Source organism: Cupriavidus sp. GW822-FHT02D05 (assembly GCF_058802485.1).
Genome location: NZ_JBXAOE010000009.1, coordinates 230687 through 288357, shown reverse-complemented (window position 1 = coordinate 288357; position 57671 = coordinate 230687). Strand labels below are relative to the sequence as shown.

The following is a 57671-nucleotide window of genomic DNA, read 5'->3' as shown; positions in this document are numbered from 1 at the left end:
GCGTTTCGCCACAGGCATTGCCGACCGCTTCCGCGAGCGCCTGGACCAGCGCCACATGTCCGATGCGCTTCTGGTCCGGCCGCGAGATCTCGACGGCAATGCCAATCGCCTCGCCATTGGGGCCCTGCACGGGAAACGCCGCCACGCGGCCACGGCGCGCGGCGGTGACCTTCGCTTCCACAGCCTGCTCGATATCCTGCGGATAGAGGTTCTGGCCGCGTACGATGATCAGGTCCTTGCGCCGGCCCGCGATGTAGAGCTGGCCAGCGCGCATCAGGCCGAGATCGCCGGTGCGCAGCCAGCGTTCGGCACCGGCGTCGCCAGTGAACGTGGCCGCCGTGGCGCTGGCATTGCGCCAGTAGCCGTGGGCCACGCTCGGGCCCGCGATTTCGATCTCGCCAACGTGCCCATCCGCGACTGCCCGGCCATCCCGATCGGCAATGCGCACGGTATCGTCGGCGCGGGGGAATCCGCAGGCGACCAGTTCCATGCCGCTGTCGGTGGCATTCGCCGTCTTCCCAAGGCCCTGTGCCAGGGCGGCAGGGTCGAAACGCTCGCTCAGCATACCCGTGCCACGCTTGCCGCCAGTGGCGAACAGCGTAGCCTCGGCGAGGCCATAGCATGGATACAGCGCCTGTTTGCGGAAGCCGGCCGGTGCGAAGCGGTCGACGAAGGCACGCAGCGTGTCGGCGCGCACGGGCTCCGCGCCCGAGAATGCGACGTCCCAGCTCGACAGGTCGAGCCCTTCGAAATGGCTGTCGCGCACGCGTTCGACGCAAAGCCGATAGGCGAAATCGGGGCCCCCCGACAGCGTGCCGCGATGCCGGCTGATGGCCTGCAGCCAGCGTGCCGGCCGCTCCAGGAAGAACTGCGGCGACATCATCGCCACGGGCACGCCGCTGTGGATGGGCTGCAGCAGGCCGCCGATCAGGCCCATGTCGTGATACAGCGGCAGCCAGCTGACCATCGTGTCGCCGGCCCGCACGTCCATGCCGGTCGCGATCGCCACCTCGTTCGCAATGACATTGCCATGGCTGACCATGACGCCCTTCGGCGAAGCCGTGGACCCCGACGTATATTGCAGGAAGGCCAGCGTGTCCGGGCCGGCAGGGTAGGGATGCCAGTCGTCCCGCGCGGGCGGCTGCGGATCATCGGCAAGGATCACGGCGGCACGCGGTGCGATGGCGGCCAGCGCATCGTGGTGCGCGGTGGCCTGCGCCGTGCTGGTCAGCAGCAGCGCGGGGTCCGCATCGCTGGCCATGGCGCGCAATCGCGCGACCTGCGCCGAGCGGACCGCGCCGGGCTCGAAAGCGGGCACGGCGATCAATCCCGCATAGAGGCAGGCGAAAAACGCGGTCATATAATCGATCCCGCTGTCGAGCAGCAGCATCGCGCGGTCGCCGGGCGCGGCGCGCGACACCAGATGGGAGGCGAGGGCGCGCACGCGGGCATCGAGCGAGGCGTAGTCGTAGCGGGTATCGCCGGCGGCGTCGATGGTGATCAGTGCGGTATCGCCGGCGCGGTGCACGGCCAGTTGGCCGAGGTGGGCCACCAGCGTGGTTGGGACGTTTGGAGCGGACTGCATACTTGGGATCGACTTTTCAGGAAGACGGTTGGCGTGGATGCTTGGGCGACGCGGCGGGCGTCACGCAAACGCGGGCATGGTGGATGCCTGAGGCGCCTCCAGATGGGTCACGAGGCGGCGAACCACTGCGGCCGGATCGTCGTGCAGGAAGAAATGCCCGCCGGCAAACCAGTCCAACGTGTGGCCGACCTGGGATTCGATGGCCCAGGCATGGAGGTCGGCGGGCAGGATCGGATCGTCGTGGCCCGCGAAGACATGCAGCGACATCGGCAGCGGTGGGACGTCGGCACGCTGGAAGCTCTCGCAGACGCGATAGTCGGCATCGAGCACGTCCAGCGTCATGCGCAGCAGCTCGGGATCGGCAAAGACGGCCTCGGGCGTGCCGCCGTGCTTGCGAAGGTCCTCGGCCAGTGCCGCGTCGCCGCGCATGGCGGCCAGGCGCCGGGAATCCCGTCGGGTGGGTGCGGCGCAGCCGGAAACGACCAGGCCACGCGGCAAGCCATAGCCACGCTCGCGCAGCAGATGGCAGACCCGCCAGGCAAGCAAGCCGCCCATGCTGTGGCCGAAGAGCGCATACGGCATGCCGGCATGCGCGCGATGCCGGCACAGGGCATCGGTCATCGCGCTTGCGAGGTCCTCGAAATCCCGCAGCAGCGGCTCGTCGAGACGCGCGCCACGGCCGGGCGGCTCCAGCGGAACCAGCACGATATCGGCCGGCAACAGGCGGCGCCAGCGCAGATACGTCGTGGCACTGGCCCCCGCGTGCGGCAGGCAGAACAGCTGCAACGCGGCCATGGTCAGGCGTTCGTCCGCGTTGGATCCTCCATGAAGCGGCGCAGGCTCAGCGGACGCATATCGGTCCACGTGCGCTCGATATAGTCCAGGCAGGCCTGCTTGCCACCGCTGAAGCCCGCCGCGCGCCATCCGCCCGGAATGGCCTTGTAGTCAGGCCAGATCGAATACTGCTCCTCGTGATTGACGAGAACCAGGAATGTGGCGTCGTCGCGATCGAAACTCATGGAAAGCTCCCGTTCGGTACTGGATCATCCGGCGCCACCGATATGGCGCCCGTCACCTTGTTGGACGAAACGGGGAAGCAAGTATTTAGGGGGGTGGTTTTGGGGCTGGGGTAATCGTACTTTTCGTGCAAAATCTGGCGGTTTCCCCGAAAGCCTTTGTCGACAACGCGTTCCGAAGAGCCCACACCTGTTGGCCGCTGCGAATGAGAGGAGGGCGTAACATAGCCGCCCGCGATTCGGATCGCGCCATCTCGATGGGGGCAAGATATGCCGGGCTTGGGATTTCGCTATGTGGGAAGTGACCGGTTGTCGATTCGTCTGTCGGAATTCGATGTGGAACGGTATTTCGCGCTGACCGACAGCGACGTCGCGGCGATAAATGTGCGCTTTCGGCACGATCGCGCGCCTGAGCGGCCATCCAACTGGTATTTCTGCGCGCAAGTGGGCATAGCCTCGGCCAGGTCAGTACGCTGCCGCGCCAGTTGCTCCACTACATCGGCCAGCGGCTCGGCTTACCGACGCCGACGATCGCATCGCTTCGGACCCTATATCGCCGGTACAAGACGCTCTACGACCACCTGATTTGGGCCTGCGGGTATTTGGGCTTGAAGTCAATCGGCCCGGACCAGTGGGCACCATTTCACCGCACAGCCAGGGTGTGAGCCGGCGCACTTTCGGGTATGCCAAGAAAGCCGGCGCGGCAGAGTCGGTGCTGTCGTTGGCCGTGCCCGATGAGCCTCTTAAGCAGCTCGGTACGGCTCGCTCTGGCTGCCACCATGCAAAGACTTTCACCATAGACCTCACTTTCAGCATCTGGTGAAAACGCGCGCTCCAGTGAAATCTTGGGTATATTTCAAGAAATATGGTATTTTCAGCGGATGCTGAAAGAGGCTCATCCTATGAAAGAGGCAGAAGCCCGTGCCGGCGAGGCGTTGCGACGGCTGCTTGAGAAGATCCCGATCCTTCAGATCGAAGGCATCGAAGCCGCCGCCGTGTCCGGCGATTGGCGGCCCGACTTGATCGCCCGGTTGCTCGTGGACGGGCGGCAGCACCTGCTCATCTGCGGGTACAAGTCGAACGGCCAACCGCGGTACGCCCGTTCCGCGCTGCTCGAACTGCGTAACTACGTGGCGCAGCGAGCCCCGCAGGCGACGCCCGTCTTTATCGCACCCTACCTCTCACCTGCGGTGAGGCAATTGTGTGCGGAAAAGGGCGTCGGCTATCTCGACCTGGAGGGAAACGCCCGGATCGCCTTCGGCGGCGTGTTCATCGAACGCATGGTGGCAGACAAGCCCGCGGCCGAACAACGCGAACTAAAGTCGCTGTTCAGGCCGAAGTCGGCCCAGGTTCTACGCGCCATGCTGCGCGAGCCCGACCGTGCTTGGCGCGTCACCGAGTTGTCGGAAATCTCCCGAGTCAGCCTGGGGCACGTCAGCAATGTGCGCACCGGCTTGATTGATCGGGAATGGGCGAGCGCGTCGGACGATGGCCTCGTCCTCTCAGCGCCCGACGCGCTGCTTGACGCATGGCGGGACAGCTACACCCCGCCGTCAGGCGAGCGGCTGCGGTTCTACACGCCGTTGCACGGCAGCGCGCTGGAAGGCGCGGCCCGCAATGCGTTGGGCACACAAGATGGCCAGGGCCATGCTGCCTTTGCCTCCTTTTCGGCCGCACAGTGGCTTGCGCCTTATGGGCGAACCGGCACCCACTACTTCTTCGCTGACGAAGATGGTCTGCGCAAGCTCCAAGCAGCACTGAAGCTCGCGACTGCCTCTAAGGGGGAGAACGTGGTCGTCACCGTCCCGAAGGACTTGGGCCTACTCGCTGACACGGTTGAACCTGCCCCGGGCGCGATTTGCACGAGCCCCGTCCAGACCTACCTTGATCTATCCATTGCGGGCGAACGCGGCGCGGAGGCCGCTGAGCACCTGCGCCTAGAAAGGCTCTCATGGCCCAAATGACACCCCAGGAACCACAGTCGGCCGCCGAATACGACGATCGGACGACCGCAGCCGTGAAGTCAGTGCTGATCGAGATCGGCCAGATCCTTGGCAGCTTCAAGGGCAAGTTCGCCATCATTGGCGGCGCAGTTCCTTGGCTGCTGCTCGCCAACGAGGATATGCCGCACGTTGGCACACTCGACGTGGACGTAGGACTGGACGCGGAAGCACTGGGCGATGGCGAGTACGCGACCTTGATCGGTGCTCTTCAAGGCCATGGATACGCGCAGCGCGAGGGGCTTCGGCGCTTCCAGTTGGTTCGCCAGGTTACGACGCGAGATGGTGGGGAAGCGATCGACATCGTGGTCGACTTCTTGATGCCGCGCGACGCGGAGATCGTCAAGAACGATCCTCCCTTGATTAGCGACTTCGCTGTGCAGCGGGCGGACGGCGCCGACTTGGCGATGCGGTTCTACCAGCTGGTCGCTGTGGCAGGGGCGATGCCCGACGGCGGAACCAACCGGGTGGAGATCGCGGTGTGCTCAATTCCCGCTCTTCTTGCCATGAAAGGTCACGCACTGGCGGGCCGCTACAAGCAGAAGGACGCCTACGACATCTACTACTGCGTGCGAAACTACCCCGGCGGTATCGAAGTGCTGGCACAGGAATGTCGCGTATTGCTGGGGCATGCCAGTGGCGAGCGCGGTTTCCGACACATCGCCGACAAGTTCGACACCTTCGAGGGTTACGGGCCCACCTGCGTGAGACGCTTCGTCGAAGACACGCACGCGTTAGGCGATCGGACGCCCGAACAATGGCAACAAGATGCGTTCGGGCAGATCGACGCGCTGCTGCGCGCCATGGCGCTGAGAGGTTGAGTCGCACGCCTATGGACTACGCGCGGCTTCGCAACCTGCTTGAGCCTCTCGTCACCGCGCTGAAGGATGCCGGCACCCACACATTGTTGCCGACGCTTTGCGAAGAATTGGGGCTGCCGGCGCTTGGCGCTGATGGTTCCAAGCGCGAGCGCATAGCCGCCAGCTTCGACGCTGTAGCGGACCCGGACCTGCCGGCAGTTGCACGCAAGCTGTTGGAACGCCGCCCACCCAACGCCACTACGCGCAACCAGATTCAGGACATCCTCTGGAGCGACCGTCTGTGGCCACCTATCCCGAAGCGATATCGCCGCGAGGTCGCGCGCAGGCTGAATAGCGAAGAGCTGTATGGGGATGCCCGCAGGTTCGACGAACTGCTGGAGCGGCTGTGGATCTTGGATGCCGATGACTGGATGCACCTGTTGGGCGGAGAGCCCACGGGATTGCGCGCTGAAATCCAGCAGCACGTCCATCGCAACCCGGAGGACTGGCCGGCTGAGGTGCTGTTCGACCAGTTGGGCGCATATGACGCCTCCGACCCGCGATTCGCGCTGTTTCTTGAGGGACTGGCTTCGGCCGACGTGCGCCCCGACGAGGCCGCGCAACGCCACTTCGTCGCCTGTGTCAACGAGCCGCTGCGCAGTTGCGGCGTCGAGCTACGCGAGACCGACTCTGAAGGCGGTTACCCGATCTTCTCCTTGGTCTCACTGCGCGCTGGGACCAAGGGCCAGCCGAAAAATCTCATCTTCGCCTCGCCCGACAAGCCCGACCTGCGCTTTCGCGACGCGCTGGACAATGACGTCGAGATCGTCACCAACGCGGACAAGGTGCTCGTCTACGACCGGCCCATCGGCAATGACGGGCTACGCTGGAACGATCTGCAGCAGTGGTGGGGCGAGGCAGAGCAGATCGCCGACGCCACGCAGGCCAAGCGCTCGCTGTACACGCGCCTCAAGTCCAGCCTGCCACGCAACTCCCCACCGCAAAACTTGCTGTTCGATGCCTTCTTCGAGGGGTTTCGCAGTGCTGTGCCTAACCTGCCGGCGCTGCTGCCCGAAGTCTGGTTGCATTGGGACCCACGGACGGTCAAGGAGCGAGGGCCAGATGCGCTCCTCAGGTTTCGCATGGACTTCCTGCTCCTGCTGCCGCAGGGCGTGCGGGTCGTGATCGAGGTCGACGGCAAGCACCACTATGCAGACGCCACGGGCAGCGCCGACGTGCAGCGCTATGCACAGATGGTTAAGGCCGACCGCGAACTCAAGCTCGCCGGCTATGAAGTTTTTCGCTTCGGGGCAGCGGAACTGCAGCCGCCCACAGCGAAGGCCGACGTGAAAGCATTCTTCGAGGCCCTATTCAAGCGCTACGGCGTTCCAACGAGCTGACATCCAACTGGTATCTGCGTGCAAGCGGCCATACTCTCGGCTAGGCCGGCCCGGTGGCGACCGTGGTTTGTGATAGCCCGGCCGGGCGCTTCGGTGATCCGGCCGAGGTTGCTCACCTGGTCGCTGCCTCGTCAGCTGTTGCACTATGTCGGCCAGTGAATCGGCCTGACGTGGGCGACGATCCCTTTGTTCCGAACCCTCTATCGTTGTTACAAGACTCTCCGTACGCATGTACGAGGAGCTGCTACGGGACACCGGCGGCAACACAGTCGCCAAAGGCACTAGTCTTCGCGCGGAAGCAGCATTGAACATAGCGCCCGGGTCGCCGAAAATGGACTGACTCGACTGTTTATCGGGTGCGAAATGTACCCCACGGCCTGGCGAATCATCCGGCCGTCAGTTGCCCGTCGGCGAGCGGTGGGTTGGAACCGGTGCAAAGTCGAAATGGGCGGCAGCATACACGGCATTGCACGCCCATACTTCTACCCCGTCCTTACCCAGACTCAATTCGGTCTCAGTGGGCATTTCTTGCGGTAATGGTTGCCTTCGTACGAAAAACGGCGCTCGTCGCGTGAAGATCCGCTACCGTAGTGTCCTCCTGCTTCCAGTTGGAAATTGCGGAAGGGCTGCTGAGTAAGCATGAAACCGCCTCAGTCCGTTTCAGACAACTCCACGCGTTCGATCTTACCCACGATCAGCCAGTAGCTCAGGATGGCCAGCAGTCCATGGGCACCAACATATACCAGCGCGCCATTGAAGGAGTGCGTGTCAGCCACGATGTAGCCGATTACGATCGGCGTGACGATGCCGGCGATATTGCCCACCGCGTTGAACACGCCTCCGGTGCTGCCCACGATGGTGGCGGGCGCGGTGTCGGCTACCACGGTCCAGCCCAGCGAGCCGAAGCCCTTGCCGAAGAACGCCAGGCTCATCAGCGCGATCACGACCCAGTCGGTGTCAACGTAGTTGCAGGCGATCATGGTGGCGCTGAGCAACAGGCCGATGGTGATAGGCAACTTGCGCGCCATCGTCAGCGAGCCGGTGCGGCGCAGCAGCGCATCCGACACGAAGCCGGTGGACACGCCGCCGATAAATCCGAAGATGGCTGGCACAGCGGCAACGAAGCCAGCTTGCAGGATGGTAAAGCCGCGCCCACTCACCAGATAGCTGGGAAACCACGAGACAAAGAACCAGGTGATGGCGCTGATGCAGTACTGTGCCAGGAAGATGCCTACCAGCATGCGGCTCCGGAACAGCTGGCCGAGCTGCGCCAGCGTCGGGCCCTTGCTGCCCTTGGCGCTCTTGCCGCCGAGATGCACCAGCGCGCCGCCTTGCTCGATATAGTCGATCTCCGCCTGCGTCACGCGCGGATGCGCGGCGGGTGCGTGATAGAAGCGATACCACGCCCATGCGAGCAGCAGCCCCAGCGCGCCCATCACCGAGAAGATGTGCTGCCAGCCAAAGCGGTGGTCGAGCCAGCCCATCAGCGGCGTGAACACCACCAGCGACAGGTACTGCGCACTATTGAAGATCGCGCCAGCCACGCCGCGCTCCGCGGATGGGAACCATGCGGCGATCACGCGCCCGGACGATGGGCCCACCGGCGACTCCATCGCCCCCAGCAGGAAGCGCAGCACCAGCAGCGCTATGAAGGCAAAGGCAAACCAATGCACCATACTCATCAGCAGCGTGGTGAGCGACCACAGCACCAGCCCCAGGCCGATGGCCTGCTTGGCACCGATCTTGTCCACCAGCCAGCCGGCCGGCACCTGGCTCAGCACATAAGCCCATGCAAACGAAGAAAACAACCAGCCCATCTGCACGGCGTCCAGCGCCAGGTCCTTGCTCATATGCGGGCCTGCGACCGATAGCGTGGCGCGGTCGCCGGTACTCAGCGCCAGCACGATGGTGATCAGGGCCAGCATCAGGTAGCGGTAGCGTCCGCTGGCAACGGAGGCGGCCGTCGGTTGTGCGGGGGTAGTGGGTGCAGCAGCGGACGCGGGCGCCGCCGGGGTCGTGGGGGCGGATGTCATGACGACTGACATGGCGGTCTCCAAACTTGTTTGATGGCAATGGCGCCGGGCTCTAAATGCCGGCGCGTCCCGCGGCGGGGTGGTGCCGGGGCGTATGGCCTGCATGCTAGAGAAGACGATCGGAAGAAGATAGCGGCAGCGGGTGGCAAGGGTGCCTTGTGTCCCATAACTTGGGAAATGTGGCGCAGATGTGCGGCATGGAGTAGCAAATCATCGCTGCGCGCGTGACCCGAGTCACGACGTGGTGGTCAAGGAGGAGTAGTGACCACGAAGGGCCGCGGCGGCTGCCAGGTCCGATGTGCCATAGCGGGCTTCCGTCGCAGCGGCACACGTGGACGGTGCAACGCGCGATATTTTCCATATGCTGGGACGGTGCGGAACGTTTGCCGGTCTTCCCCTCGTTCCGCGCTTGCCGACTCCCCTCGCTTGCAGAAGAATGAACACGTGTTCATTGGGGGTGGACGTACTGCTCCCCCGAGTCGAGCGACGTGGCGGCCAAGACGCCGCACCCCGTACAACAAACATCCAGCATTCCAGTATCCAGGAGACGCACCATGTACATCAGCGAACAGCTACTCAACCCTGACGAGCGCCGTCTGCGCCTTTCCACCCAACTCGGGGTAGAGAGCGTGGTGCTGGATAACCGCGGCACCGAGTTGGTGTCGGCCAGCGGCGGCGTCTGCGCGTGGGATACCGGCAAGCTCACCGCCTATCGCAAGTGGGTGGAGAGCTTCGGCCTCAAGCTCGATGTGTTCGCGCTGGACGTGGGCTCCATCCTGCTGGATTCGCTGGTGGACCTGGAAGGCGCGCGCAGGCAGCGCGACGTGCTGGCGCAGAATGTCCAGAAGGCGGCCGACGCTGGCATTACCTGTCTCAAGTACAACGTGCAGATGGTGGGCATCACCCGTACCGGGCTCAAGCCGGGGCGCGGCGGCGCGAAAAACTCCGGCTTTGCCTATGCCGAGTATTCGGCGGATGACGATCGCAAGCATTCCTACTGGGGCGTGGGCTATCCCACCAACCAGGATGAAGGCGATGCGGAAACCGCCATGCTGTGCGGGCAGAAGATGGCGCGCGATGTGCCTCCAGTAACCGAGAAGGCCGGCTGGGACGCCATCGAATTCCTGGTGGAAGGCCTGGTGCCCGCCGCCGACCTCGCCGGCGTGCGCTTGGCTTGCCATCCACACGACCCGGCGTACCCGGTGGGCGGCCTCAACGGCATCGAGCACGTGGTGGGCTCCGCCGATGGCATCCGCAAGTTCCTCGCCCTCAGCCCGAGTGCCAACCACGGCCTGAACTTCTGCCAGGGCACGGTGGCCGAGATGTTCAAGGAGCCGGGCCGCGCCATGATCCCAGTGATCGAGGAGTTCGCCGCGACCGGCCGCATCTTCATGGTCCACTTCCGCAATATCCGCGGCGGCTATCTCGACTTCCAGGAAGTCTTCCCGGATGAAGGCGACGTCGATATGTTCCAGGCCATCAATGCCTACCAGCGTGGTGGCTACAAGGGACCGCTGTGCCCGGACCACGTGCCGGTGTCGGATCTCGACGAGAACCGCGAGCGCTTCATGTCCTTCGCGCTGGGCTACACGCGGGGGCTGTTGCAGGCGGCCGGCGTGTGGTCCACGCCGGTGCGCGGTTAAGCATAGCGGCGGCCAGACATGACAGACGCACAGCAGACAACCCGCAAGACGCCCCAAGATTTGCGCTCGCACCGCTGGTTCGGCAAGGAGTCCATGCGCACCTTCAACCACCGCTCGCGCATGGCGCAGATCGGCTTTGGCGCGAAGGAATATGGCGGCAAGCCGGTTATCGCCATCCTTAACACATGGAGCGAGATCAATCCCTGCCACACGCATTTCAAGGCGCGCGCGGAAGAGGTCAAGCGTGGCATCTGGCAGGCTGGCGGCTTTCCACTGGAAATGCCGGCTATGTCGCTTGCCGAGCCATTCCAGAAGCCCAGCGCGCTGCTGTACCGCAACCTGCTGGCGATGGAAACCGAAGAGCTGCTGCGCTCTTATCCTGTTGACGGCGTGGTGCTGATGGGCGGCTGCGACAAGACCACGCCTGGCCTGATCATGGGCGCGACGTCGATGAACCTGCCAGCCATCTTCATGCCGGCCGGGCCAATGCTGCGTGGCAATGCGGGCGGCAAGACGCTGGGATCGGGTTCGGACATGTTCAAGAACTGGGCCGAGCTGCGCGCGGGCACCATTACGCATGACGACTGGGAGGAGGTACTGGGCGGAATTGCCCGCTCCGCTGGCCACTGCATGACGATGGGCACCGCCTCCACCATGACCAGCGCCGCTGAGGCCATGGGCTTGACGCTACCGGGCGCGGCCTCCATTCCCGCGCCAGACTCGCGCCACGCGCTGATGGCAGTACAAACCGGGCAGCGCGTAGTGGAGATGGTGTGGGAAGACCTGACGCCATCCAGGTTGCTCAGCGCCCAGGCGTTCGACAATGCCGTGGTATGCGTGCTCGCATTGGGCGGCTCGACCAATGCGCTGGTGCACCTGGTGGCCATGGCGCGGCGTGCCGGCGTGGCACTGGATCTCCAGCGCTTCGATGAACTGGCCGCGAACACGCCGCTGATCGCCAACCTGCGGCCGGCGGGCAAGTACCTGATGGAGGACTTCTTTTACGCGGGCGGCTTGCGCGCGCTGCTGGAGCGGCTGCGCCCGCTGTTGCGTGTCGATGCGCTCACCGTTAACGGCCGCACCCTTGGCGACAATATCGCCGGCGCTCCGGTGCGTGACGACGATGTGATCCTGCCCGTGGAACGCGCGCTGGTCAGACGCGGCAGCCTCGCCGTGCTACGCGGCAACCTCGCCCCCAACGGCGCTGTCATCAAGCCTGCCGCCGCCGAGCCGCACCTGCACCGGCATACGGGCCGCGCGGTGGTGTTCGACAGCTACGAGGCGCTCAACGCGGGCATCGATGCGCCCGATCTCGATATCGACGCCAATAGCGTACTGGTGCTGCGCAATGCCGGGCCGCTGGGCGGGCCGGGCATGCCGGAGTGGGGCCAATTGCCGATTCCGAAGAAACTGCTTCAGCAGGGCGTGCGCGACATGGTGCGCATCAGCGATGCGCGCATGAGCGGCACCAGCTTCGGCGCTTGCGTACTCCACGTGGCCCCGGAATCCTTCGTGGGTGGCCCGCTGGCGCTGGTGCAGACGGGCGACCTGATCGAGGTCGATATCCCCGCGCGCAAACTGGAACTGCTGGTCGACGACGCCGAGTTGCGACGCCGCCGCGCCGTATGGACGCCACCGCCGCCGCGGTACCAGCGCGGCTATGGCGCGATCTTCGCTCAGCAGGTGACGCAGGCAGATGAGGGATGCGATTTTGCGCTGTTGCGGGGCACTGAAGCGACGAGGGAGCCGGACATTTTTTGAGGCCTGTCGGTCTTGTTTGCAGGCATGCCAATGATCGGGGTCAAATCGCGGGATTGTTCCTGGCAAGCGCCAATTGTACGCGGCGATCGCACTGCACGGGGGACTGAGACACGCTCGCCGTTCTCCTTAGGCACTCTCCCTCGGCACGAGGCGAAAGCCGATGTCGATCACCCGTTGCGCCCGCTTTCCCGGCCGCGCCAGCCCCTGCAGCCTGCGCAGCAGCACCTCGCCAGCCTGGCGTCCGAGTTCGCGCGGCTGTACCTGCACAGTGGTCAGGGTCGGGTAACTTGCCGCGGCCATGGCCAGGTCCGAGAAGCCCACCACGGCAACGCGGCCGGGCACCTGCCAACCGCGTTGCCGGCATGCCAGCAGCGCGCCCACGCCGAGGATATCGTTGCTGCAGAACACAGCCTGGATTTGCGGGGCACGCTCCAGCAACCGCGTGAATGCCTGCGCGCCGGCATCGATCGTGGAGGGCGGCGGCAGCAGCTCCACTTCGGCTGGTGCCATACCAAGTTCGGCCAGCTGCGCTTGCAAGCCATCCAATCGCTTTCGCGCACGGAGTTCGTCGGCACCGATAAAGCCGATGCGCCTGTGCCCGCGCTCGCGCAGATATTGCGCCACCGCTGCGCCCACGCCGGCATTGGAGAACCCCACCGCCATATCGATGGGATCGTCGGTCAGGTCCCACGTTTCCACCACCGGCAGGCCGAGGCGGCGCAGCTTGTCGCGCACGCTCTTTTCATGGCTCACGCCGGTGAGCACGATCGCATCCACGCGCCGGCCGAGGAAGGCGTCGACCAGACCGGCCTCTTCACGCGGGTGGTAGCTCGACTGCGCAAGCATGAGTTGGTAGCCTTGCGGCGCCAGCGCGGCAGCCAGGCCGTCCATGGTGTCCGCGAACCAGGCATTTGACAGCGTGGGAACAATGGCACCGACAATGCGCGAGCGCGTGGACGCCAGGCTGCCAGCGGTGAGGTCCGGCACATAGCCGAGCCGCCGGATAGTGGTCTGCACCAGTTCGCGCGTTGCCTGCGCCACCGTCTCTGGGTGGTTGATCACGCGGGATACGGTCACGCTAGCGACGCCGGCCGCGCGGGCCACATCCAGCATGCGCACCGGGCCTTTGCGCGCCTGCGCTGGCATGTCGGCGGTCTTGGTCGTTTTCATGGCTACCTGCAGTTCGCTGTGTTCAGGTTCATTCCTCGATCATCATTGCCGGCATCAGCTAGTGGCGCGAGCGACCACACTGAAGCCGAGATCGACAATCCGGTCCCCGACGTTGCCTGCGGCCTCCGCCGCGCCAAGCCGGGCCAGCAGCATTTCTCCGGCACGCCTGCCCATCTCGCGAGATTGCACCCTGACACTGCTCAGCGCGGGCACGCTGGCCGCGGCGATGGCCAGATCGGAAAAACCCACTACCGCCATCCGCCCGGGCACCGGCCAGCCCAGCTCGCGGCAAGCCTGCAGCGCTCCCACGCCGAGGGTATCGTTGCTGCAGTACACCGCCTGCAACCGCGGGTGTTGCCGCACCAGTCCGGCCAGCGCGCGCGCGCCGTCCGCGATGGAGGAGGGCGGCTCCACCGTGTGCACCGCCACGTCCGGCAGGCCGCGTGCCGCGATGGCCTCGCGGTATCCTGCAAGGCGTTTCAGAGCGCGATCCTCTTCCGCGCCGATAAAGCCGAGGCGGCGGTACCCGCGCGCCAGCAGGTGATCGGCCACTGCGGCACCCGCCGCGCGGTTGGAAAAGCCGGCTACCATATCGATGGGGTCGTCGGTGAGGTCCCAAGTCTCTACCACCGGAATGCCGCAGCGGCGCAGCTTGGCACGCACGGCAGGCGCATGGCTGACGCCCGTGAGCACTACCGCGTCCACCTGGCGACCTATAAAGGCGTCGATCAGGATTTCTTCCTGACTTTGCCGGTAGCGCGTCTGGCCCAGCAGCAACTGGTAGCTGCCGCTCTCCAGCACTTCACCCAGCCCATCCATGGTTTCCGCAAACCAGGCATTGGAAAGCGTTGGCACGATGGCGCCGACGATGTGCGAACGCCTCGTCGCCAGGCTGCCGGCGTTCAGGTTAGGCACGTAGCCCAGTTGCGCAATGGCCTGTTGCACGGCGGCCAACGTGGCTGGCGAGACCAGGTGCGGATGGCTGATCGCTCGCGAAACCGTTACGCGCGACACCCCCGCCATGCGCGCTACGTCCACCATGCGGCCACCTCCCGGTGTGCTGCTGCCGACGCTATCCGGCGGGTTCGGGTGGTCTGTATGCATTGGCTCGGTGTTGGTGTTGCCGGTGTCAGGCGGGCTCACCTGCGGCCCGGCTTGCCTGCTGGTTTTCCCCGATTTGCTGCGCGCGGGTCACTTATGCCGGCGGCTACCTGCAGCTTTGTCCCAGATCATGGGAATGCACGGGGCGGGCGCTGAGCGACTGGCTTGTATTGTCGACGACGATCCCGAAAAATGGAAGCGCATCCATAAGGGCGCACGGCGACTGATTCCTCCGTTGGAAAAACGCCGGCACCGGGCCTCACCGAGACACCATGAATCAGCCTCTACCCCATCTCATCATCCGCCTGGCCGAGTCCGACAATGTCGTACTGGCACGCGCCGGGATTGCTGCCGGCACCGACATTGGCGACGTCCTCGCGGCGCAGGACATCCCCGCCGGCCACAAGCTCGCCGCACGGGCCATTCGAAAGGGCGAAGCGGTGATCAAGGGCGGATTCGCCATCGGACTTGCCTCCGAAAACCTGCCGGCGGGCACCTGGGTGCATTCGCACAACCTCATTGCCGACGACACCGCCACCGCGCTGCGTGATGCGAGCGCACCCGCAGCTTCGTCGCCGTCGGTCGCCGCCGCTGGTCGGCGCGCCACCTTCCAGGGCTTCGTAAGGGCCGACGGCCGCGTAGCCACGCGCAATTACATCGGCGTGTTCGTGGTGGGGAATTGTGGCGCCACCGCCGCACGCAAGGTGGCTGACTGGTTCACCGAGTCGCGCCTGGCGGCATATCCCAACGTCGATGGCGTCGTGCCCTTCGTGCATGAGATCGGCTGCGGCATGGAGATGACCGGCGAGCCGATGGATCTGCTACGCCGCACGTTGTCCGGCACCATCCGCAACCCCAACATTGCCGGCGCACTGGTGATCGCGTTGGGTTGCGAGCGCAACAATATCTACGGCTTCCTGGAGCAGGAGAAACTTGCCGTGGGGACCGCGCTCAAGACGCTCGTGATGCAGGAAATCGGCGGCACCGCAAACACCATCGAGGCGGGCATCGCCATCATCAAGGACATGCTGCCGGCGGCCAACGCCTGCTCGCGCCAGCCGGTATCCGCGGAACACCTGGTGGTGGGCCTGCAATCGGCAGGCGCCGATGGCTTTTCCGCGGTATCGGCCAACCCGGCGCTGGGTGCTGCAGTGGATCTGCTGGTGGCGCAGGGAGGAACCGCGATCCTGTCGGAAACCGTGGACCTGGTGAGCCTGGGGCATCGCTTCATTGCGCGCGCCGCCACCCCGGAGGTCGCGGGCGAACTCGCGCAATGCGTCGGCTGGTGGGAGCAGTACCACGCGGGACGCGATACCCAACTGAACCGTCGCCAGCGAGCCGACGGTGGCGCCAGCGGCCTTAGCAACGCATTGGAGAAGGCCGCCAGCGGCGTGCAGCGTGCGGGCAGTTCACCGGTGACGGCGGTCTATGCGTACGCCAATCCCGTCACCGCGCGCGGCCTGGTGTTCATGGACGCGCCCAGCTACGAGGCGGTATCCGCCACAGGCCAGATCGCAGGCGGCGCCAACCTGATCTGCCTGTCCACCGGCACAGGATCGGGTTTTGGCGCGTTGCCGGCGCCGACCATCAAGCTGGCCTCCAATACACAGACCTTCCAGCGCATGGAGGATGACCTCGATATCGATTGCGGCCAGGTGCTGGATGGCGAGACCACCGTAGCGGAAATGGGCCAACACATCTTCGCGCAGATGCTGCGCCATGCGTCCGGCGAGAAGACTTGCAGCGAAGCGCTGGGCGTGGGCGAGAACGAGTTCGTGCCCTGGCCCATAGGCGTGCTGGCTTAAGCCGGATCGCCGGACCGCAAAGGACAATGCCATGACAACAACGATGAATTCCAACACGCACGGCGTAGCGCGCAATCCCTTTATCCGCCTCGACCTGCAAGACAATGTGGTGGTGGCGCGCATGGAAGTGCCGGCAGGCACCACCGTGCCCAGCGAGGGCCTTGTGACGCTACAGCTCGTGCCTTCCGGCCACAAGGTCGCGGCCCGCTTTATCGCCAAGGGCGAACCGGTGCTCAAGTACAACACGGTGATCGGTTTCGCGGCCGAGGATTTGCCGCCCGGCACCTGGATGCACAGCCACAATATCGCCTTCGGCGACCTGGTGAAGGACTACCGTCACGGCCAGGACTACAAGCCGACGAATTACGTGCCGCCCGAACAGCGTGCCCGGTTCATGGGCATCGTGCGCACCGACGGACGCGTGGCCACGCGCAACTACATCGGCGTGTTCCTGGTGGGCCATAGCGGCGCCACCGTGGCGCGCAAGATCGCCAACGCGTTTGGCGAGGAGCGCATGGTTGACTTTCCGAATGTCGATGGCGTGGTGCCCTATGTGCACGAGCAGGGCAGCGGAATGGAGATGAGCGGCGAGCCGATGGACCTGCTGCGCCGCACCCTCGGCGGCTATATCCGCCATCCCAATACGGCCGGCGCGCTGGTCGTCGCGCTCGGACACGAGCACAACGTGCTGCCGGCCTTCCTGGCCGACCAGGGCCTGCAGCCCGGCCCCATGCTGAAGACGCTGGTAATCGAAGAGGCCGGCGGCACGCGCAAAGCGATCGCGGCCGGCATCGCGCTGGTGGAGCAGATGCTGGCCACGGCCAATGCCGTGAAGCGCGAGCCGGTGTCGGCCGAGCACATCACGGTTGGCCTGCAATGTGGCGGCTCCGATGGATTCTCCGGCTTGTCGGCCAACCCTGCGCTGGGCGCGGCGATGGAGATCCTGGTGCGCCACGGTGGCACCGCGATCCTGTCCGAGACTTCAGAGATCTTTGGCGTGGAGCAGACCCTGACCGCCCGCGCGGTCACGCCGGAAGTCGGCCAGAAACTGGTCGACCGGATCAACTGGTGGCTTGAGTACAACAAGGGCCGCGACACGCAGATCAATGGCCGCGTCAGCCCCGGCAACAACGCCGGCGGCCTGGCCAATGTGCTGGAAAAAAGCCTGGGGGGTGCCAAAAAGGGCGGCAACGCGCCCTTGATGGAAGTCTACAAGTACGCTGAGCCGGTTACGCAGCACGGTTTGGTATTCATGGACACGCCGGGCTATGACCCGGTCTCCGCCACCGGGCAGATCGCCGGCGGCGCCAATCTGATCTGCTTCACCACCGGACGCGGCTCCTGCTTCGGCTCGGTGCCGGCGCCCACCATCAAGCTGGCCAGCAACACGCCAATGTACCGGCGCATGGTCAAGGACATGGACATCAACTGCGGGGTGGTGATCGACGGCGAGGCCACCATCGAGCAGATGGGCCAGCAGATCTTCGCGCGGATCCTGCGCCACGCCTCCGGCGAGAAGACCTGCAGCGAAGCGCTCGGTGTGGGGCTGAACGAGTTCGTGCCTTGGCCGATCGGGGTGGTCGATTGAATCTCTGATCCCTTGCTTCGCACCTTTTACTAGCCTTTCACAAAAAAATACAGGAGACAGCATATGATCCACCGCAGCAAACGAACCTTTCTCGCCGGCTGTGCATTGGCGCTCGCCGGCATCGTATCGGGCGCCGCCTTCGCCCAGGGAGATGCATGGCCCAGCAAGCCGGTGCGCGTGATCGTGCCATTCCCCGCCGGCGGCACCAGCGACATCATGGGCCGCCTGATCGCCGAGCAGTTGGGCAAGGCGCTCAAGCAGCCCTTTATCGTCGAGAACAAAGGCGGCGCGGGCGGCACCATCGGCGCTGAACAAGCGGCCAAGGCGCCGGCGGATGGCTACACGTTGCTGCTGTCCGGTATCGGCAGCAATGCCATCGCGCACGGCATGACGCCCAAGCCCAACTATGATTCCAGTCGCGACTTCCTTCAGATCTCACAACTGATTGCCGGTCCCAATGTGCTGGTGGTCAATCCGGCGTTTCCGGCAAAGACCTTCAAGGAGTTCGTCGACTACGTCAAGGCGCATCCAGGCAAGGTCAACTACGGCGTGACCAACGCCTCGTCCGGCCACCTGGCGATGGAACTGCTCAAGCAAACCGCGGGCCTGAACATGGTCGGCATTCCTTACCGCGGCGGTGGCCCGGCGCTAACGGATGTGCTGGCCAATCAGATCCCCTCCATGTTCGTGAACCAGGACGCCGTGCTGCCTTATGTGAAGGCCGGCAAGCTGCGTGCGCTGGCAGTGACTAGCGCGCAGCGCAACGCCTTGTTCCCGGATGTGCCGACAGTGGCGGAATCCGGCTATCCGGGCTTCTCTGCCGTATCGTGGGTTGGGCTGTCGGCACCAAGAGGCACGCCCAAGCCCATCGTCGACAAACTTGAGGCAGAGATGATAAAGGCGTTTCGCCAGCCGGACGTGCGCGCCAAGCTGGAAGCCAACGGCTTTGTGGTGGTGGCATCCAGCTCCCAGGAATACTCGCGCTTCCTGCAGTCCGAGACAGAGCGTTGGAGCAAGGTTATCAAGGAGGCGGGCATCAAGCCGGAATAAGGGCACGCGCTGCCCTCTGCGCCGATGCAGGCCGCGGGCAACATACAGACTTCGAGCAAACAAGGACGATTCATGAGCAATACCGCAACATCCAACACCTCCCTAGCCTCGCCACAAGCCGCTGCCACGCTGCAGCCCACGGCGCACGCGGCCGGAGACCGCATCGAATGGGTCAAGGTGTCGCTAGTCTACCTCCCGCTGGCCGCGCCGATCAGCGATGCCAAGGTGTTGACCGGCCGCCAGCGCCCCTTGACCGAGATTGCCTTTATCTTTGCCGAGATCCGCACCCGGGACGGACATGAGGGCATCGGCTTCGGCTACTCCAAGCGCGCCGGCGGCCCCGGCATGTACGCGCACGCCAAGGAAATCGCGCCGGAGCTGATCGGCGAAGACCCCAACGATATCGCCCGCATCTGGAACAAGCTGCTATGGGCCGGGGCATCGATGGGCCGCAGCGGGCTGACCACGCAGGCGATTGCCCCGTTCGATATCGCGCTGTGGGACCTGAAGGCCAAGCGTGCCGGGTTGCCGCTGGCCAAGCTACTGGGTGCCCATCGCGACTCGGTGCGCTGCTATAACACCTCGGGCGGCTACCTGTCGATGCCGTTGGACCAGGTGCTCAAAAACATCGAGAAGTCGCGCGCCAACGGCATCGGTGGCATCAAGATCAAGGTCGGCCAGCCCGACACCGCCACCGACCTCAAGCGCGTCAAGGCGGTGCGCGAACTGCTGGGCGACGACTTCCCCTTCATGGTGGACGCCAACCAGCAATGGGACCGCACCACCGCGCAGCGCTTCGGCCGCGTGCTGGAGCAGTTCAACCTGGTGTGGATCGAGGAGCCGCTGGACGCCTATGACATCGAAGGCCACGCCGCGCTCGCCACCTCGTTGGATACTCCGATCGCCACCGGCGAGATGCTGACCAGTTTTGGCGAGCACGCGCAGCTCATCACCGCGCATGCCAGCGATTTCGTGCAACCCGACGCGCCGCGCGTTGGGGGTATCACGCCCTTCCTGCAGATCATGAGCCTGGCGGACTTCAAGGGCCTGAAGCTGGCGCCGCACTTCGCCATGGAGATCCACCTGCACCTGGCTGCCGCCTATCCGCAGGAGCCGTGGCTGGAACATTTCGAATGGCTGGAGCCAATGTTCAACGAACGGCTAGAGCTGCGCGATGGCAGGATGATTGTGCCCAGCCGGCCGGGTCTTGGGTTTAGCTTGAGCGACCAGGCGCTGGCGTGGACGGCGGACAAGGTGGAGTTTGGGGCGAGGCCCTAGGCAGTCGTAAGCGATAGCGCACTAAGCCATATGTAACCGGCGCGCTTCAGGGCGCGCCGGTTACGTTTGACGCCCGCTTCGCGTCACGCCGCGCCAGCGCCACGCGTATTGACGTACAGCGCGTAAATGGAATGGCTGCTCGCCATGAACAGCCGGTTGTTCTCCAGGCCGCCGAAGCACAGGTTGGCACAGCGCTCTGGCAGGCGGACATGGCCAATGGGCTTGCCCTTGGCGTTGAACACCATCACGCCGTCCAGCGGTGCCGGGTCCACGCCGGGCGCGCCGCCGCTGCCCCAGCCCGCCCAGATGTTGCCGTCCTCGTCGCACTTGATGCCGTCCAGCGCGCCGGGGCCGTTGGCGTCGATATGTTTGGTGCGGTTCGTCAGGCGTCCATCGAGCCCGACGCTGTACGCCCACACCAGCCGGTTGGGCTGGGCACGGCCTTCGATCACATAGAGCGTTTTCTCGTCCGGCGAGAAGCACAGGCCGTTCGGCCCGGCCAGGTCGTTGATGACCTGGGTGAGCTTGCCGGTCTCGCCATCGATGCGATACACCGCGTGCGGCAGCTCTGGCTTGCCTATGCGGCCTTCGTAGTTGTTGCTGAGCTGGAAGGGCGGATCGGTGAACCAGATGGAGCCATCGGACTTGCAGACGATGTCGTTCGGCGAGTTGAAGGACTTGCCCGCGAAGTTGTCGGCCAGCGTGACCACTTTGCCACTGTGCTCGGTACGGCTGATGCGCCGCGTGATGGCGCCTTCGCAGGTGATCAGCCGGCCCTGGCGGTCGCGCGTGTTGCCGTTGGGATAGTTGGCGGGCGCGCGGAAAGTCGTGAGCTGGCCGCTGGCCTCATCCCAGCGCATGATGCGGTTGGACGCCACGTCGCTGACAAGCAGGTAGCCGCCGTCGCCAATCCACACCGGGCCCTCGGCCCAGCGCAGTCCAGTGGCGAGCTGTTCCACGCTGGCGTTGAACAGGCGGTACTTCGCGAAGGACGGATCGAGGATGACGACGTTGGGGTCAGGGTAGCGCAGCGATGGTGTCCACTGTGCTGCGGCATCACCGGCGACGGCGCTGGCCGCCAGTGCGAGGCTGCCCCTCAGGAAGCCACGACGCTGCGGCGAAGCGGCTTGCTGCAGCGGAAGTTGATGCTCCTCAGGTTGGTGCGAATCGGCTTGTGTCTCCATGCCCGGGCTCCTTTGTCTTGATCTTGCGGGAATCAACACAATAGGAAGCTTTGCGCGCGCTGGCGATGCTCGCGAGGCGGGGATCGTCAGCGCACTCCCAGCAAATGGGACGGTCGTGCCCATTGCGCGGGAAAACCCCGCCGCCTCAAACCGTGTAGTCCACCGCTGCCCACTCAAAGTAAGGCTTCAGATCCGCCACCAGCGCCTGGTGCAAGGGATGGAACAGATAAGCATCCAGCGCCTCTTTGTCATCCACCTCGGACTCCAGCACATAGTCCCAGCAGATCGCACGATCCAGCTCGTTGGCGGCAAAGCGCCAGCTCCGTATGGCCGGGATCAGCGCGCCGAGGGCCGCCATGCGCGCGGCGAGTGCGGCTTCCAGCGTGGCGTCCTTGGGCACCTCCGGTTTGCGCCGGAACAACACGATATGCCGCATTCTTGTCTTCAGCATGGCACCCCCTCGCGCGCAATCAGCCAGGCTGGTGCATCTTGCAGCGCCACCGGACGCAGGAAGCGATCGAGCGCGGCGTAGCCCACCGAGGTGGAGAACGGTTGCGTCGATGAGGGGAAGGGGCCACCGTGGTGTTGCGCGGCGGTCACGGCCACGCCGGTGGGCACGCCCGCAAACAGCACGCGCCCAGCCACCTGGGTGGCCGCGCGCACGAGTTCCAGCGTGGCGGCGTCCGGCGCTTCGCTGCCGGCATGCACGCCCCACAGCGTTACGGTGAGCGAGCCGCCTACGGCGCGCAGCACTTGCTGCGCCTGCTCGGGCGAATCGATCCGCACCACCAGCGCGGCGGCGCCGAAGACTTCTTCGTGCAGGCTGTGGTCGGCGATAAAGTCCGCGGCGTCGACCTCGGCGAGGTAGGGGCGCGGCAGGCCGCCCGAGTCCGCTCGCGCCACTTCGCCGAGCAGCGGCTTGAGCTGGTCGGACGCACGCCAGCGCGCCACGCCCTGGTCAAACGCGGCGCGAATGCCGGCACTGAGCATGGCATGCGGCGCGAGCGCGTGTAGGGCTTCGGCCAGCGCGCCGACGAAGGCGTCGCCGGCCGCGTCCTTGCCGACCACGATCACGCCGGGGCTGGTGCAGAACTGGCCGCTGCCCAGGCAGATTGAACTGGCCAGGTTTTGCGCCAGCGCGGCACCGCTGCCGCTCAGCGCGGCCGGCAATACCACCAGCGGATTGACTGAGCCGAGTTCCCCGTAGAAGGGTATCGGATGCGGGCGCTCGGCCGCCACCTTGGCCAGCGCGGTGCCGCCCTTGAACGAGCCGGTGAAGGCCACGGCTGCGATTGCCTGCGCTTGCACCAGGCGTACGCCGGTCTCGATGGCAGCGCCTTCGACACAGCCGAAGATGCCGGCTGGCAGGCCTTGCCCGGCCACCACGCGTTGCGCCAGCGCGGCGGTCTTGCGCGACAGTTCCGGATGCGCCGGATGCGCCTTCACTACCACCGGGCAGCCGGCCGCCAGCGCAGCGGCCGTGTCGCCACCGAGCACCGAGAACGCAAACGGAAAATTGCTTGCGGAGAACATCGCCACCGGGCCCACGGGCACGCGCACGCGCGTCAGGCGTGGACGCCCGGCGGGTGGCGCGCCGGCTACAGCGGGATCGTCAAGGCTGGCGTGCGCGTCGCCGCGCTCCAGCACATCGGCAAAGCCGCGCAGCTGGAATGCGGTGCGGTCCAGTTCGCCATTCAGGCGCGGCAGGCCGAGCGCGCTCTCGCGGTCGGCCAGTGGCACCAGGGTTTCGCGATCCGCTTCGAGCGCGGCGGCCAGCGCGCGCAGCAGGGCGGCGCGTTGCGCGGCGGGGCTCGCGCCCCATTGGCCGGCCACGGCAGCAGCGGCGGCGACGGTGGCGTCGATCTGCGCCGGCGTGGAGGCCGGCCAGCTTGCGCCGGTGGGCTGGCCACTGCGCGCGTCGATCGATTGCAGCAGGGAGGACATGGTCATACGCTCTTCAAGTGATAGCCGCGGCCCGCGTAGTCGAACGCCACTAGTTCGTTGATGGGCGTTGCCTTGTCGGCGGGCGAGGCGTAGTAGGCACGGATTTCGGCGATCTTGCCGGTCTGCGGATCAAAGTCGTACCACTCGGCGCCGCGCAGCGCGGTGCCGCTCTTGTTCTTCCAGTGCGTCCATTCGATCATCGCCTCCGGGCTGTCATGACTGACGATGAGGCGCTCGATGGTCCATTGCGAGCCGAGCGTTTCCACGCACCAGATCCACTTTTTGGCGATGGTGTCGGCGGTGCGCCAGGGTACTTCGGGCAGGCCGGCAGGGAAGTAGTGCACGGCGTCGGGCGTGAAGCAGTCCACCAGCGCGTCGTAGTCGGCCGCGTTGCAGGCGTCGAAGTAGCGGCGGATCAGCGCAGCGTGTTGTTCGGGAGTGAATTTGGCGGTCATCTTGGTCTTGTGTCCAGTTGGGCGGATTCAGCGGCTGCCGGCGGGCTTGGCGGCCGGAATCGGCGGGCGGCCGGCGACGACCCATTCGCGATGCTGCGCGCGCGTGGCTTCGCTAGGCGGGTACAGGCCCCACAGCGCTTCGCCGGCCTGCACGCGCAATGCCAGGTAGGATTCGATGTCGTCGCGCTTCTCGCACAGGTTGGCCATTTCCTCGGCCAGGTGAGCGGGGATCACGGTGATGTTGTCGCCGTCGCCGTGGATCACATCGCCTGGATAGATCGCCACGCCGGCGCAGCCGATCGGCACTTGCAGGTCCGCCACATGGTGATAGGACAGCCGCGTGGTGGCGGTCACACCCGTGCTCCATACCGGAAAATCCATCTGGCTCAGCTCCGTTCCGTCGCGGAAGCTGCCGTCGGTGATGACCGCGCGGGCGCCGCGCATCATCATCCGCGTGATCAGCATATTGCCCATCGACGCGGCGCGGCCGTCGCGGTTGCTGTCGATCACCAGCACATGGCCCGGCTCGATCTGCTCCACGCCCACCCATTGCAGGTTGTCGGCAGAAGGCTCGGTGGTGAGGTTGCCGTAGACGTCGATGTCCTCGCGCGCCGGGATGAAGCGCATGGTGTACGCGCGCCCGGCAAATGGCTTGACCTTGGGGTTAAGCGGTGTCAGCCCGTGCAATACGGGCTGGCGGAAGCCTTTGATGTAGAGCTGCGTGGTCAGCGAGCCACTGGTCACCTTGGCCAGTCGGTCGAGTACCGAATCCGGCACGTGCGGCGCGGGTGCGCGCTGGGGGATGGTGGCAAGGGGCGGGGGAGGCGCGAAGGTGGGGTTGGTGCTCATGATGCGTGCTGTCCAGGTTGCAAATGGTCGGGGCGGCCATCGTCCCAATCAGTGGGACAAATCTGCCTGCGTGTCAGCTGTGCTGGCTGATTGCATGGTATTGAACTTCACCGCAACTTAAAATGCTTCGCAGTGGGGCGGCCCCGCTAGACTGCTCCATTTTTTCCATATATTGAGACAAGCCACCATGTCAGTTAATCCCGGTGACGGTACCGGCGCAATTGAGAAGGCCATCGACGTGCTCGAAGCCGTGGGTGCCAACCCCGGCGGCATCAGCCAGTCCGACCTGACGGCGCAACTCGCGCTGCCGCGAACCACGGTGTACCGCCTGCTGGCCACGCTGGTGGCCCGCGGTATGCTGCGGCGCGATCCACTGCGCAAGGTGTACCGGCTGGGCTTTCGCTGCTTCGAGATGGCGCGACAGGCCTATACCATGCCGGACCTGGTGGCCGCCGCCTCGCATGAGATGCGCGGCCTGCGCGACCTGACCGGCGAGACCTGCTACCTCGCCACGCTGGACGGGCTGGAGGTGATCTCGCTGGAACGCTGTGACGGCGCGCACAGCGAGCGCTCCGCGGCGGTACTGGGCCAGCGCAAGCCGGTTCACTGCACGAGCCAGGGCAAAGCCATCCTTTCGGCCATGGCGGGCCCGGCGCGCGACGCCATCGTGCGCGAACTCACGCTTAAGGCACTCACGCCGCTCACTATTACAGACCGGCGCCGCCTCAACGCGGAACTCAATATCACCGCCGCGCGCGGCTACGCCATCGACGATGAGGAGATTGTGCTGGGCGTGCGCTGCGTGGGTGCGCCCATCGTCGATCCGGAGGGCGTGGTCCGTGGCGCCATCAGCGTGGCCGGCCCGGCCTACCGGTTGACACGCGCGCGGCTGGAGCTGCTCGGTCCCGAGGTGGCGCAGGCCGCCCGCCGCATCGGCGCGCAACTCGAAGGCTTGCGCCTGCCCGCCGGCGATGCTTCGGTAACGGCGGTGCCTGGGCCGTGGGCATTCCAAGGCGCGCATCCGCTGTGGTGCCCGCAGCGTCAGCGGCTGTACTGGGCTGACGTGCTGGCGCCGTCGGTGCGCGTGCTCGACACCACACAGAACCCTGTGCGCGACGAGCAGTTGGTGCGCCTGGAGGTACCGGTGACCGGGCTGCTGCTGCTTGGCGACGAAGTATGGGCCATGCATGAGGGCGGCGCGGAGGCCATCGCGGCGGACGGCAGCCGGCGCCCGCTGGAAGGCTGGATCCGCGCGCCGTTGCAGGCTTTCTGCGAGGGGGGCGAGGGCAGCGGCGAAGGCGGGCAGACCAACGCGGTGTGGGCTGCGACGGAGTCCGCCGAGGGTGGCTCCGCGGTGGGTCTACTGCGAGCCGATGGCAGCCTCGATGCGCACTGGCATATTGGCGAAGCGGTGCAGGCACTGTGCTGGAGCGCGGCGGACGAAACCCTCTATGCCACCACGCCGGCCTCCGGCGCCATCCTGATGCTGCAGCCTGGCTCAACGGCGGTGCGTCGCCTGGCCAGCATGCCGCCCGGGGCGGGCAAGCTGAGCGGGCTCGCGCTGGACAGCAATGGCGGCATCTGGACGGCGCTATGCGAAGGCTGGAGCGTGGTGCGCTTCACGCGCGACGGCACGCTCGAACGCGTGGTCGGCATGCCAGTGCCGTGCCCCAGCGACGTTGCCATCGGTGGCGCGAACATGGATACGCTCTACATCACCACCTCCCGACAGCAGGTGTCGCTGGAAACGCTGGCCAAGGCGCCACAGTCCGGATGCTTGTTCGAAGTAAAGGTTTAAAGCCGGACAGTTTGGAGTTCCGTATTCTTCCTGTTCTTCCCATCCTTGGCGATATCCGGGCCGATTCACTTGCGCGATTTTCTATGCGAGCTCGCGGAGTCCGGCGTGCGGATACTGCTCGAACTGGGCCTTGGCCGCATGTTGTCCAGGCTCTGTACGGACGCCCGGCCCTTGGCCAGCACGCGCTCTGTCGCTGATCTCCGCTCGACCCATGCTCATTGGCTGCGTCGCAAATTAGAAGAGGAGGCCCCCGCAGCGATGCGTCTGCTTGGGTCGATCCAGACCCGATAGGCATACTCCTCGCCGTCGCACGCACGGGTCCGGTCCGCCAATTCAAAGACTATCCGCCGCAGTGCAGGGATTAGCGCCTGTCTCCGAGGACAGTGGCGCGCGTGAAGTCTTCGATATTATCCAGCAGCGCGTCAAGGGCTTTGCCGGCTCCATCGACATCTCCCTTGGCGATAGCGCCGGCAACGTTGGCATGCAGCTTAGCCATCATCGGTAAGTCGGCCGCTTCCTTGTAGTGCAAATACCAGAAGCGCCGGGATAGCCCGTGCATCAAGCGCATGGCGCCTTCGGCGAACTCATTGCGGGCGGCCACGAGGCACAGCTCATTGAACTCGCGATCCGCGCGCACAAACGAGACATCATCTCCGACTCTTGCTGACTGGGCGAACTCCCGGGCTAGACGCGTGAAGTGCTCGCGCTGCTCCGGCGTGGCCCGGCGCGCTGCGCTTCGGCAAATCAGGCGCTCCACTTCGCGCCGTGTCTCCAATAAACGCAACTGCTTTCCGACATCGATCGGTGGAATCAACAATCCGCGCTGCGGCAGCACGATGATCAGATGCTCTCGGGCAAGGCGCTGGATAGCCTCTCGAATGGGCGTGCGCCCTATCCCTGTTAGCTCGCTGAGTTGCAACTCGGAGATTGACGTACCGGGTGCCAAACGCAACGTGACAATGGCTTCCTCGATCTGTTCGTAGGCCAGATCAGTCAGCCGGCCGCGTTGTCCCGCAACGTTGTCGGTCGTGTCATCCGGCTCTGGGGGCGCGGCGGCCTTGGTGCGAGATGCAGTCTTGCCAGTCATTGCTGCTCATTCGAGTTCGCGAGATACCAATTGTATATGAGTCGTACGCATCAACGACTGGGCTCTTGCGTTTCTCTGATCGACTGCTATGATCCATCTAATATATCAGATGTCTGGGGTAGAACATGGATGTCATTTCGGTCGGCACGGGCCCGGTCTTGGTGGTCGCCGTGCATGGCATACAGGGCACACGCGCGGCGTGGCTGCCACTTGCGCGTGAACTGCAGGACACCTGCACCTTTGTGCTACCGAACCTGCCTGGGCGTGGGCGCGCTCCGAGGCCTTGTTCACCTGCAGACTGCACCTTGGCGGCTTATGCGAGGGATCTCCAACGGACCATTCAAATGCATGCATCGGGTCGTCCTTTTATCCTCGCCGGCTGGAGTATGGGCGTATCGGTGGCATTGGAATACCTCTATGGAGGACACGCTAATTTTGGCGTATCTGCACCATGCGGACTGATCCTGCTTTCCGGTACGCCGCAACTGAATGCAGTGTCGTGGTTCGAGTCGCTTGCGCCGGATCCCCTGGTGAAAGAGATTGCCGCGCGGGAGCACAGGCTGGGGCTGACGGAAGCCGCAGACCACACGACGGTGGCATGGACCTGGCGAGCCTTGTATGCCACCGACCAGCGTCCGGGGCTTGGTGAAATCGACATACCGGCTCTCGTGGTGCATGGCAGCCATGACGATGACTGTCCTGTGGGGCATGCCTTCACCCTCGCGAACGGCTTACCCAATGCGGAACTGACGATGCTCGACGGCGGCGGCCATAGCTTGCTTACCCAGAACATGGTCCAGGTCGCCAACGCGATTCGAGCGCAGTTGGATCGACTAACGCGTTGGCCTGCCAGGCCCTCATCCGTTTCCCCACTGGAGTTGCCATGAGAGTTGAAGATCTTGTCTATTTCTGTGCTCCGTCACGACTGATCATAGGGGCCGGCACACGGGCCCAGTTGCCGGAGTTGCTCCAGCACCTGGGCTATCGTACCGGGCTGCTTGTCACGGACACCTACTTCACCACACATATGCCGTGGGTGAGCAAATATGTAGAAGCGGCCCGCGCGCGCGGCGTCGAGACCCTTGTTTATGACGGTGGTATGGCGGACCCCACGACCACGCTGTGCGATGCGGCCACCGCCGATGTCCGCCGCCGACTGGGCGGCCGCCAACTTGACCATATCATTGCGCTGGGCGGCGGCAGCAACATCGACTTGGCCAAGGCACTTTGCCTGACCCTGCCTGCCGGGCGGCCGATCGGCGATTTTGTCGTCGCAATCGACAGCGCGACCGCAGTGCTACCTCTGATCGCACTGCCCACTACGGCAGGTACCGGTTCCGAGGCAACGCCCGGCGCGATCCTAGTCGACCCGGACAATGCCACCAAAGTCGCGGTGATGGACAACCGCTTGCGCCCCGGCATCGCTCTCATCGATCCCGAATTTACCTATAGCTGCCCACCGCGCGTCACTGCAGACGCGGGCATCGATGCGCTGACGCATGCCATTGAATCCTTTCTCACCTTGGATTCGGCACAGTTCAATCGCGGTGGTCACCCTGACCCGGGCTACAGTGGCCGCAACGCGTTGACGATGCTGTTTGCGCGAGAATCGATCCGGCTGTGCGCCAGGTACTTGCTGCGCGCCTATCAAGACGGCAAGGACACTGAGGCACGCGTAGGGATGTGCTACGCAAGTCTCTATGCCGCCTTGTCGTACGGAAGTGCGGGATTGAATGCCGTGCATGGCATTGCATACGGCGTCGCCGGAATCACGCACAAGTCCCACGGCAGCACTAACGCAGTAGTGCTGCCGTATGTCCTGGATGCCCTCCAGCATGAGCGCGCGGCGGAACTGCTGGAGATCGCAAGAATGTTCGGTATCGAGGAGACGGATGAAGCCGAGGCCATCGCCCGGCTGCCACACGTCATCCGGGCGATGGTAGAAGCTGTGGGGATCCCCGGTGACCTGGCCTCGTTCGGCATTCCGGAGTCACAGCTTGTCGCACTGACGGCGGACGCGCTCGCCGTGACCCGCCTGGCCGAGGCATTCCCGGTTGCCGACGTATCCTCACGCTACTCCAGCATTATCCGCGGTGCCTGGCGCGGCGAGTTTTCCAATTCATTCTGCCCCTCTCAAGCTGCTGCGGGCGGCGCGCTACGCGCGGTTTAACGCATCTCAGGGCGCCACGTCCCGCAGCTCTGGTACCTACGTAGTTTCACTAGCCAGTACGTTTATTATTTGAATGTTACTACAATCCATCTAATATATTAGATCAGGCGGCACGCCAGGAGGCCGTCGTACCCAAGGAGACAGACATGGATATGTCGGCAGGCGCCCTCAAGATAGAGGCGGGCATCGCTGCTCGCCTCGAACGCTTACCCATGACCGGATATCAGCGTTCGCTATTCGGCATCATCGCCACCGCGTGGTTCTTTGATTCAATGGATTTGGGCCTGATGACCTTTGTCCTCGGCTCGATCAAGGCGGAATTCGCACTCACTGCCGCCCAGGCGGGCCTGCTGGCCAGTTCGAGTTTCCTCGGCATGTTTCTTGGCGCCGCAATCGCGGGCCTGCTGGCCGACCGTTTCGGTCGCAAGCCGGTCTTCCAGGTAAGTATGGTCTTCTGGGGGCTCGGCAGTCTGATGTGCGGGTTCGCCGATAGCGTAACGGCGCTGATGCTCTGTCGGGTACTGCTTGGCTTTGGCATGGGCATGGAGTTCCCGATCGGCTTATCGATGGTCTCCGAGATCGTGCCGGCGAAGAGTCGCGGTAAGTACGTGGCCATTCTGGAAGGGTTCTGGCCCATAGGCTTCATTGCAGCCGGCGCGCTTACTTACATTTTCCTGCCCATCGTCGGCTGGCGCGGAATCTTCATTGCGCTATCGCTGCCTGCCGTCTTTGTATTCGTGGTGCGCCGCCGTGTTCCCGAGTCTCCGCGCTGGCTGGAAGATGTCGGTCGTCGCAGCGAAGCCGACTCCGTGATGGCAGGCATCGAAGCTCACGTCCAACGTGCATGGGGACGCCCATTGCCAACTGTCTCGGACATCTACGCGCCACCTCCGCAGGTATCCAACCGCAAGGCACGCTTTGTGGAAATCTGGCAGGGCCCTTACGCGCGCCGCACCATCATGCTGTGGTCCGTCTGGTTCTTCGCGCTACTTGGTTATTACGGACTGACTACCTGGCTGGGAGCACTGCTGCAACAAGCCGGCTATGCCGTGACCAAGTCGGTACTCTATACGGTCTATATTTCCCTGGCAGGCATTCCGGGATTCATGTTTTCCGCATGGTTGTTGGAGAAGTGGGGGCGCAAGCCAACCTGCGCTCTCATGTTGCTGGGTAGCGCTGGCGCTGCGTTCCTCTACGGCCAAGCGGCCGTGCATCGCGTTCCAGTGGAGCAACTCATTGCGGCTGGTCTTTGCATGCAGTTCTTTCTGTTCGGCATGTGGTCAGTCCTGTACGCCTACACCCCGGAACTCTATCCCACACGCTCGCGTGCCACTGGCTCCGGCTTCGCGTCTTCCATCGGTCGCATTGGCTCCTTAGCCGGACCCTACCTCGTTGGCGTGCTGCTGCCTTTGGCCGGGCAGGGGGGTGTATTCACATTGGGTGCGCTCTCCTTCGTCGTGGCGGCGCTGGCGGTCCTCGTATTGGGTGTGGAAACGAAAGGGCGGGCACTCGAAGACGTCTCGCACTAGCCACCCTGTGCTACGGCGGCGGAACTGCCCCCGGCTTGCCGGGGGCATTTTTTTGGGCCGTTGCAAGGCTGCTGTTGCCGCGTCGCATATACCCATTCAGCCTTTGACTTTTTTATATATCCCACTAATATGTTAGTTATGTATTAGCCGAGAAGAAGCGCAGCCATTGCCCCTACAGACGAAGGAGACCAACCATGATGACCGAACGCCAACGAAAATTCCGAGAGCAGTACAAGGCCGACATCAGCCCACTTTATAACGGTGTGCTGCACATCACCGTGATCTTTGGCGTCGGCATTGCCGCGCTGTACTACGCGCTCACGCATCTGCAAGGTGCTAGGTGGGAGTGGGCTTTAGTCTTGCCTATCTTCCTGGCCGGCAACTTCGTCGAATGGTTTATGCACCGGTATGTCATGCATCGGAAGATCGATGTGTTCGCGCTTCGCGCGATCTATGACCGCCATACCCGGCAACATCATCAATACTTCACCGACCAGGACGCCACAATCGACACCACGCGTGAGTTTCGTATCGTGTTCTTTCCCTGGCGCGTGCTGATCACCCTCGGCGTAGGCGGCGGCAGTCTTGGCTATCTGACTTCGCTCGTGATCAACACTAACGCGGGGTACATTGTCTTTCTAACAATGGTCGCTCAATACCTCATCTACGAAACGTTCCACTACTGCTGCCACGTGCACGACAACTGGTTCGTGCGAAACATGCCCTTCATCAATACCATACGCCGCCATCACACCGCGCATCACAACATGGGCATCATGATGCAATACAACATGAATCTGACGTTCCCGATCGCCGACTGGTTCATGGACACCACCGACTTGCGCCGCGGGCTGCTCGGCCACCTCTTTAACGGCTACAGTGAAGAGCACGTCAAGGAAGAACTGAAACCCATTATCAACAAGTTCCGCACGGACCATTCACGCGTAACACTCGACGGTCCCGATCTCAGTGAAGACGAGCGCCGCGTCATGGCCGCCTGACTCCTCGATCATGTAGGACTGCGTGAATAGGTGCAGGCAGGCGTCTTGGCGTTTGCCTGTATTGTTTCTGTCCCACCGAGTGCCGAAGGCGGTAGGGGGCTTACCGTGCCAGTGATAGATCCTGATAGCCCCGCAATGCCTGACTGTGGACCACTTGCCGGCCGCGGGCCCGCCGCCCCTAGTGCCTGAAGCCGTCGGCTAGCCCGGGCGACGCGATGACCTTATCTTCGGCGTCGCAGCCCTGTCGTTCCCGCGCCCTCTGCGGAGAGTCATCGGTCTCCCGCAGCGAATCGAGAAAATCCCGCGCCAGCGCGACACACGCATCAAAGCTTCGGTCGAAGCTGATCCGCTAGATCCTGGCGAACTGCTCGCGCATGATCGGCGGGCCCGCCTCGATTTGGCCTAGGAAGGCTGCTGCATGCCTAAGCAGAAACGGCGCGGCATGCGCGAGGGCTGTTGGTTCTTGCTCGACCACGACGGCCAGGTCGAAGAGATCTCGTGCGGTGGCGCGGTCGCCCCGATGGTAGAGCTTCTTGGCAACAATTTCGGCTGCGGTCTCCACTTTGACTGGCTGCCCCATGATCTCCCAGATTTCGAATGGCTCATCGGTCAGGTTGGGCGAGGCCACTACGTCGACTTCGCCTGCGTCGAGGACCAGCTTCACGAAATTCCCCTGTTCCACATAGTCGCTTGTGATGCCCTCTGCAGTCTCGCTCAAAAACTTCCTCCATCAGCGTGCAGGCGTGAGGGAATAGGCTTTCCCAGATGTCACCCTGGAGCTCAATCTTCATGCCCACAACCCTCCGCGTGTCGCCGTCAATGACTGCGCGAGCCGTCTGAGGTTCTTCCAGCACAGGGGATGCGGCTCCAGGCTCAAGCAGCAGTATGTGTGCATCCGAGAGGACGTGGTGGTTGAGCGGTCCGAGATGGTCAAAGGCTACGAGTTCGAGACTGACCACTACGCGGTGTTTGAGCCGGATGAACTAAAGGCGTTGGAAGACGAGGCGAAGCACACCATCGACATCGTGTCGTTCATGCCGGCCGGAGCCGTCGACCCCATCTATTTCGACAAGATCTACTACCTGGGCCCGGACAAGCGCGGTGGTAAGCCATACAACTTGTTGGCCGAAGCCATGCGAAAGACGGGGACCTGTGCGCTGGCGCAGTGGGTCTGGAAAGGCAAGCAGTACGTGGTGCAGGTGCGGGCGAACGACGAGGGCTTGGTGCTCCAGCAACTGCTCTACGCTGACGAGGTTCGCTCGATGCTGGATCTGCACGTGGAGAAGGCCGAGGTCCAGCCAGACTACAACTATAACTACGATTGCAATTCTCCCCTGCGGGAGGGGACACTCGTTATGCCGTGGTGCGGGACAAGGCCATTGGCTTCGCTTTCAGTGGCTCCTAGCCAAACCACCCCTCTCCCCATGAGGGGAGAAGGAGCGACAGCCATCGTCATGTCAAACGGCTTTGGCGCATCCTGTCGGCTTCGACCGATGCTGATGGTTTGCCCCGCTCCCGCGCAGCGGATGAGGGCCAGGGGAGGGCAGTCGTTCGCCAGGAACGATACGCCACGGCCGACCCAACCCTCTTCCTCAAAACCCATAGCTAACTGAAGCAATCACCCGATTCTCCTGGTGCACTCCAAACCGGTTATAACCGCCGATGATCCACTGCACCCCGGCACTAAGGGGAGTCCCCGGGATCGGCGCGGCCAGCGCCAGGGTCAGATGCCGGAAAGCGCCGCTAGAGGGCGTGTTGCCTGCAAAGCAGCCATTGACCACAAAAGCGCTATGCGGCCCGCATGAAGTCCCGGTCAGCGTATCCGTGGTGCCCAGGTATTTGCCCTCCTTCTTGTACGTATAAGCCCCGACCGTGCCGGTAAAGGTAATGCCGTACGGCAGGGTCGTGCTATAGACCAAGGTCCAGTACGTGTCCCCCTTGTTGCCCCATACCACGTCGTTGAGCAGCGTCTGCGCGTTGAGACTGAACGGACCGTAGCTCAAGCCGAGCTTTGTCTCCAGCGCGTTGGCGTGCGAACCATTGATGTAGTAGTAGCCGGTCAGTCCTGCCGTGTAGCCAAGGTCGCCGATGATCTTGCCGCTGTAGGCGCCATAAAAATCGTTCTCGACCGACTTGGCGGTCTGGAAGCTCGTGATCGAGCGGTCGCTGTAGGAGTTGCCGAGCTGCTGGTACGAGTAGTTGATCATCGACGCCCAATAGCCGATGCTCCAGCCGCTCTCGTGCGCCAGGTCCACGCCCCACTGCAAGGCCGGTATCGAGGATTCCGGCGCGTCGCCGCCGGCGTTGCCCAACGGGGCGCCGTTGCCGTAGGTGGTGGTCGCGCCGCGCAGCACGTAGCGCGATACCGCATCGAGATGGCCGGTGAACGTGTAGGGGCTGGCCGGCTCGGCGGGCTTGGTGGCGCCGGCATCGGCCGGCTGGCCGCTGTCCTGCGCGTGGGCTTGCGTGGCGCAGGCAATCAGCGCGCAGGCGGCGAAGCACGCCGGCACGGCGCGCCGCGACAATGGACGAAGCGGACGACGGGGAAGCATGCCAGTAGTAGGGGCGAACATGGTCGAACTCACGGTCAACAACGGTGGGTGGGAGGTAAAGCAAACGGAAATCGGGGCGGGCGATGCGCCCGCCTGAGCCTGCCGCGGCTAAGGCTCAGTGGGGATCGCGGCCTGGTGAGCCCGCCACGCGCGCCAGCCGCCAAAGGCGGTGACATCGGTGGCGCCCGCAAGGCCGCCGGGCTCGCAGATAAAGCCGGGCACGCTGCTGCCATCGGCCAGTACCGTGCGGCCAATGCCGAGCGGCGCGGGAATGCCCGCGACAAAGCTGCCGAAGCGGGCTTCGGGCATCTCCCACACTTCGACCTCGATGGCGGCGCCTGCCTCTGCGTCGCCCACGCGCACCAGCCCGGGCCGCTGCACGCCAGCGCCAGCCAGCGCGTACAGGCGATAGCAGGGCGCCGTGCTTGTGCGCGCCACCAGGCGCGCGCCGCGTTCGGCCAGTTGATGGTGCAGGGGCTGGCCTTGCAGGTGGGCGCCGCAAACCGCAACCCGTAGCTGGCCGCTGCACACTGCGCTCGGCATGGTTGCGCTTTGCGCAGGGCCGCTGCTACCCGTCGCGCCCAGCGTCGCCGCCTTGCCAGTCAGTGCCCGCTGCCAGCGCCGCGCCAGATGCAACAGCGGCACGTCCTGATGCGCCGGCGCCGCCAGCGTGATGCCGAAGGGCAGGCCATCCGCCAGGAAGCCTGCCGGCACCGCAACGCCGGCGCAATCCAGCAGGTTCATGAAATTGGTGTAAAGGCCAAGTTCGCTGTTGCGCGCGATCGGCTCCGCCAGCATGGCGGCGATGCTCGGGTGCGAGGGCACGGTCGGCAGCAGCAGCGCGTCCGCCTGCAACCACGCCGCCTCGCTCTGGCGCTGGAGCGCGCGCAGCCGGTACATGGCCGCGAAGGCATCGGCGGCCAGCGGCGTGGCGCCGCCCAGCGTGATCTGCCGCGTCACCGGGAACAAGAAGTCTGCGTTGCCATCGATGAACTTCCGGATCGCCTGGTAGCGCTCGGCCACCCAGGGTCCGTCATAGAGCAGCCGGGCCGCTTCGAGGAACGGCGCGAAGTCGATCTCCACCAGTTCCGCGCCCAGCATGCGGGCATGCGCGCAGGCTTGCTCGAAGGCTTCGGCATAGCCGGGCTGGTAGAACTGCAGTTGGCCCGGCGCGGGCACGCCCAGGCGGAACGTCGTAGCCAGCCCGAAATCGAAGCCGTGCGGCTGCGCCGCGCGCGAGTAGGGGTCATCCGCGTCGAACCCCAGCGCCACCGCGAACACACGGTGTGCGTCATCGGCAGTGAGCGCGAAGACCGATGGCGTATCGAGCGAGCGGCAAGCCGGCACCACGCCGCTGGTCGACAGCAGTCCGCAACTCGGCTTGAGGCCAACCAGGTGATGGAATGCGGCCGGCACGCGGCCCGAGCCCGCCGTGTCGGTGCCCAGCGCAAAGCTCACTTGCCCCAGCGCCACCGCCACGGCGGAGCCCGAGCTGGACCCGCCGGAGATGCGTGTCGCATCGAACGCATTCAGGCAAGCGCCATAGGGCGAGCGCGTGCCGTTGAGCCCGGTGGCAAACTGGTCGAGGTTGGTCTTTCCCACGGCGATGGCCCCTGCATCCACCAGCCGTTGCACCACGAACGCACTGCGAGCCGGCCTATAGGCGAAGTCCGGGCAGGCCGCCGTGGTCGGCGCGCCGGCCAGGTCGATGTTGTCCTTGATCGCGAACGGGATGCCATACAGCGGCAGGCCGGCCGGCCCGCGCTGTTCCAGTGCCCTTGCGCGGGCACGCAAGGCGGTGGCGTCGAGGCGATGAATCCACGCGTGAGGCGGATCGTGCTGCGTCGCCGCAATTACCGATTCGATCACCTCGGCAGGCGTGCGTTCGCCGCTTTGGTAGGCCGCGTGCAGCGAGGCGATATCGAGCGAGAAGGGGACCGGGACCATCATGCTGCCTCCTTCGCCGCCACGCTTTGCGGCACCACGATGACGACCTCCTGCCCGGCGCTGACGGGCGCGCCTTCCCGGCAGGCAACACGCCAGGCGTAGCCGGCGCAAGGCGCCGTGACGGCAAACTCCATTTTCATCGATTCCACGATGGCCAGCGTGTCGCCCTCGGCCACCGCGTCGCCTTCGTGCACCAGCACGCGCCACACGCTGCCAGGCACCTGGCTGCATACCACATGGGCTTGTTCGGGAAGCTCGGCGGCGTCCGTGGCAGCCGCCACGGTCGTCTCGGTTTCATCCACGTACTCGGCCTGCCCGAGCGCGCGCCAGCGTTCTCGCTCCGCGCCGAACGCGGCTTGCTGACATTGCCTGAACGCCGCGATATCCGTTGCATTCGCGTCCAGGAAGCGGCGATAGTCGCGCATGCCGAAGGTGCCTTGCTCGATGCGCAGCGGATAGCGGCCCGCGGGGAAGTCGCGGCGGATTCTGGTGAGGTCGTCTTCGCTGACAGGATAGAAGCGGATCTGGTCGAAGAAGCGCAGCAACCACGGCTTGCCCGCTTCGAAGTCGGCGGCGCCGCTTTGCGCATCGCGCCAGCGGTTCCACATCTGCAGCGTGCGGCCGACGAACTGGTAGCCGCCGGGACCCTCCATGCCGTAGACGCACATATAGGCGCCGCCGATGCCCACCGCGTTCTCCGGCGTCCAGGTGCGGGCCGGGTTGTACTTGGTGGTGACCAGCCGGTGGCGCGGGTCCAGCGGCGTGGCCACAGGCGCGCCCAGGTACACGTCGCCCAGCCCCAGCACCAGGTAGCTGGCATCGAAGACGATGCGCTGCACCGCCTCGATCGCATCGAGCCCGTTGATGCGGCGGATGAACTCGATATTGCTCGGGCACCACGGCGCATCCGGGCGCACCGATTGCATGTATTTGTCGATGGCCAGGCGCGTGGCGCTGTCGTCCCACGACAGCGGGAGATACACGGTGCGCGACGGCACGACGAGGTCGTCGGTATCGCCCAGCGCATCGTCCGCGGCCAGGATGGTGTCGATGAGCGCGGCGCGCGCGAGCCGGCGCGGGTCGAAATGCACCTGCAGCGAGCGGATGCCGGGCGTCAGGTCGACCACGCCGTCGAGCCACAGGGCTTGCAGCGCGGCATGCAGCGCATGGATGCGCATGCGCAAGGCGATATCGAGCTGCAACTCGCCCAGCTCCACCAGCAGGTAGCGGTCACCCGCCTGGCGCACAACCAGGCCGGGGCGGCTGGCCGAGGCCGCGCGCTCGCGCAGGATCGGCGAGCCGCGTTCGCCTGTTGCCGTGCCGGGCAGGAAGGCCGGCGGCGCGGTCAGCTCGCGCACCCAGTGGTCCTGCGCCGCTTGCCGCTGCGCGGCCTGCTCCTGCGTCACGCCATGAAAGCGCACCGCATCGCCCGGGCGCAGCTGGCCAAGCTTCCAGCGCTCGGCGGCAATCACCACGGCCGGGCAGACGAAGCCGCCGAGGCTGGGGCCATCCGGGCCGAGGATCACCGGCATGTCGCCGGTGAAGTCGATGGCGCCAATGGCGTAGGCGTTGTCGTGGATGTTGGAGGGATGCAGCCCCGCCTCGCCGCCATCGCGGCGCGCCCACGCTGGCTTGGGGCCGATCAGGCGCACGCCGGTGCGGCTGGAGTTGTAGTGCACCTGCCATTCGGTGCCGAAGAACGTATCGATGTCGTCATCGGTGAAGAAGTCCGGCGCGCCGTGCGGGCCGTAGAGCACGGCGATATCCCAGGCGCGGCTGCCGCCGGCATAGGCCGGGATCTGATCGTGCAACGCCGCTGCCGCGGGCTCGCTGGCGGTCTCATTGCCGATGTGCAGCATGTCGGCGGCGCGCAGCGTGCGTCCGGCATGGCCGCCGAACTGGCCCAGCGTAAAGGTGGCGCGGCTGCCGAGGTAGTGCGGCACATCCATGCCGCCGCGCACGGCCAGGTAGGCGCGGCTGCCGCCGGCGGCCACCGCGCCCAGCCGCAGCACGCTGCCTGCCGTCACGCGGTGCGATTGCCAGGGCGCCAGCGCTACGCCGTCCACCGTGGCAGGCATGGGCGCGCCGCACAGCGCGATGACCGCGTCATGGTGGAAGCGCAGCGTTGGCCCGCTCAGCGTGCATTCCAGCCCGGCCGCAGTGTCGGCGTTGCCGACCAGCCGGTTGGCCAGCCGGAACGCCAGGTCGTCCATGGGGCCGGACGGCGGCACGCCCACGTCCCAGTAGCCGACGCGGCCCGGCCAGTCCTGCACCGTGGTCTGCACGCCGGCATCCAGCACTTCGACCGCGTTGGGGCGGTAGGTGAAATCCGCCAGCGAGCGCGTGATGATGCGGCCGTGGATGAAGTCGTCGCTGGCTGCCACCGCGCGCAGGTAGCGCAGGTTGGTCTCGATGCCGGCCAGCCGCGTCGTGCCCAGCGCGGCCTGCAGCTTTGCCACCGCGTCAGCGCGGTCGGTGCCGGTGACGATCAGCTTGGCGAGCATCGGATCGTAGTGCGGCGGCACCTCGCTGCCCGCGCCGATCCAGGTATCGAGCCGGGCTTGTTCGGGAAAGCGCACTTCGGTCAGCAAGCCCGCGCTTGGCTGGAAATTGCGGGCAGGGTCTTCGGCATAGAGGCGTACCTGGATCGAGGCGCCTCGCGGGGCGCGGGCTTCCAGCGCGAAGTCGTCGCCGCGCGCGAGACGCACCATCCACGCAACCAGGTCGATGCCCGTGACCTGCTCGGTCACGCCGTGCTCTACCTGCAGGCGCGTGTTGACCTCCAGGAAGTAGAAGGCACCGGTGTCCGCGTCGAGCACGAATTCCACCGTGCCGGCGGAGCGGTAGCCAACCGCCTGGCCAAGCCGCTCGGCTGCGCCCAGCAGCGCGCTGCGCGTGGCCGCATCCAGCCCCGGCGCGGGTGTTTCCTCGATGACCTTCTGGTTGCGGCGCTGCGCCGAGCAATCGCGCTCGCCGAGCGTGACCACCTTGCCTCGCCCATCGCCGAACAACTGCACCTCGATATGGCGGGCGCGCTCGACAAACTTCTCCAGGAACAGCCCGGCGTCCTTGAAGTTGGCGCGCGCCAGGCGCTCCACCGCTTCGAAGGCGGGGGCCAGCTCGGCCTCGCTGCGGATCAGCCGCATGCCGATGCCGCCACCACCCGCGGTGCTCTTGAGCATCACCGGATAGCCGATGCGCAGCGCTTCGGCCCGGGCCGCAGCCAGGTCGGGCAGCAGCCCGCTGCCGGGCAGCAACGGTACGCGGTGCAGCTCCGCCAGCGCGCGGGCCGTGTGCTTGAGGCCGAAGGCGCGCATCTGCGCGGGCGTCGGGCCGATAAAGGCAATGCCGGCGGCTTCGCAGGCTTCGGCAAAGCCGGCGTTCTCGGACAGGAAGCCATAGCCGGGATGAATGGCGCCGGCACCGGTCTCACGGGCGGCGGCCAGGATGCGCTCGGCATCGAGGTAGCTCTGCGCCGCGGGCGCCGGGCCGATGCAGACTGCCACATCGGCCTGCGCAACGTGGGCCGAATCCACATCGGCTTCGGAGTAGACGGCGACCGAGCGCAGGCCAAGCGCGCGCAGGGTACGGATGATGCGGCAGGCGATGGCGCCGCGATTGGCGATCAGGACGGTGTCGAATCGTGCGGATGGCGAGGACATGCGGGTGGTTCCCTCGGGGCAGGTCGTCCTGCGGGAATCATCTCGGCTGCGGGTCGTCCCGCAGCGGCGCCCTTGGGGCGCGGAATGGTCAGGCTGGTACTACGCTGTGCGAACTACACGATCCACGGTCAGGCAGCGGCCGCAGCATCCCACACGATGAACTCCACCGGCGTGGGGTTGTACGCGTTGCATGGGTTGTTGAGCTGCGGACAATTGGACACCAGCATCCAGACATCCATCTCGGCGCGCAGCTCGACATACTTGCCCGGGCCGGAAATGCCGTCGGCAAAGCACAGGCCGCCTTCCGGCGTGACCGGCACGTTCATGAAGAAATTGATGTTCGGCACCAGGTCACGCTTGCTCAGGCCCACGTCGGCATGCGCCATCGCCAGCAGGTAGTTGTCGCGGCAGGAGTGCATGAACTTCTTCTGCAGCGCATAGCGCACCGTGTTGCTCTCGGCCGCGCAGGCGCCGCCCAGCGTGTCGTGGCGGCCGCAGGTATCGGCCACGATGGTCAGCATCGGCCGGCTCTCGCTGGACACCAGCACGGAGCCGCTGGAGAGGTAGATGCCGCCTTGGCGCAACAGCGTATCGGTGGCGCTGTAGTGCTCGGCCACGTCATGCCGGTTGTAGAACAGCACGTCGGCGGCCTGGTTGCCTTCCAGGTCGACGATGCGCACGGTCTGCCCGGCACGGATCTCGGCGAGCCAGGGCTCGCCCGCCGGCTGGCGGTGGCGCAGGGCGGCGTGGGCAGGGTCCAGCAAGCTCGTGCGCAGGGTGGCGGTGGCAGCGTTTGTCATATCGGTTCCTCGTGGTCTTCAGGACAGTGCGAACACATCGGTGTTGTGCAATGCCCGCGCGCATTCGGGGCGGTAGCCGCGGCAGAAGTCGTCGGCCGGGGCCGGGCCGTTGCGCCAGGCCGCGATGCCCACCTTGCCGGGCGCGTAGCCGGGGCGCGGGTCCAGTGGATGCGGGGCGGTGGAGACGGCCACGATCAGGTCCATGTCGCAGCGCAGTTCCACCGTGGTGCCTTCTACCGGCTGGCTGGCATCGAAGGCGAAGCGGCCTTGCGCGTCCACGGCGATCTTGCTGAACAGGTTGACAGGCGCGATCAGGTCGCGCGCGGCGAGGCCGTACTTGCCGATCTCGATCAGCAGGCCGTCGCGGCCGGCGCGGTACATGGCATTGCGGTGTTGCTCGAAACGCTGCTCGCCGTATTTCTCATGCAGTCGCGCAAGGTCGAGCAAGCCGCCAAACGGATCGTGCCAGCCCAGCGTGTCGTGCGTGATCGAGGCCATGGCGCGGCCCATGTCGCTCATCAGCACGTGGCCACGCGTGAAATGCGCGGTATGCAGCGCCTTGCAGGTGTCGGGCATGCTGTAGCGCTCCAGCCGGTCATGCGCGGCGTAGAGCACCACCGAGCAGTTGGCGCGCGCGTCCAGCGCGGCAAAGCGCAGGGCCGTGCCGCGCGACAGGCGCCAGCTCCAGTGGCAGCCACCGGGCAGGACTTCGCTCCAGGCCACCTGGCTGGCGGGCAGGTCGGGCGCAAAGCGGCGCCAGTGGTCGATGACATCCACCGCGGCATGCGCGGGTGGGTTTGCAAGGGCGTGTTCAGGGGTTTGCATTCGTTGGTCTCCGGGGGGCAACTCAGGCCTGCGGCTCGGGCGCAAGGTCGGTGGATGCGGCATGCGAAAGCTGCTCGAGCAATTCGAAATCGGTCTGCATGCCGGAGGTGGCGCGGATGCGCGCCAGCACCTCGCGCTTGAGGTTCAGGAACGCGGGCGAGAGCTTCATCTCCTGCGTGCGCGCGGCCGGCAGCGGCACCTCGTAGATCGTGTCGATGCGTCCCGGGCGCGGGGCCATCAGCACCACGCGCTGCCCGAGGTAGATCGCCTCTTCCACATCGTGCGTGACGAACACGATGGTGCTTTGCTCCAGCCGGTGCACATGCAGGATCAGGTCGTGCATGACCTCGCGGGTCTGCGCATCCAGCGCGCCGAAGGGCTCGTCCATCAGCAGCACCGGCGGGCGGCTCATCAGCGCGCGCGCAATGGCCACGCGCTGCTGCATGCCGCCCGAGAGCTGGCCCGGATAGGCATCCTTGACGTGGCACAGCCCCATCAGGCGCAACAAGGCATCGGCCCGCCCGGAGGCGGCTTCCACGTCGGCGCTGGTCCGGCTGCTGGTATTGACCTTGAGCTCGCGGCAGAAGCGGATGTTCTCGATCACCGTGAGCCACGGGTAGAGACTGTAGTGCTGGAACACCATTGCGCGCTGCGGGCCCGGGCCTTCGATCGGCTTGCCGTCGCACAGCAGGTCGCCCGCGCTGTGCGGCTCCAGGCCGGCGAGCGAGCGCAGCAGCGTGGACTTGCCGCAGCCGGATGCGCCCACCAGCGTGACGAACTCGTTGTTGCCGATATCCAGGTGGATGTCCTGCAATGCCGCCGGTGGCGCGCTGTCGGGCGTCTTGTCGCGGCCGAAGAATTTCCATACGCCGCGCACGCGCAGCTTGGGGGATAGCGTCAGGGACATGGCTTTAGCGCCTCGCGTGCAGGTAGGGAAACGCGCGCCGGTGCGTCCAGCGCAGCAACTGGTCGATCGCCAGGCCGATCACGCCGATCAGCAGGATGCCGGCGAAGATCTTGTCGGTCTGCAGGAAGCGCTGCGCCTTCAGGATCGAGAAGCCCAGGCCCGAGCTGGCCGCGACCAGTTCGGCCACCACCAGGTAGGTCCAGGCCCAGCCCATGGTGATGCGCAGCGTATCCAGCAAAGCCGGCTTGGCGGCAGGGACGATGATCAGCCGGATCACTTCGCTGCGGCTCGCGCCCATGGTCTGGGCCGCTTCGATCTGCGCCATCGGCACGCGGCGCACGTCCTCGGCCACCATCAGCACCATCTGGAAGAATGTGCCGATGAAGATGATGGCGATCTTGGCGCCCTCATCAATGCCAACCCACACCATGACCAGCGGGATGAATGCCACCGCCGGCATATAACGCACGAAATCGGTCAGCGGTTCCAGCAAGGCCTGCACGCTGCGGAACGTGCCGATCGCCAGGCCCAGCGGCAGGGCGATCACCGCTGACAAGGCCCAGCCCGTGATCACGCGCAACGTGCTGATGCCGATGTCGCCGGCGAGACCCTCGTCGGCATACCAGCCGTGCAGCCGCTGCAGCACCTGCACCGGGCTGGGCATGAAGACAGGCTCGACCCAGCCGCTGGCGGCCAGCCAGGCCCAAGCCACCAGTGGCAGCAGCAGGCCAAGGCTGACCAGCGCCGCCGTGCGGTGCGCGGGAATGGCGCTGCGTATGCTCCACCAGGGCTGGCGCTTTGCGTGGCATGCCGGCAGTGCGGGCGTGGCGTTGGTCGTGTCTGGCGACGGCGGCTGTACGTGCGCAATGCGCGCGGTAGCGGGCAGGAGTCCGGTGTTCTCGCTCATGGCCGCCTCACTTCAGGGCTTCGGCCAGCAGGCTGGCGTCGACGCCGCGCGCCGGGTCCGGCTTGCCGTCGATCAGCTTGTTCTCCAGCAGGAATGCCGCAATGGTCGGCGTGACGGCCTGCAGCGAAGTGGCCTGCGCAGGGTCTAGCGCGCCGTGGTTGGCGGCAACATCAAAGAACTTCGTGCCGGGTAAGAACACGCTGTACTCATCGGGCTTCATGCTGACCACCTTGGCCATGATCCTGGCCGCCTCGGCGGGCTGCTCGCGGATAAACTTCTCGGTGTCGAACCAGGCGCGGATCATGCCGACCAGGTCGCGGCGCTTGGCGCGGATCGCCTTGTCCTGCGCCACCAGCAGGTCGGGGATCAGGCCCGGCATGTCCTTGGAGGTAAATAGCGCGCGGCCCTTGCCGCTGCGGGTGATCTGGTCGATCCACGGGTTCCAGACCACGGCCGCGTCGACGCGGCCGGTCATGAAGGCCGCGGCGGCATCGCCGGCCGAGAGGTTGGTGATCTTGACCTCGGAGGGCTTGAGGCCATTCCTGGCCAGCGCCGTGACCAGCACGAAGTGCGAGATGCTGTACTGCTCCAGCGCAACCGTCTTGCCCTTGAGATCGGCGAAGGACTTGATCTTGCCGCTGACCACCAGCGCGTCGTTGCCGGAGGAGTTGTCGTTGACCAGCACGGCCTTGAGTGGCAGGCCCTTGGCCAGCGGGCCGAGGGTGTCGGACCAGGTCTGGGAGTTGGCGTCGAGCTGCCCCGAGGAGAGCGCGGCGATGGAGTCGGTGTAGTTGGCGAACCAGACCAGCCTCACGTCCGCGCCATGCTTCTTGAAGAAGCCCTTCTGCTCGGCGACGTACCAGGCAACCCAGCCCGGCCAGTCGGAGACGCCGACCTTGATTTCGGCCATGGCGGGTCGCGCTCCGGCCAGGCCAATGGCAAGCAGCGCAGCGCCCAGCAGGCCGGCGCAAGTACGCCGGAACGGGCGTCGCGTAAGACGTGAAAGAGGAAATGCAGGCATGGGTTCGGCTCCGATCGGCGGTGACAAATGGCAGGGAAGCCACCTCTCAACGAAGTGAACCTCCCGGGCTTTTGTCCCGCCGTGGAGCCTGGGCGCGAACTAGCGCGCCTGAGGCCGGTTGCTCTCGGACCAGACATCGTGCGCACGGCACGACCGGAACCCTAGCTACCCTTCGGTGAGCGACGCTTGGTCGCTTCCCTGTGGGTTACTCAGCAAACGGCATGCCAGGCGCATGGAAAGCGCGCTGGCCGGCAAATGTGGCGCTGAATGCCTAATGTCAGGTGCGAATTTTGGATCTGCCTGGCTGAATGCCATCGCTTGGTGCGCGGGTGGTGCCCGCGCGCACCGTCAGGGTGCGCGTGATGTAGCGCTTCCGGTGCGCGGGCCCGATCCGGTCACGCCGCCAGCTTGCTCAGGCACGCCGCTATGTCGAGAATTATGCGCTGGGCCGCCGTCGTATGAGGCGCTGAGGAAATGGATGCGCATCCAGACGAAGGGGAAGACGACTTGGACGTTCCGGCCAGCAATCTGGTCCGGCGCCGGGGGCCAAATCCTGGCAGAAATGATGCCGGGGGCATTCCGCCAGCAGTTCAGCGTCGGCGAGTTGCGGCCGGACAGTGCCGAGGCAGCCACGCGCGCCTGGCTGGCCGAAGCCTCGAGCCAGATCGATTCGCACGAATGCGCCAAATTGAGAAGGGCAGACTATGAAGACGCACCTCCTGTGGATCGCCTGCAGGCCTCGCGTAGTTGGCGACCTACCGGCGCGTCCACCTTGTAGGCTGCGGCGGCCGCTCGGAGCCGCCCAGCGTGGTCCCCAAGTCCTCTCATTTGAATGGCGCCGCGTGGGGTGTGGCAAGGCGAATCCGTTGCGTGCTCTATACTGCTCGCACTGTATCTTCTCTGCCTCCCTGCCATGGTTTCCTTGCCGCTGCCTCCCGACTATGCTGATTGGCTTGCATCACTCAAATCCCGCATCGGGCGCGCGCAGCAACGCGCGGCGACTGCCGTCAACCAGACCTTGGTCACGCTGTACTGGGATATCGGCAAGGAGATCCTTGAGCGGCAGGCTAAGCAGGGGTGGGGCGCCAAGGTGATCGAGCGCTTAGCGCAGGATCTGCGGCAGGAGTTTCCCGACATGAGCGGGCTCTCGCGCTCCAACCTGATGGCGATGCGCGCATTCGCCGAAGCATGGCCCGATGCAGCAATTGTCCAACAGCTTGTTGGACAATTGCCCTGGGGGCACAACCAAGCGCTGCTGCAGAAGCTCAAATCGGTCGAGCAGCGCCAATGGTACGCACAGCAAGCGGCCGCGCACGGCTGGTCCCGCGCCGTACTGGTGGCGCAAATCGAAACTCGCCTTGTCGATCGGGCGGCACAGGCGCCAAACAACTTCGCCGCCCAGTTGCCGTCGCCGCAGTCGGACTTGGCGCGGGCCACACTCAAGGACCCCTACGTCTTCGACTTCCTCAGCTTGCGCGCCGATGCGACAGAGCGAGACCTCGAAACAGCGCTAGTCGACCACATTACCCGTTTCCTGCTCGAACTTGGGGCCGGTTTTGCCTATGTTGGCCGCCAGGTCCATCTCGAGGTGGGGGGCGAGGACTTCTATCTCGATCTGCTCTTCTACCACCTAAAGCTGCGCTGTTACATCGTAATCGAACTGAAGACAGGCGCCTTCAGGCCGGAGTATGCGGGACAGATCAGCTTCTACCTGTCGGCCGTCGATGCCGAGATGAAGTCAGCGGCCGACAATCCTACTATCGGGCTGCTGCTATGCCAGGAGCACAACCGGCTGGTTGTCGAATACGCACTGCGCGGCATGGGAAATCCGATTGGCGTGGCCCAGTATCAGCTGGTGGCGGAGTTGCCGGCCGAACTGCAGGAGAGTCTGCCGAGCGTGGAGGCGTTGACTCAAGAATTGGTGGCCGAAGCCCGGGGTAATGAGGGGGATTAAGCCTGAGATAGGCACCGCCGCGCTCGAGATCACCGCGGCCTCCCGCGCTGGCGTCTCCAATGCGGCTCACTAAGGCGCAGGGCCGGCAGGCAGCGAACCATAGACGGTGCGCACCATGCTGGCTGCGGCGCAAGCGGTGCGGATGATTTTCGCCTCGAACTGAATGGCGTGCCGCTAGCCTGCGCTGTTTCCCAGCGTCCGCGCTACGACCGGAGCGCCCCTTGCGCTTGCCCGACGCATACAAGCATCGCAGCCGATGCCGTACCGTCCAGTGGCAGGCCGCCAACCGAGATCGCCGCCGGTGAACTGGCCGCCCTGCGGGACGAGACGCGGCTGCAGGTGAGCGATGCGCTCGAGCGGAAGTTACTGCAACTGCATGTACCCAATTCTCAGCGGAGCCGGAACGCATGCGCGAGCAGGTCGCTTTGGCGCAGGAGCGGGCCAGCGCCACCGAGCGCCGCGCTGCGCGAATTCGACCAGGAGCGCACGCTGCGGCAGAAGGGCGAGCAGGCGCTCGCGGACCTGCGCGCGGAGCTGGCAGCGGTGCAGGCGAGGGAGCAGGACGCCGCCGGCACCCACGTCAGTCAGAGTGCTCGCCAGGCCGGGATTTTTTCCCAGGGCGCGCCGATCAGCCCGGCTAGGTTGCGATCGCGCTCGCGCGCGCTGCTTGCGTCATGCGCGAGGCCCTGGATGGTGGTCAGCGCCTCGGCGCCGCAGACGGGATCAGCAGTTGGCCGACGCGCAGCAACACAGCTGGTTGGCGTCGGGATCGCCGCGGCGCAGGCGCTCGGCCTGGCCCACAGTCAGTCGATGCCCTCAGCGCGCGATCGGGTGCCTCCGCTAGACCCCAATTCGTTCACATGTTTATTATTTAACATAATAAACGTTATGTGCTTTTATGGTCACAAAACACGTGTGCTGCCGAGGAACACTCCCAGGTGTAGCCAGTCAAGATTGCCTTAGGGCACCGGGAACGGTACAGTTGGACTACCGGCTAGCAATGGCCAGCAACAGTAAGTTGGGAGCGAAAGCATGACATCGAGGGATGACGAGCGCAACGTTTTGGCCCGGTGCGCGGCCGCGTCGCGCGGTGACATCACGGTAGCTTTCGATCAGCGAGAAGCCAACGTTTTTCGTCTTGCCGCGATGGTGCTGCAGTCGCGTTTGCCAGTGGAATCCGTTCGCTTGATGCATGCAAGCGAGCAATACTTCCGTCTGTATCCGACCGATAAGGTGTCCAGCGCTGACGTGGTTCGGAAAGGCTGGGTATCGGGCTTGCCTCGGCTGCGCGATATGCTGACTATGCAGTTGCGGCCTCACTGAAATGGCCGACAACGTCTCCTTCCACACGCGCACGGCACTTGCCGAGGGGCTTCGCGAGTTGTTCAAGCAGCTTGAACAGCGCCTTTCCCTTCGGCAACCCCTGACGGTCTATCTGGCTGGTGGGATGGCGGTGCACCTCTATACGGCAAGCCGAGTCACAACGGACGTTGACGCTGAGTTCGCTGGGCGGGTGCTGTTGCCTCAGGACGTGCTTGTGGACGTGGTCTTGGAAGATGGGACGCCTCAGGTCATCTACCTGGACACAAACTACAATCCGACGTTTGCGCTAATGCACGAGGACTACCAGGAAGACTCTATACCGGTGGACCTGGGCCTGGATCAGATTCAGGTGCGCGTGCTTTCCCCCGTGGATCTCGCTGTCAGCAAAATCGCGCGACTCGCTGATAACGATCGCGAAGACATTCGCGCACTCGTTGCAGCTGGACTGACGTCGGCAGGTGAGATAGAGGAACGTGCAACAAGCGCCCTTGGCGGTTACGTAGGCGGAATCGAGATGCTACGCCTCAACCTTCGCGACACACTTGAGATAGCGCGCGAAGAGGAGCGCATCGCCGCTTTGGTGGCGGGTACGAGGGAACGTCCTACGTTCTGACCGTTGCAGAGGCAGCGCAACGCCCCCGGCGCCCCACCTCTCCAGGCCTGCTGCCGCCCTACCACGCCACGGCTGCCCTTCCCTGCCACTGCTCGCCACGTCGCCATCGTCGAATGGTCGAGTCTCCCTGGCCAGCCGGGTCCCCAATCTTCAGCAAACCTGCCTAGCCCGCGTTGGCTCTCAGCGTCCTCGCCTACGGCGACGAGCCGGTGGGTGATCCCGGCGCCGTCGTGCAGGATTTGAACTCGACCGAGTTCGAGCGCTTTTTTAGTTCCGCCGGAACGGTCCTGGTGATTCACTACGATACGGTTCAACTGGGAATGGACCATGTGTGCCACGCCACCGTCGGCATCAGCGCGGCACCCGAGGCCGGAGCCACCGCACGGCTTCCCGCTTGGCGCTTCAACGCGACCCGCTTGATCAGGGGCCATGGAAGTCTTGACCTGGCTGGCTACGCGCAGCGAGCCCTCGCTCGTAGGCGCACGCACCGCCAAGCGCGCCGGCCGGGACATCTGACGGGCTTCGACGGACCGACCTTGACTTCATCCCCGCCCGGGTAGATTGGATGCACGTTCATCACCCAGGTGCTTCCGATGTGGGCCGACTCCCCCCAACTCAACCTCTTTGACGAGCTCGCTCGCGGATCCCTCGCACGATCAATGGCTCGCCCGTTGGTGTTGATGGCCTGCTCTGCCACGAAGCTTGACCGCCCTGCCCCCGCCATGGACCTGTATCGCGGCGTCATGTACGAAACATTTCGCGCCCACGTACGAGCCGATGCGCAGCCCCAGGTCATCATCCTCTCCGCGCGACATGGCTTTATCCAGCCTGACGCCGAGATTGCCCATTACGATCTCCGTATGACCGCCGATCGCGCGCAGATCATGCTCTCGGGCCTGCCAACGGCGATGGCCGGTGCGGTGTGGCCCGACCAGGTCGGCCCGGTCTTTCTCGCCGGCGGCATGCACTACCGTCGGGTGATGCGCGCAGCCGTGGAGCGGTGGGCGCATAGGGTTGGTGCCGGCAGCGCGCCGACGATCATGGAAACCAGCGGCGGCATCGGGATGCAGCGCTCCCAGCTCGGCCAGTACTTGGACGGCCTAACCAATGAACTCTCCGAAGAGATGGGGCGTTTTCCCAACGGGGTGCCCTACTTCCGTCGCGCTGGGCCGTTCACGGTGGGTGAGCGCATCGTTCACGTCTACCGCCACCTGCCTGGCATTGCACCCCGTTGGGCAACCATCCGGAGCATTTTCCAAGGACCCAGTGGCCTGACCGCCGAAGCCGACGTCGAGGAGGGAAGTGTATTGACTGCACGATGGGAAAGTCAGACTGTAGGTTTGGCACCGGCTTCTCAGAGAGGCATTCAGAGCATGCAGAACCTCGCCACCGCGTGGCTGACAGACAGCGCTGGTTGCAATCCAAAGTGGCACTGACAACCACGCCGATCTTGACCGGGTCGACGCTTCGCTGCCATGGACAGTAAAAGCAGTGGTGTGACGTGCCTATCTGTACTATCTGAGATAGTGCGGAGAGTGCATTGATCTTCGCCAAGGCGAACCCCCTGATATATCTCGCCCCTGCACACTTGGTCGATGGCATCAAAAGCTGAATCGAAGGCCGAGGTCAAGTCCCGTGGATCTGACCCTGGAGCCGGCTGTGGGCACATGGCCGTTGTCGGAAATGAGAAACTGTCCCCTGCCGCGATTCTTCAGGTGTGCCAACGTTATGTAGACCGCGGTACGCTTGGAAAGCTCATGCACGTACCCGATCGCGAATTTGCGAGCGTCTCGACCAGCGTCTGGCCCTTTGCTGTCGGTGCTCTCATAGGACACGCGCAGTTTTCCTGCGCCAATGCGATGGGTGACGCCTAGCAGAAGATGATCATTGCGGCTTGCGACGTACTTTGCCCGTTGGTAGCTTGCGCTCAGCACGGTCGCACCCGCGGCGTAGCTAGCGCCGAAAATGGATACCGAGAAGTCGTCTCCAGCGACCGGACTTCGGCTGAAGGCACCCGAGATATCCAGGGATGCTGATCGCCAGCCGAGCCGAGCGCCCGTGTACTTTGCACCGTCCACGCCCTCGCTCGGCGCGAACGCAAGATGCCCGTAGATGCCATTGAGACCTTGGGGAAGCACATAGTGAACGGCGTTGTCGGCGCGTACACGTGTCCGACTACCATACGCCATCCAAGCTGGGTACAGCGCCATGCCGTTGCCCACACCGACCAGCGAGAATGGATCCGTCTCCACCAGGATGGCCCACGTGGGCACCACCGCCCGGCCCAGGCGCAACTCTCCGAAGTCGCCGTACAAGCTCACGGTCGAACGACGGTGCCAGAATCGGTTCACGCCTCCTTCAGTCACGCCGCCAACGCCCGTGTCCAAGGCCAGCTGACTTTCCAGCCAGAAGCCCGCCTTCAAGCCCCCCCCAAGATCCTCGATTCCGCGAAACCCAATCCGACTGGTTGCATCATTGCCACTGGACAGCTGCGTCTGGCTGGTGCTTGCGTTCCTGACATAGCGCAGACCCGCATCGGCCACGCCGAAGATCGTGACACTCGATTGGGCGACCGCCTGCCGCACTCCTGCGAGGGCGAGCGACAGGAAGAATAAGATGGCAATGTGGTTCCGCATGGTTTTTCTCATCGTTGATGACGTGCTTGCTCGGCGAACACGGGGGCATGGCTGCGCCTGCCCGCGCTCCGCGCAGGCATGGAATCAGTCGGATGGTTGGGAAGGTTGGAAGTGAAGCCCCGCCATCTCACGGCGGCTGGCGACTACCGCCGCAGCTCAGGGGTTCGCCCCAGTCTTGGTTCTGACCGCTGCACGCCATCGCTCGCGCTCTTCGCGCAGCAGGCTGGCGAATTCGTCGATGGCTTCAGGCGCGAACGCCTCCGCACCCAGCTTCTCGTATGCGGAGCGCAATTTCTGCCCTTGCAGCGCGGCCTTGGACGCATCAGCGATGCGTTGGATCCTTTCGCTCGCAAGCTCGGCCGGCCCAAACAGTCCGAACCACGTCGAGACCTCTTGATTGGTGAAGCCTTGTTCTCGCGCCGTCGGCACATTGGGCAGAAGAGCCGACCGCCCCTTGGACGTGATGGCCAGTGGGATCAAATCACCGCGCAACACGTGCGGCAAAGCCGTCGTGATGGACACGAGGCTGAAGTCGATCTCGCCGCCAAGCACCGCAATGATCTGGGGACCGCCGCCACGATATGGCACATGCAGAGCCTCGCGCCCAGCGCTTCTCGCGAACTGCTCGATGAGCAGGTGTGGAGGGGTGCCAACGCCCGGTGTGCCATAAGGAACGGGCACATTCGCGGATCGGATGCGCTGAGCGAGACCCTGCAAGTTGCGGCAGGCGCATTTCGGATGTGCGACCCAAACGTATGGTACCGAAATGATGGGCGCAACCGCCTTGAGGTTCGTGTCCGGGTTGTTGTAGGGCGTCGGTTGGAGAAGAAAGTTGGTGAACAGCCATCCGCCACCCAGCAAAAGGGTGTGGCCGTCCGGCGCAGCCTTGGCGACCGTTTGTACGCCCAGGTTGCCGCCGGCACCGCTGGTGGCAGTCACGACAACCGGCTGGCCGAGTTGCTCGCCCAGGGCATCGCTGAGGGTATGCGCGACAGTGTCCGAAATACCTCCGTTGAACGCGGTGACGAGCCGGATGGGCCGGTTGGGGAATGCCCCTTCATTTTCCGCCTGAGACACAGAGACCGTTGACAGGTAGAAAGGCAGGGCGACGAACGCCAAGAATAGTTTCTTCATGAGAGGCCGGTTCAGTTGTTCGCTAGGCCAAGTTCGGTGACCACCTTGCGCCAACGCTGCGCGTCCGACTTGACTAGGCGCTGCAGTCCTTCGGGAGAGCGCTCCTTGAGGGGTGTCGCCCCCCGGCTTTCGATCAGCGCCCGACCTTCAGGGCTGTCGAATGCTTTGAGCACTTCTACGTTGAGCTTGCGAACGATCTCTGGCGGCAGGCCCGCAGGGCCAAAAACGGCGAACCAGGTCGTGGTTTCCCAGCCTGGAAATCCCGCTTCGGCGATCGTCGGAATCTGGGGTGCCGCGCTGACCCGCTGCTCGGACGTCACCGCCAGTGCCGTGAGCTTGCCGGCCGCGAGCTGCGGCAGCGCGCTTGTCAGCGACATCACACCAAAATCGACCTCTCCGCTGAGAACCGCATTCAATTGAGCACCGCCGCCCTTGTAGGCGACATGCAGCAACTCAATCCTGGACTCTTTGGCCAGGTCCGCCACATACAGGTGCACAGCGGTGCCCACACCCGGACTTCCGTATGACAGCCCGTTGGCCTTTTTGCTTGCTGCGGCCATCAGCTCCTTCAAGGTCCTGAAACCCTTGGCGGGGTTGGCAATGACAACGTAAGGCACGCCAAGCACCGGTGCAATGGGGGTGAGATGGATGGTGGGATCGTTCCACTCGGTCGCTTTCAGCGCCCAGTTGGTCGCCAGCCATTGCCCGCCGATGATCAACGTGTACCCGTCGGCCTTGGCCATTGCGGCCGTGCGAAGCCCGATGTTGCCGCCCGCGCCCGGCAGGGAGGTCACGACAAGCGGTTGACCAAGGAAGGGAGCGGCGCGATCGGAGACGCTGTGCGCCACCAGCGTCGAGAGTCCTCCGCTGAACGCCTCGATCAGCTTGATGGGGCGCTGTGGATAGTCAGCCTGTGCATGCGTGGACGCACTCCCGACCGCTGCCAGGAGGGCGACCACCAGCGCGCGCGAAAACAAAGTCGCGGATCTAAAGATGGACATGGGATTGGAGAAAGTCTGAAGGCGGAATTGGCTCAGCGAAACGAAAGATTCCGCGCTTGTGCGAGGGCTGCGGGCAGACGCCTCTCCTCGTTCAGGAGGCGATGGAGCTGCGCGGCGCCGCCGGCGGGATGGGTGGCACCAAGCGCCTTCATGAATGAACGCGCCTGCGGTGATTTGAACGCAAATGAGGTCTCGAGTGCCAGGCGGTTCACGACCTTGCCCTCCACGTCGTCGACGCCGTACAGTGCAAGCCAGGTTTGAGCTTGCAGCCCCGGATGTCCGAGCTCAGCCATTGAAGGAATGTCGGGCGCGGAGGGCATCCGCTCTGGAGTGGAAAACGCCAAAGCGCGCAGCCTTCCCTGGCGCAACAGCGGCATCGCCGTGACCAGCGACATCACCGCACAATCAGCGGCCCCTTGCAGCAAGGCTTTCACTTGCTCCCCACCCCCGGCGCAGGTCATGGGACGGAAAGAGATGCCCGTGTCTGCCCTGACCTGATCGAGATACAGGTGAGCTCGGGTGCCAATGCTCGGCGTGGCGCAGATCGGAACCAGACCGTCGCGCTGTACCTGCCTGATCAAGCTGATCCAATTGACATGCGGAGATGAAAACGGCACAACGAACGCAAAAGGAGTAGCCAGGAGCGGAGCGATGGGCGTGAGCCTCGCCACGTCCATGTGGATCGCTTGCCCACAGCTTTGATGTGATGCAAGCCAAGCCCCGCCAAGAATCAAGGTCAGCCCATGCGACGGCGCCCTGCCTTGTCGAAGACCGTCGCTCCACGCCCCCATCGATGCCACCTCGATGCGCGCCTGAAGCCGTTGGCTGACGGTCTGCCTCACCAGCTTGGCGACACGCTCCGACATCCCCCCATTGAATCCGATCACCAGGTGGATGGTTCTATCGAATCCCGCGCTTCTGCTGCGAGCGATCTGTGCGTTGAGCGCCGAGCGGCCTCGAAGGTTCTCCTCGAGTGCTTGCGCGAGCGCCCCCATGCCCCGTTGCCGCCAGCCATCGATCAGCACGTTCTGGATGTCAGGCCACAGCCCCGAGGCGTCCCAGGTTCTGAAACGCTGCCAGCAGGACGTGCCCGAACCGAACTCCAATTGGGAGGGGAGCTGGTTCCAGGTGATGCCCCTGGTCAACACAAACACGATCCCGTTGACAATCTGCCTGTCTGGCGTGGGTCGACGGCCTGCATATCGGTGGTTACGAGGCGGCGGAGCGGGAAGGATGGCCTCGATGCGCGCCCAGAGCGCATCGTCGATCACAGTCAGTGCAGGCAGCGAGCCGCTCATGCCGCCTCCCTTGTCGTCAGACCCACCGGGATCACCTGATGCGCAGGCGGATGCCCTGCGACGAAGTCCAGCAGTTGCTGACGGATCAGCACGGCGCGCTCCCGGATTTCTTCCGCCCCGCCCACACCGGCGACATGGGGGGAGAGCAACACATTGCCGAGCTCCCAGAGCGGGCTCGTCGACGGCAGGGGCTCCTGATCGAACACATCCAGCGCCGCACCGGCGATACGGCCAGTTCGCAGGGCGTTGGTCAAGGCATCGGTGTCGATCACCTGACCTCGTGCGACGTTCACGACAAAGGCGGCAGGCTTGAGCAGCGCGATCCGTCGCGCATCCAGGAGGTGGTACGTGGTAGCCGACAGGGGCACCGCGAGGACCACGGCATCGGCGTGCTGCAGCGCCCGGTCCAAGTCCGAGACGCCGAGCACCCGATCCCCATCGGGATCGGAGCGGGCCTGCGTGGCCACGGCGGTGATGCGCATACCGAATGCCTTGGCACGCTGCGCCACTTCGCGCCCGATCGCACCGAAGCCGACCAGACAGAGCCGCTTTCCCGCCAGCGACGACATCGCGTCGACCACGCGAGCGCGGTCCCAGATGGCACCTACCCTCATGCGCTCCAGCAGCGGAAGCCCGCGCACAAGACCGAGCAGCAGCGCCATCGCATGCTCTGCGACCCGTGCTGCTGCCCTGCCGGGCGCGTGGCTCAAGATGACGTCATCTGGAATGCCATGCATTGCGAATGTCTCGAGTCCGGTGTTCGGGCAGAAGATCCACTCCAGGCGCTTGGCATCCCTTCGCAGAGCCTGTGCAGTCTTCGCGTCGTACTGGAGCGTGCTGGTCACCAGAATCCGGGCGTTCGGCAACTCTTCGGCGACTTCATCGATGTCGGCGAAGGGTACGAGTCGAAGTACCTCGTCACCGGCACACGCTCGAGCTAGTTCATTGATCCCGGTCAATATATTGACCAATACGACGCTGGAGTGATTCGGTATCATGAGCTTGGGGTATTTCATCTTGAATGCGGTCAGTCTACAAAACAGTTTCCCCAAGCGGAACTAAGAAAAATCACCCCGAGAGTATTGAAGCTGAATGACTGTTTCGAAATTAAAAGAATCTCTCTTCAAGAGAATCGATTCCCATCCAACCAGACGGCGAGCCCTGGATACTCTTGAGATGCATCGGGGTATCGCTGCATGACCAAGGGATCGTGGCCGGCGACGATTTCGCCCGTGCTGCCGGCAAGCTCTTGCAGTCGATCCCAGACCGCGACGTAGGCCAGGGTGTCAGTGAGGATGGGAAACGGATTGCGCTGGTCCAGATTCGCGTAGTAGTGCATGGCGTCCGAAGCCAGAACCACGATGCCGCCAGCCGCGCGCACCCGCACCACCAGCATGCCAGGCGTGTGGCCGCCGACATGGTGAGTCGTGATGCCGGGCACCACTTGCGTCTCCTCACCAGTGAAACTCACCTGGTCCCGGTAGAGAAGACGGATCGCATTGCAAACGTGTTCCACGTGGTATGGCCGACGCAGGGTGGCGTGGCGCATATGCGGACCACAGGTATGACCCAGGTCTTTTGGATGGATGTGGAATTGCGCATTCGGAAACTTGTCGAGATTGCCAGCATGGTCCCAATGCATGTGGGTCACGATGACGTGCTCGATGGCTTTCGGTGGAACGCCCAGGCGCTCTACGGCAACCACCGGATCGCACAGGAAGTCGTGCCCTCTGCCCCGGCACGCCATTTCATCCATGCCGCTGTCGATCAGGACGGCATGATCCTCATTGACCGCAAGCCAGACGAAGTAGTCCATGGGCATCGGACCATCATGAATGTCGGCATTCGAAAGAAAGTTCGAAATAGTTCTGCGTCTCTGATTCGTCGCATAGCGAACCGCAAAGAGGTTGAACGGCGAGCTCATGTCCCGACGCTCTCGGCCTGCCTCGGTGCCGAGTGACGGTTCTCGGGCACCGCGAGCCCAAGGTTGTGCCGAAGTCCTCCCTCGGCGTACTCCGTATGGAAGCGCCCTTTCTCTTGCAGCAAAGGCACCACGGTGTCGACGAAATCTTCAAGCCCTCCCGGGAAATACGGTGGCATGACGTTGAAACCATCAGCCGCTCCGTGTTCAAGCCACGCGATCATGTGATCGGCGATTTCCTCTGGTGTCCCGATCACAGGCAGGTGCCCGTTGGTGCCTGCCATGATGCGATAGAGGCCTCGCAGTGTTAGTTGATTCTTGTCTGCGAGGTGCTTGAGCAAGCTGACGCGGCTCGACAGATGGCTCTGGATCAGCGAGTCAGGAGCGGGATCATCCAGGGAGAGAGAAGAAATGTCCTGCCCGAAGCGCTCTGTCAGAGTGGCCCTTGCCCGTTCCGTATCAAGCTTTTCTTGCAGGCTGTCGTACAGATCGAATGCCTCCTCTCGCGTGCGGCCGATGAAAGGTACGATTCCCGGCATGACGAGAATCGAATCCCGCGGGCGCCCATATTTTCGACTGGCGAGATCCTTGATGCCGGCGTAAAAGGACTGCGCCCCTACCCGTTCGGGCTGGGCCGTAAAAACGATGTCCGCAACGCGTGCGGCCAGTGTCTGTCCCGGACCCGAAGACCCGGCTTGAATCAAGATCGGACGACCCTGCGGCGTGCGCGAGACGTTCAGCGGGCCGGCCACCGAGAAGAAGCCGCCCTTGTGGTTCAGGGAATGCAGCTTCTGCGGATCGAAGTAGCGCCCCGTCGCCTTGTCGCGCACGAAGGCATCCGACTCCCAGCTGTCCCACAGGCCACACACCACGTCGACGAATTCCTCGCCCCGCGCGTAGCGCTGTTTGGGGTCCGGAAGCGG

General features: G+C 64.6%; 48 protein-coding genes, 1 pseudogene and 1 riboswitch (2 of these 50 running past the window's edge). Of the genes and pseudogenes, 21 read left to right on the top strand and 28 right to left on the bottom strand.

Features of this window, described 5'->3' with window-relative positions:
* The 3 genes in view from AC1RQK_RS14700 to AC1RQK_RS14690 are tightly spaced (at most 60 nt apart) and all read right to left on the bottom strand, a layout consistent with a single transcriptional unit that may run on beyond the window.
* Positions 1-1585: the beginning of a condensation domain-containing protein gene (locus AC1RQK_RS14700; RefSeq protein WP_492809511.1), read on the bottom strand. It extends 2966 nt beyond the left edge of the window; the window shows 1585 of its 4551 coding nt (coding positions 1-1585); it begins with the start codon at positions 1583-1585; its stop codon lies off the left edge, out of view.
* A gap of 60 nt (positions 1586-1645) precedes the next feature.
* On the bottom strand, positions 1646-2380 hold the full coding sequence (locus AC1RQK_RS14695) for a thioesterase II family protein (protein WP_492809509.1): 735 nt from the start codon (positions 2378-2380) through the stop codon (positions 1646-1648).
* 2 nt (positions 2381-2382) lie between these two features.
* Complete coding sequence (locus AC1RQK_RS14690) at positions 2383-2604, bottom strand: MbtH family protein (protein ID WP_006160788.1); 222 nt, start codon at positions 2602-2604, stop codon at positions 2383-2385.
* 267 nt (positions 2605-2871) lie between these two features.
* Here AC1RQK_RS14690 and AC1RQK_RS14685 point away from each other — a divergent pair.
* From AC1RQK_RS14685 to AC1RQK_RS14670, 4 genes and pseudogenes are all read left to right on the top strand, one after another.
* A pseudogene (locus AC1RQK_RS14685) lies at positions 2872-3236 on the top strand (DUF4158 domain-containing protein); the annotation flags it as partial.
* A 246-nt stretch (positions 3237-3482) separates the two neighbouring features.
* Positions 3483-4565, top strand: coding sequence for a hypothetical protein (locus AC1RQK_RS14680; protein ID WP_492809507.1), 1083 nt, complete (start codon positions 3483-3485; stop codon positions 4563-4565).
* Complete coding sequence (locus tag AC1RQK_RS14675; RefSeq protein WP_492809506.1) at positions 4553-5422, top strand: hypothetical protein; 870 nt, start codon at positions 4553-4555, stop codon at positions 5420-5422. The genes AC1RQK_RS14680 and AC1RQK_RS14675 overlap by 13 nt, the downstream gene beginning before the upstream one ends.
* A gap of 11 nt (positions 5423-5433) precedes the next feature.
* Complete coding sequence (locus AC1RQK_RS14670; protein ID WP_492809505.1) at positions 5434-6801, top strand: AbiJ-related protein; 1368 nt, start codon at positions 5434-5436, stop codon at positions 6799-6801.
* Between the two features lie 650 nt (positions 6802-7451).
* Here AC1RQK_RS14670 and AC1RQK_RS14665 read toward each other — a convergent pair.
* Positions 7452-8846, bottom strand: coding sequence for an MFS transporter (locus AC1RQK_RS14665; RefSeq protein WP_492809504.1), 1395 nt, complete (start codon positions 8844-8846; stop codon positions 7452-7454).
* A 542-nt stretch (positions 8847-9388) separates the two neighbouring features.
* Between AC1RQK_RS14665 and AC1RQK_RS14660 the strand changes: the two genes are divergently transcribed.
* Positions 9389-10477 carry a mannonate dehydratase gene (locus tag AC1RQK_RS14660; protein ID WP_492809503.1) on the top strand — a complete coding sequence of 363 codons (1089 nt, stop codon included), beginning with the start codon at positions 9389-9391 and terminating at the stop codon, positions 10475-10477.
* A gap of 18 nt (positions 10478-10495) precedes the next feature.
* Positions 10496-12238 (top strand): L-arabinonate dehydratase, encoded by a 1743-nt coding sequence (gene araD, locus AC1RQK_RS14655; protein WP_492809502.1) that lies wholly within the window; start codon positions 10496-10498, stop codon positions 12236-12238.
* Positions 12239-12364: 126 nt separating this feature from the next.
* Here the strand turns inward: araD and AC1RQK_RS14650 are convergent, their stop codons facing one another.
* Positions 12365-13408: a LacI family DNA-binding transcriptional regulator gene (locus tag AC1RQK_RS14650; RefSeq protein WP_492809501.1), complete on the bottom strand. Its 1044-nt coding sequence runs from the start codon at positions 13406-13408 to the stop codon at positions 12365-12367.
* Positions 13409-13462: 54 nt separating this feature from the next.
* Positions 13463-14512 carry a LacI family DNA-binding transcriptional regulator gene (locus tag AC1RQK_RS14645; RefSeq protein WP_492809500.1) on the bottom strand — a complete coding sequence of 350 codons (1050 nt, stop codon included), beginning with the start codon at positions 14510-14512 and terminating at the stop codon, positions 13463-13465.
* Positions 14513-14781: 269 nt separating this feature from the next.
* Here AC1RQK_RS14645 and AC1RQK_RS14640 point away from each other — a divergent pair, with 269 nt between their 5' ends.
* The 4 genes from AC1RQK_RS14640 to AC1RQK_RS14625 all read left to right on the top strand — a co-directional run bounded on the left by AC1RQK_RS14640 (position 14782) and on the right by AC1RQK_RS14625 (position 20230).
* On the top strand, positions 14782-16314 hold the full coding sequence (locus AC1RQK_RS14640) for a UxaA family hydrolase (RefSeq protein ID WP_492809499.1): 1533 nt from the start codon (positions 14782-14784) through the stop codon (positions 16312-16314).
* A gap of 31 nt (positions 16315-16345) precedes the next feature.
* Positions 16346-17902, top strand: coding sequence for a UxaA family hydrolase (locus AC1RQK_RS14635; protein WP_492809498.1), 1557 nt, complete (start codon positions 16346-16348; stop codon positions 17900-17902).
* 63 nt (positions 17903-17965) lie between these two features.
* Positions 17966-18952 carry a Bug family tripartite tricarboxylate transporter substrate binding protein gene (locus tag AC1RQK_RS14630; RefSeq protein WP_492809497.1) on the top strand — a complete coding sequence of 329 codons (987 nt, stop codon included), beginning with the start codon at positions 17966-17968 and terminating at the stop codon, positions 18950-18952.
* A 72-nt stretch (positions 18953-19024) separates the two neighbouring features.
* Positions 19025-20230: an L-talarate/galactarate dehydratase gene (locus tag AC1RQK_RS14625; protein ID WP_492809496.1), complete on the top strand. Its 1206-nt coding sequence runs from the start codon at positions 19025-19027 to the stop codon at positions 20228-20230.
* Between the two features lie 83 nt (positions 20231-20313).
* Here AC1RQK_RS14625 and AC1RQK_RS14620 read toward each other — a convergent pair whose 3' ends face one another.
* The 5 genes from AC1RQK_RS14620 to AC1RQK_RS14600 form a co-directional block, all read right to left on the bottom strand.
* Positions 20314-21414 carry an SMP-30/gluconolactonase/LRE family protein gene (locus AC1RQK_RS14620; protein ID WP_492809495.1) on the bottom strand — a complete coding sequence of 367 codons (1101 nt, stop codon included), beginning with the start codon at positions 21412-21414 and terminating at the stop codon, positions 20314-20316.
* 145 nt (positions 21415-21559) lie between these two features.
* Positions 21560-21865 carry a Dabb family protein gene (locus AC1RQK_RS14615; RefSeq protein WP_492809494.1) on the bottom strand — a complete coding sequence of 102 codons (306 nt, stop codon included), beginning with the start codon at positions 21863-21865 and terminating at the stop codon, positions 21560-21562.
* Positions 21859-23364 (bottom strand): aldehyde dehydrogenase (NADP(+)), encoded by a 1506-nt coding sequence (locus AC1RQK_RS14610; RefSeq protein WP_492809493.1) that lies wholly within the window; start codon positions 23362-23364, stop codon positions 21859-21861. The genes AC1RQK_RS14615 and AC1RQK_RS14610 overlap by 7 nt, the downstream gene beginning before the upstream one ends.
* On the bottom strand, positions 23361-23813 hold the full coding sequence (locus AC1RQK_RS14605; RefSeq protein ID WP_045242059.1) for a nuclear transport factor 2 family protein: 453 nt from the start codon (positions 23811-23813) through the stop codon (positions 23361-23363). The genes AC1RQK_RS14610 and AC1RQK_RS14605 overlap by 4 nt, the downstream gene beginning before the upstream one ends.
* Before the next feature lie 27 nt (positions 23814-23840).
* Positions 23841-24662 (bottom strand): RraA family protein, encoded by an 822-nt coding sequence (locus AC1RQK_RS14600; RefSeq protein ID WP_253927711.1) that lies wholly within the window; start codon positions 24660-24662, stop codon positions 23841-23843.
* A gap of 187 nt (positions 24663-24849) precedes the next feature.
* Between AC1RQK_RS14600 and AC1RQK_RS14595 the strand changes: the two genes are divergently transcribed.
* The gene (locus AC1RQK_RS14595; RefSeq protein WP_492809492.1) at positions 24850-26460 is read left to right on the top strand and encodes an IclR family transcriptional regulator domain-containing protein; all 1611 of its coding nucleotides are present in this window, start codon (positions 24850-24852) and stop codon (positions 26458-26460) included.
* 361 nt (positions 26461-26821) lie between these two features.
* Here AC1RQK_RS14595 and AC1RQK_RS14590 read toward each other — a convergent pair whose 3' ends face one another.
* Positions 26822-27547, bottom strand: a complete 726-nt coding sequence (locus tag AC1RQK_RS14590; protein ID WP_253927713.1) for a GntR family transcriptional regulator — start codon at positions 27545-27547, stop codon at positions 26822-26824.
* 125 nt (positions 27548-27672) lie between these two features.
* On the opposite strand from AC1RQK_RS14590, the gene AC1RQK_RS14585 reads away from it, so the two are divergent.
* The 4 genes from AC1RQK_RS14585 (at position 27673) to AC1RQK_RS14570 (ending at position 32247) form a co-directional block, all read left to right on the top strand.
* Positions 27673-28434, top strand: a complete 762-nt coding sequence (locus AC1RQK_RS14585) for an alpha/beta fold hydrolase (protein WP_492809491.1) — start codon at positions 27673-27675, stop codon at positions 28432-28434.
* Positions 28431-29717: an iron-containing alcohol dehydrogenase gene (locus AC1RQK_RS14580; protein WP_492809490.1), complete on the top strand. Its 1287-nt coding sequence runs from the start codon at positions 28431-28433 to the stop codon at positions 29715-29717. Before AC1RQK_RS14585 ends, AC1RQK_RS14580 begins: the two co-directional genes overlap by 4 nt.
* A 146-nt stretch (positions 29718-29863) precedes the next feature.
* Positions 29864-31246, top strand: coding sequence for an MFS transporter (locus AC1RQK_RS14575; protein ID WP_253927715.1), 1383 nt, complete (start codon positions 29864-29866; stop codon positions 31244-31246).
* Positions 31247-31440: 194 nt separating this feature from the next.
* Positions 31441-32247, top strand: a complete 807-nt coding sequence (locus AC1RQK_RS14570; RefSeq protein ID WP_492809489.1) for a sterol desaturase family protein — start codon at positions 31441-31443, stop codon at positions 32245-32247.
* A 349-nt stretch (positions 32248-32596) separates the two neighbouring features.
* On the opposite strand, the gene AC1RQK_RS14565 is transcribed toward AC1RQK_RS14570, so the two are convergent.
* Positions 32597-32965, bottom strand: coding sequence for a nucleotidyl transferase AbiEii/AbiGii toxin family protein (locus AC1RQK_RS14565; protein WP_492809488.1), 369 nt, complete (start codon positions 32963-32965; stop codon positions 32597-32599).
* Between the two features lie 55 nt (positions 32966-33020).
* On the opposite strand from AC1RQK_RS14565, the gene ku reads away from it, so the two are divergent.
* A complete protein-coding gene (gene ku, locus AC1RQK_RS14560; RefSeq protein WP_492809545.1) occupies positions 33021-33860 on the top strand; it encodes a non-homologous end joining protein Ku in 840 nt (279 codons plus the stop codon).
* On the opposite strand, the gene AC1RQK_RS14555 is transcribed toward ku, so the two are convergent.
* The 8 genes from AC1RQK_RS14555 to AC1RQK_RS14520 all read right to left on the bottom strand — a co-directional run bounded on the left by AC1RQK_RS14555 (position 33840) and on the right by AC1RQK_RS14520 (position 44868).
* On the bottom strand, positions 33840-34820 hold the full coding sequence (locus tag AC1RQK_RS14555; RefSeq protein ID WP_492809487.1) for a TorF family putative porin: 981 nt from the start codon (positions 34818-34820) through the stop codon (positions 33840-33842). The genes ku and AC1RQK_RS14555 overlap by 21 nt on opposite strands.
* An 87-nt stretch (positions 34821-34907) precedes the next feature.
* On the bottom strand, positions 34908-36749 hold the full coding sequence (gene atzF, locus AC1RQK_RS14550; protein ID WP_492809486.1) for an allophanate hydrolase: 1842 nt from the start codon (positions 36747-36749) through the stop codon (positions 34908-34910).
* A complete protein-coding gene (gene uca / locus AC1RQK_RS14545) occupies positions 36746-40408 on the bottom strand; it encodes an urea carboxylase (protein WP_492809485.1) in 3663 nt (1220 codons plus the stop codon). The genes atzF and uca overlap by 4 nt, the downstream gene beginning before the upstream one ends.
* Positions 40409-40536: 128 nt before the next feature.
* Positions 40537-41208, bottom strand: coding sequence for an urea amidolyase associated protein UAAP2 (locus tag AC1RQK_RS14540; RefSeq protein WP_492809484.1), 672 nt, complete (start codon positions 41206-41208; stop codon positions 40537-40539).
* Between the two features lie 18 nt (positions 41209-41226).
* Positions 41227-42033 carry an urea amidolyase associated protein UAAP1 gene (locus AC1RQK_RS14535; protein WP_400095696.1) on the bottom strand — a complete coding sequence of 269 codons (807 nt, stop codon included), beginning with the start codon at positions 42031-42033 and terminating at the stop codon, positions 41227-41229.
* A gap of 22 nt (positions 42034-42055) precedes the next feature.
* On the bottom strand, positions 42056-42940 hold the full coding sequence (locus AC1RQK_RS14530) for an ABC transporter ATP-binding protein (RefSeq protein WP_400095694.1): 885 nt from the start codon (positions 42938-42940) through the stop codon (positions 42056-42058).
* A 4-nt stretch (positions 42941-42944) separates the two neighbouring features.
* Complete coding sequence (locus AC1RQK_RS14525) at positions 42945-43847, bottom strand: ABC transporter permease (RefSeq protein WP_492809483.1); 903 nt, start codon at positions 43845-43847, stop codon at positions 42945-42947.
* A 7-nt stretch (positions 43848-43854) separates the two neighbouring features.
* Positions 43855-44868, bottom strand: coding sequence for an ABC transporter substrate-binding protein (locus AC1RQK_RS14520; protein WP_492809482.1), 1014 nt, complete (start codon positions 44866-44868; stop codon positions 43855-43857).
* Positions 44869-44926: 58 nt separating this feature from the next.
* Positions 44927-45044, bottom strand: a riboswitch (guanidine-I (ykkC/yxkD leader).
* A 302-nt stretch (positions 45045-45346) separates the two neighbouring features.
* Here AC1RQK_RS14520 and AC1RQK_RS14515 point away from each other — a divergent pair.
* The 5 genes from AC1RQK_RS14515 to AC1RQK_RS14495 all read left to right on the top strand — a co-directional run bounded on the left by AC1RQK_RS14515 (position 45347) and on the right by AC1RQK_RS14495 (position 50194).
* Positions 45347-45646 carry a hypothetical protein gene (locus AC1RQK_RS14515; protein ID WP_492809481.1) on the top strand — a complete coding sequence of 100 codons (300 nt, stop codon included), beginning with the start codon at positions 45347-45349 and terminating at the stop codon, positions 45644-45646.
* A 135-nt stretch (positions 45647-45781) separates the two neighbouring features.
* On the top strand, positions 45782-46822 hold the full coding sequence (locus tag AC1RQK_RS14510) for a PDDEXK nuclease domain-containing protein (protein ID WP_492809480.1): 1041 nt from the start codon (positions 45782-45784) through the stop codon (positions 46820-46822).
* Between the two features lie 1032 nt (positions 46823-47854).
* On the top strand, positions 47855-48145 hold the full coding sequence (locus tag AC1RQK_RS14505; RefSeq protein ID WP_150984839.1) for a hypothetical protein: 291 nt from the start codon (positions 47855-47857) through the stop codon (positions 48143-48145).
* 1 nt (position 48146) lies between these two features.
* A complete protein-coding gene (locus AC1RQK_RS14500; RefSeq protein WP_492809479.1) occupies positions 48147-48758 on the top strand; it encodes a DUF6036 family nucleotidyltransferase in 612 nt (203 codons plus the stop codon).
* 593 nt (positions 48759-49351) lie between these two features.
* A complete protein-coding gene (locus AC1RQK_RS14495; RefSeq protein ID WP_492809478.1) occupies positions 49352-50194 on the top strand; it encodes a DUF6884 domain-containing protein in 843 nt (280 codons plus the stop codon).
* A gap of 165 nt (positions 50195-50359) precedes the next feature.
* Here AC1RQK_RS14495 and AC1RQK_RS14490 read toward each other — a convergent pair whose 3' ends face one another.
* From AC1RQK_RS14490 to AC1RQK_RS14460, 7 genes are all read right to left on the bottom strand, one after another.
* The gene (locus tag AC1RQK_RS14490; protein ID WP_492809477.1) at positions 50360-51394 is read right to left on the bottom strand and encodes a porin; all 1035 of its coding nucleotides are present in this window, start codon (positions 51392-51394) and stop codon (positions 50360-50362) included.
* Between the two features lie 156 nt (positions 51395-51550).
* Positions 51551-52528: a Bug family tripartite tricarboxylate transporter substrate binding protein gene (locus AC1RQK_RS14485; RefSeq protein ID WP_492809476.1), complete on the bottom strand. Its 978-nt coding sequence runs from the start codon at positions 52526-52528 to the stop codon at positions 51551-51553.
* Positions 52529-52539: 11 nt separating this feature from the next.
* Positions 52540-53529: a Bug family tripartite tricarboxylate transporter substrate binding protein gene (locus AC1RQK_RS14480; protein WP_492809475.1), complete on the bottom strand. Its 990-nt coding sequence runs from the start codon at positions 53527-53529 to the stop codon at positions 52540-52542.
* Between the two features lie 32 nt (positions 53530-53561).
* Positions 53562-54827, bottom strand: coding sequence for a tripartite tricarboxylate transporter substrate-binding protein (locus tag AC1RQK_RS14475; RefSeq protein ID WP_492809474.1), 1266 nt, complete (start codon positions 54825-54827; stop codon positions 53562-53564).
* The gene (locus AC1RQK_RS14470; protein ID WP_492809473.1) at positions 54824-55843 is read right to left on the bottom strand and encodes a D-2-hydroxyacid dehydrogenase; all 1020 of its coding nucleotides are present in this window, start codon (positions 55841-55843) and stop codon (positions 54824-54826) included. The genes AC1RQK_RS14475 and AC1RQK_RS14470 overlap by 4 nt, the downstream gene beginning before the upstream one ends.
* Before the next feature lie 107 nt (positions 55844-55950).
* Complete coding sequence (locus AC1RQK_RS14465; protein WP_492809472.1) at positions 55951-56751, bottom strand: N-acyl homoserine lactonase family protein; 801 nt, start codon at positions 56749-56751, stop codon at positions 55951-55953.
* Positions 56748-57671, bottom strand: the 3' portion of a protein-coding gene (locus tag AC1RQK_RS14460) for an LLM class flavin-dependent oxidoreductase (RefSeq protein WP_492809471.1). 408 nt of this gene lie beyond the right edge of the window; the window shows 924 of its 1332 coding nt (coding positions 409-1332); its start codon lies off the right edge, out of view — the gene reads right to left on this strand; it ends in the stop codon at positions 56748-56750. Before AC1RQK_RS14460 ends, AC1RQK_RS14465 begins: the two co-directional genes overlap by 4 nt.

Coding starts and splice junctions, on each gene's coding strand:
- AC1RQK_RS14590 (WP_253927713.1), bottom strand. CDS start 27,547: ATGACTGGCAAGACTGCATCTCGCACCAAGGCCGCCGCGCCCCCAGAG.
- atzF (WP_492809486.1), bottom strand. CDS start 36,749: ATGATGGTCCCGGTCCCCTTCTCGCTCGATATCGCCTCGCTGCACGCG.
- AC1RQK_RS14470 (WP_492809473.1), bottom strand. CDS start 55,843: ATGAAATACCCCAAGCTCATGATACCGAATCACTCCAGCGTCGTATTG.
- AC1RQK_RS14495 (WP_492809478.1), top strand. CDS start 49,352: ATGTGGGCCGACTCCCCCCAACTCAACCTCTTTGACGAGCTCGCTCGC.
- AC1RQK_RS14575 (WP_253927715.1), top strand. CDS start 29,864: ATGGATATGTCGGCAGGCGCCCTCAAGATAGAGGCGGGCATCGCTGCT.
- AC1RQK_RS14680 (WP_492809507.1), top strand. CDS start 3,483: ATGCTGAAAGAGGCTCATCCTATGAAAGAGGCAGAAGCCCGTGCCGGC.
- AC1RQK_RS14695 (WP_492809509.1), bottom strand. CDS start 2,380: ATGGCCGCGTTGCAGCTGTTCTGCCTGCCGCACGCGGGGGCCAGTGCC.
- AC1RQK_RS14480 (WP_492809475.1), bottom strand. CDS start 53,529: ATGTCCATCTTTAGATCCGCGACTTTGTTTTCGCGCGCGCTGGTGGTC.
- AC1RQK_RS14605 (WP_045242059.1), bottom strand. CDS start 23,813: ATGACCGCCAAATTCACTCCCGAACAACACGCTGCGCTGATCCGCCGC.
- araD (WP_492809502.1), top strand. CDS start 10,496: ATGACAGACGCACAGCAGACAACCCGCAAGACGCCCCAAGATTTGCGC.
- AC1RQK_RS14600 (WP_253927711.1), bottom strand. CDS start 24,662: ATGAGCACCAACCCCACCTTCGCGCCTCCCCCGCCCCTTGCCACCATC.
- AC1RQK_RS14555 (WP_492809487.1), bottom strand. CDS start 34,820: ATGTTCGCCCCTACTACTGGCATGCTTCCCCGTCGTCCGCTTCGTCCA.
- AC1RQK_RS14625 (WP_492809496.1), top strand. CDS start 19,025: ATGAGCAATACCGCAACATCCAACACCTCCCTAGCCTCGCCACAAGCC.
- AC1RQK_RS14580 (WP_492809490.1), top strand. CDS start 28,431: ATGAGAGTTGAAGATCTTGTCTATTTCTGTGCTCCGTCACGACTGATC.
- AC1RQK_RS14535 (WP_400095696.1), bottom strand. CDS start 42,033: ATGCAAACCCCTGAACACGCCCTTGCAAACCCACCCGCGCATGCCGCG.
- AC1RQK_RS14525 (WP_492809483.1), bottom strand. CDS start 43,847: ATGAGCGAGAACACCGGACTCCTGCCCGCTACCGCGCGCATTGCGCAC.
- AC1RQK_RS14690 (WP_006160788.1), bottom strand. CDS start 2,604: ATGAGTTTCGATCGCGACGACGCCACATTCCTGGTTCTCGTCAATCAC.
- AC1RQK_RS14660 (WP_492809503.1), top strand. CDS start 9,389: ATGTACATCAGCGAACAGCTACTCAACCCTGACGAGCGCCGTCTGCGC.
- AC1RQK_RS14665 (WP_492809504.1), bottom strand. CDS start 8,846: ATGTCAGTCGTCATGACATCCGCCCCCACGACCCCGGCGGCGCCCGCG.
- AC1RQK_RS14595 (WP_492809492.1), top strand. CDS start 24,850: ATGTCAGTTAATCCCGGTGACGGTACCGGCGCAATTGAGAAGGCCATC.
- AC1RQK_RS14540 (WP_492809484.1), bottom strand. CDS start 41,208: ATGACAAACGCTGCCACCGCCACCCTGCGCACGAGCTTGCTGGACCCT.
- AC1RQK_RS14490 (WP_492809477.1), bottom strand. CDS start 51,394: ATGCGGAACCACATTGCCATCTTATTCTTCCTGTCGCTCGCCCTCGCA.
- AC1RQK_RS14610 (WP_492809493.1), bottom strand. CDS start 23,364: ATGACCATGTCCTCCCTGCTGCAATCGATCGACGCGCGCAGTGGCCAG.
- AC1RQK_RS14505 (WP_150984839.1), top strand. CDS start 47,855: ATGACATCGAGGGATGACGAGCGCAACGTTTTGGCCCGGTGCGCGGCC.
- AC1RQK_RS14640 (WP_492809499.1), top strand. CDS start 14,782: ATGAATCAGCCTCTACCCCATCTCATCATCCGCCTGGCCGAGTCCGAC.
- AC1RQK_RS14620 (WP_492809495.1), bottom strand. CDS start 21,414: ATGGAGACACAAGCCGATTCGCACCAACCTGAGGAGCATCAACTTCCG.
- AC1RQK_RS14465 (WP_492809472.1), bottom strand. CDS start 56,751: ATGAGCTCGCCGTTCAACCTCTTTGCGGTTCGCTATGCGACGAATCAG.
- AC1RQK_RS14650 (WP_492809501.1), bottom strand. CDS start 13,408: ATGAAAACGACCAAGACCGCCGACATGCCAGCGCAGGCGCGCAAAGGC.
- AC1RQK_RS14635 (WP_492809498.1), top strand. CDS start 16,346: ATGACAACAACGATGAATTCCAACACGCACGGCGTAGCGCGCAATCCC.
- AC1RQK_RS14515 (WP_492809481.1), top strand. CDS start 45,347: ATGCGCATCCAGACGAAGGGGAAGACGACTTGGACGTTCCGGCCAGCA.
- AC1RQK_RS14570 (WP_492809489.1), top strand. CDS start 31,441: ATGATGACCGAACGCCAACGAAAATTCCGAGAGCAGTACAAGGCCGAC.
- uca (WP_492809485.1), bottom strand. CDS start 40,408: ATGTCCTCGCCATCCGCACGATTCGACACCGTCCTGATCGCCAATCGC.
- AC1RQK_RS14520 (WP_492809482.1), bottom strand. CDS start 44,868: ATGCCTGCATTTCCTCTTTCACGTCTTACGCGACGCCCGTTCCGGCGT.
- AC1RQK_RS14485 (WP_492809476.1), bottom strand. CDS start 52,528: ATGAAGAAACTATTCTTGGCGTTCGTCGCCCTGCCTTTCTACCTGTCA.
- AC1RQK_RS14510 (WP_492809480.1), top strand. CDS start 45,782: ATGGTTTCCTTGCCGCTGCCTCCCGACTATGCTGATTGGCTTGCATCA.
- AC1RQK_RS14500 (WP_492809479.1), top strand. CDS start 48,147: ATGGCCGACAACGTCTCCTTCCACACGCGCACGGCACTTGCCGAGGGG.
- AC1RQK_RS14530 (WP_400095694.1), bottom strand. CDS start 42,940: ATGTCCCTGACGCTATCCCCCAAGCTGCGCGTGCGCGGCGTATGGAAA.
- AC1RQK_RS14630 (WP_492809497.1), top strand. CDS start 17,966: ATGATCCACCGCAGCAAACGAACCTTTCTCGCCGGCTGTGCATTGGCG.
- AC1RQK_RS14475 (WP_492809474.1), bottom strand. CDS start 54,827: ATGAGCGGCTCGCTGCCTGCACTGACTGTGATCGACGATGCGCTCTGG.
- AC1RQK_RS14670 (WP_492809505.1), top strand. CDS start 5,434: ATGGACTACGCGCGGCTTCGCAACCTGCTTGAGCCTCTCGTCACCGCG.
- AC1RQK_RS14615 (WP_492809494.1), bottom strand. CDS start 21,865: ATGCTGAAGACAAGAATGCGGCATATCGTGTTGTTCCGGCGCAAACCG.
- AC1RQK_RS14645 (WP_492809500.1), bottom strand. CDS start 14,512: ATGCATACAGACCACCCGAACCCGCCGGATAGCGTCGGCAGCAGCACA.
- AC1RQK_RS14585 (WP_492809491.1), top strand. CDS start 27,673: ATGGATGTCATTTCGGTCGGCACGGGCCCGGTCTTGGTGGTCGCCGTG.
- AC1RQK_RS14675 (WP_492809506.1), top strand. CDS start 4,553: ATGGCCCAAATGACACCCCAGGAACCACAGTCGGCCGCCGAATACGAC.